This is a genomic window from Nostoc sp. FACHB-152, assembly GCF_014697475.1.
GTDB lineage: Bacteria > Cyanobacteriota > Cyanobacteriia > Cyanobacteriales > Nostocaceae > Nostoc_B.
Genome location: NZ_JACJRV010000015.1, coordinates 1 through 57,671, shown reverse-complemented (window position 1 = coordinate 57,671; position 57,671 = coordinate 1). Strand labels below are relative to the sequence as shown.

Below are 57,671 nucleotides of genomic sequence, written 5' to 3'. Positions count from 1 at the left end.
TATTATGACTTCTGCTACTCCAGTCAAAACAGAGTATGAAGCGATTATTGGTTTGGAAACCCATTGTCAGCTCAGTACGAATACCAAAATCTTTTCCTCTAGCTCTACGGCATTCGGTGCTGATCCCAATACTAACATTGACCCGGTTTGTATGGGATTACCTGGGGTTCTACCCGTACTCAACCAAAAAGTTTTAGAGTACGCTGTAAAAGCAGGTTTAGCACTAAATTGTCAAATCGCTAAATATAGTAAATTTGACCGTAAACAGTATTTCTATCCTGATTTACCGAAAAATTACCAAATTTCTCAATATGACCTACCTATTGCCGAACATGGTTGGTTAGAAATTGAATTGGTCGATGCTGATGGTAATTCGGTTCGCAAACGCATTGGCATTACCCGCCTGCATATGGAAGAAGATGCAGGTAAATTAGTCCACGCAGGTAGCGATCGCCTCTCTGGTTCGAGTTATTCTTTGGTAGACTACAACCGTGCAGGTGTACCTTTAGTTGAAATTGTCTCTGAACCAGATATCCGTTCTGGACAAGAAGCAGCCGAATATGCCCAAGAATTGCGCCGAATTTTACGCTATCTCGGCGTGAGTGATGGCAATATGCAAGAAGGATCTTTGCGTTGCGATGTCAACATTTCTGTGCGTCCCGTCGGGCAAAAAGAATTTGGCACGAAGGTAGAAATTAAAAACATGAACTCCTTCAACGCTATTCAACGGGCGATTGAATATGAAATTGAACGTCAAATTGCCGCCGTTGAAGCAGGTGAGCGCATTATCCAAGAAACTCGTTTATGGGAAGAAGGTTCGCAACGCACAATTAGTATGCGGACTAAAGAAGGTTCCAGCGATTATCGTTACTTCCCTGAACCAGATTTAGCACCTATCGAGGTGTCGGATACGCAATTAGAAAACTGGCGCAGCGAATTACCAGAACTCCCAGCCCAAAAACGCCATCGTTATGAAAACGAGTTGGGGCTTTCGGCTTACGATACGCGAGTCTTGACAGAAGAGCGTTACGTATCAGAGTATTTTGAAGCTGCGATCGCATCTGGTGCAAATCCTAAAGCCGCCGCTAACTGGATTACGCAAGACATCGCCGCCTACCTCAACAAACAAAAATTGAGTATTACTGAGATTGGCTTAACTCCTGCTAACTTGGCGGATGTCATCACTCGCATTGAAAAAGGCAAAATCAGCAACGCGCAAGCTAAAGAAAAATTGCCCGACTTACTCCAAGGCGTACCGCCAGAAAAAGCCTTTGCAGGTCAAGAGTTAATCTCTGACCCCAGTGTACTAGAACCGATTGTTGATGAAGTGATTGCCGCTAACCCCAAAGAACTCGAAAAATATCGTGGCGGTAACACCAACCTGAAAGGTTTCTTTGTTGGGCAAGTTCTGAAAAAGACCAACAAACGTGCTGATCCGAAGTTAACTAACGAACTAGTAGAGAAAAAGCTGAATGCCTAACTTGAGTGAAATTAAACTCATTAGAAGTTAGACATTCTGCCAACTCTCATCTGATGAATTTCTTCACAGTATATTTACTAAATGCATAGTTTAGTAGGTAACATTCATTACAGTTTAAACGCTATTCTGTGTTTAGTAAATGCACTCAAATAATGAGGAGAGCCACCTAACTAGCTCTCCTTTTTCTTTTTTGTAGTCTTTTTAGATAAATTTCAGGATTACTGGCTTGGCTATCCCACAGGAGGGGACGGCTGGGAAACGGCTATAGTTTAACAACTTAGCCTGTCTCTATGAGCTAGGGATATAGCAAGTAACAGTTTATTAAGCTGAAATTTGCCTATGATGTCAGATGGTTACTCACGGTAAGTAAAGTTACTAGCTTTACACAATTTTTTATTTCTAAGTAGTCTAAGGGAAAATTCTTAACAATATTTATACAAAAAACTAAATAATGGGTGATACTCCTCAGGGCAAAAATGATATGATGTGCTAAGTAGATGCACCCTGATGATCTGGAGAGCTGCCCAAGTAGCTCTCCTTTTTCAGTAACTTACAAGCGGCATCAACGCACATATTAACTGTTGAACAGCGTGTTATAACGCAACCTACAGCGTTTACATAAGATCTTCAAATCTGCGGTGGCAAATCAGGATAAAACTTCACATTTGCAAAATAAATTAAACCAATTCGCAATTGCGAATTGGTTTAATCTTTGTGACTCAGCGCACCTAATTACTGTGGTAAATGTAAAACCCGTAAAGCTATAGAAATTAAGGTTAAGAAGGTCAAAAATCCAATAGTATCTAACATAGTGGTAACTAACGGGCCACTTACTAAAGCTGGGTCTAGTTTCAGGCGTTTTAAACCCATTGGTAAAAGGGTACCGAGAGTAACAGCCACCATTGTATTAGTAGCCATAACTGTACCGGCAATTAAACCTACCCATCGTTCTTCGGGTTTAGCCCAAATCATTGATAGTCCTGTCATGGTTATCCCTAGAACCAAGGCTGTACCTAAACCAGCCAGAATTTCTTTACGGAGAATTTTCAAAGTATCTTTTGATGTGACTTCACCTACTCCTAATCCCCGGATAGTCACAGTTAACGCTTGAATCCCAACAGTACCACCTGTATTAGAAAAAATCGGCATGATAACTGCTAACACTGGGACAGCTGCAATTACTGATTGAAAAGGGGCGATCGCACTTGCTGCGCCTATATACAATGCCATGATTGCTAACAACCAAGGTAGACGCTTACGCATGGTGACCAAAGGAGGTGACAAAGCCTCTTCATCACCACTGACACCAGCTAACTTTTGAATATCTTCGGTAGCTTCTTCTTCTAAGATATCGATCACATCATCAATCGTGATGATCCCGACTAATCTCTCTTCCCTGTCAACCACAGGAATAGCGATTAAGTCGTAACGTTTCATGATTTGGGCAACTTCTTCTTGAGGTGTTTCTGTTTTTACCTTAATGACGCGATCGCTAGAAATATCTCGGATATATACATCGGGAAAAGTAAACAATAACTGACGCAGTGAAACTACTCTTACCAGTTTGCGGTTATTGTCCGTAACGTAAGCGTAGTAAATTGACTCTTTATCTTCGTCTTGACGGCGAATTTTACTTAAGGCTTCACCTACCGTCAATCCTTCTTGCAACCGCACATATTCTGTAGTCATCACCCGGCCAGCGGTGCCTTCAGGATAACCAAGAATTGTGGCTGTGGCTTGCCTTTGTTCTGGACTTAACTGTTGTAATAATTTTTTGACTACTTTAGCCGGTAATTCATCAAATAATTCTGCGCGTTCATCGGGACTCATCGCCTCAACAATTTGTACTACCTGAACATCATGGAGAGAATTAATTAACTCTTCTTGTAAGTCTGTTGGTAGATATTCAAATACATCAATTGCTTGAGCTTTATTTAACAGGCGGAAAGCGATCGCCCTTTGTTTTTCTGGTAATTGTGTAATATATTCCCCGACATCAACGGGTTGTAAGCGATTTAAATCACATTTAAGCTGATTTAAATCACTGACAGCAAACAGTGAATCACGAATGTCTTCTATAAGCATAATACCTCCTATGTGCCTCCCCCGCGCCGAGAGACACGCTCACTAGCTTAGAGGAGGTTCGTACTGCCGTCTTGTGGACTTTTGTCCATAAAATCCTAAAAACTCAACATCGATAACCTAATCAAGGCATCGCTAAGTGATCATCTTAACGTGGAATCTTGCGATCTGATCAATTTCGAGTGCAAATAGGAGAATTAGTAATTTTCCATACAAACACTCTATTGATTACCCTGATTTTCTTTTGATTACTCACGATTTTACTATTGCAAAAATTTGTGTCAAGCAAATGTGGGGATTTGCTGGCAAACTTCACAAAGTCAAAATATTTACAGATAGCCTGGGTATTTCCAGTAAAATCAAGGGTAGAGTGGTTGAAATTAACAAAAAAGAATTCAGGAGTCAGAATTCTTCTTCAAAACGTTAAGTTAAAGTCAACCAATTTTAGATTTTAGATTGACTGCACTCATAATTTTCGGTCTACTGACTTTCTACTGCACCAGTTCAAAATAGTAGCCAGTACTAGAAGCACAACGCTTACCTGACTCACAAGGCTGGATTTTGGCTAAAAAGACTCCACCCTGGCGATCGCCTAATGATGAAAATTTAATCTCACCTGTCGCTCCCGTAGTGGAAAAATTTGGATTAGATAGCACCTTTGGTAATCCTTGGCGAGTACGATCCTCTTTTAACCCAGCGATAATCACTTGCATTGCATCATAAGCTGTAGCAGTTCGCGGACTTACATCTCCACCCCAAAGTTGAGCGGCTTTCTCTGCAAAAGATTTTTCTTGACTAATACTACGGTTAGCATCACGATGCCAAGGTACAGAAATCACCAAACCTTTGACATCCCCTTGCCCAAACTTTAAAATTCTTTCACTGTAGAGCTGTTGAGAACCAAAAAGTGCCATTCTACCTTTGTTCTCTCTTGCCACATCAAGGACTGGATTAATATTAGTAGGTCTTGCCAGGAGAAGAATGGCTTCTGCACCATCGCTTGTTGCCCTAGCAATAAAATCACTAGCTCTAAAATTGGCAGCCCCTAAATCGCAATCTGTATTAATAACTCTGCCCCCCGCTTTGTTGAGCAACGTAATATATTCTTTGAAAACTTCTTGATTTGTTCTTTCCGTACTAGATGTATTTTGATTTGTTCTAAATGATGAATCTCTACAAATAGCCACATTAGTACGACGTTCTTTTTGGACAATATATTCAGCTAAGACTTGATTGAAAATTTTCTGATTAGGACTTACATTAAATAAATATTTTTTTTCTTTCAAATCTTGTGCATAGTTTTCTTCAGATTGATTACGAGAACTTCCCGGAGAAACTCTTACTAAACTATTTTGTTCATAAAGTTTCTTGTTACGACCAAAACCTACTACTGCTAAAAGATTAGAGTCTTTTACCAACTCCTCGTCTATCTTATTAAGTTGTCCAAAGTTATTCAAACTAGCAATTTGCAGTTGTAAAGGTAGTCCATTAATACCTCCGCTTTTATTAACTTCATCTTGGGCTTGGGCTACACCGCGTAAAGTCTCTTTCGCTTCATTCAAACTACTACCAATTGGTGCAATTACAGCTACTTTGAGAGCATTTGAATCACTAATTTTAGAATTATTTAAATAAATTAATGCCTCTGGATCATTCGGCTGGCTTTGCAAGGATGCTTGGAATTTGATAGTAGCAGTGCTAAAGTCACCAGATCTGAAAGCGTTGACTCCAGCTTCTTTTTCATCTGTCTTGTCTGCTGTGACTAACAACTTGTCACCTATACTCATCCATTCTGGCAAAGGTAGTCTAACAATATTTTTTGAATTATCTGAATTATTTTCCTGAACTACTATCGGTTGACGCGATAGTTTGCTGACCAACCATAAAATCACTGCTACTGTCAATCCAGCAAGCCCTAGAGAGATAAGCAACCGAATATTCTCATCTTTAAGCATCTTATAATAACCCCCTCTATTCATTCACGAGCATTTATTAAAATTTATATAAAAATTAAATAAATTTTAGAACTAAAAATATTTATTAATTAGCTTATCAAAAATTTGGGATAGCATCAAAAGCATAAAGCCCAAGACACCGCCAAGTATGACTAGTAAAACTATAACTATCAATCCATTAATTCCAAAGTTAAAAGGATTATTGATTTGCCATACGTGGAATATATATATAAGAAATAAATTCGTAATTATAGCGACAATAAGTAAATATGTTTTTTCAAATAAAGAGCGAGATTGAGTAAATAGTAAAATTCCTAAAACTAGCAACCATAATCCATAGCTAATTAAACTAGTTCCGATAAAACTGATTAAAGCAATAGCTAATAACGAACCTCCCGAACCTACCGTTAAAACTCCAGGCATTAATTTTTGCATCGATAACTGTAAGGAAGTAGGAGATGAATTAGATTTTTGAATTTGTAGCTGTGGCTGTAATATTTGCTGACTTGAAATGATTGTGTGTGGTATATTACTATGTGAAGCCCTTAAAAATGTCAATTCCTGTAAAACTTCTCTCGCTGATTGATAACGCTGTTCATGATTTTCTTGCAATAACTTATCCATAATTTGCCTTAATTCTGGACTTATTACTTGCGTCAATTGACTGTGCCAATTACTAGTCCAGCTAAAGCCTTGTTTACTCCATAGTTGAAATGGTGGAATATTGGTAAGCAGATCAAAACAAGTTATCCCTAAACTGTAGAGATCGCTAGAAGGATAAGCTTCACCAAATTGAATTTGTTCCATCGCCCCATACCCTAAAGAGCCAATAATGGTTCCTGGTGTAGTTTTGATTAGTTCGGTCTTTTGTTTAGATATACCAAAATCAATCAGCACATACTTACCATCACGTTGACGGTGAATTATGTTTTCTGGCTTAATATCTCGATGAATGATTTGTTGCTGATGTATTAATTCCAACACAGGCAACAAATCATTCAGTAATTGCCTAATTTTAGTTTCATCAAATATTCCCTGTTGTTTTAACTCCTGCAATAAATTTTGCCCTTCGATAAATTCTTGCACTAAATATAAATAGTTATTTTCTTTAAAATAGGCAAATAGCGTAGGAATTTGGTCATGTTTTCCTAATTCTTGCAGGCGTTTTGCCTCTTGCTCAAATAATTCAGTTGCTTTCTTTGGGCTTTTACTACTGCCACTACCATAAAATTGACTACGAACTAGCTGTTTCACAACACATTGTTCATTTAGCTTGTCTACATCCTCTGCCAGATAGGTACACGCAAAACCTCCTCTACCGAGTGGTTGAATAATGCGGTAACGATTTCTTAGTAGCGACACCAACTCTGTTTCACAACTGAGGCAAAAGTTTGTACCGTCAGGATTTTGCGGATTTAAACAATCTGGGTTTAAACAGCAGATCATATAACTTTTGGTGTCATTTTATTCACACTTAAAAATATACATTAAATTCACTGGTTCTTTGGTCTTAAGCAATTTTGTCCTAATAATTCTTATCTCTTTGTATGACTGGAGTTTAGAATAAATAGGTGATAAAGCCAGAGAAAATAGTGAGTATGCTATAATACATATCCCTATTAGCAGATGAGAGTTGAACCCCCAACTCTCATCTGCTAATATGAAACGTGCTAAAAAAATTTCCTCAAGCAATGTAGAGCTATTTAGATAGAGCGCATGACGCAACTTTTGAACTGAACAGACAGGAGAGCAAAAATTTTTGCTATCGCTCTTTTCCAAATATAGCGATAGCCAGTAGTGTTAGGACATCAGTAGACGAGAAAACTTAGACACTCAAAGACTTTTAACTCTGTCACCTGTCAGCTATCACCTGTCCCCTGCTATACCTGTCTAAATTTTTTTTAGTAAAATACTGTAATTTTAAACACTAGTATTTAATAGCTCATTAAGGATTAAAACATCAGTTTAGCTTCTTGGCATTCGGCTCGGCGCAAACCCGCAGTTGCTGATGAAACTTGCGTAAGTTCTGTCATATTTTGGTGTCGGGTTACGGCGCATAGAGATTTACCTTGTTGCTGTTACTATCTCTCATGCGCCTTCACTCAACCTACTAGCTACTAGCTTTCACCCTGTATTTTGCCTGCTTTATTCTTCGTCTGGGATTGGTAAATCTAACGCTATCAACAACGCTTGAGACAAATGAGCCATTACTGAATAAGAAACTGCGCCTCTTAAACGCAAAAAGCGGGTTTTAGATAACACCCGCACCTGATCTGCCATTGCGATCGAATCGTTTTTGAGTCCACCATCGGGTGCTAAAATTAACACTTGGGTCGGATAAACTCGCTTTCCTGATTGATAGGTAGTGCAAGGAACTGCTAGAACAACCGGACTCGACGAATTAATTGCATCACGGCTAACAATAATTACTGGGCGAGTCCCTCCTTGCTCTGAACCTTCAGTTGATTCTAGGCGAGCATCATAGACCTCACCCCTTCTCATTACAGAGCTTCCTCTAACAGAAAAGCCTCCCACTGAGCTGCGGCAAATTCAGTTTCTAATTTCAGTACCTCTGCCTGATAGTCAGGGTCGCTGACCATTTCTGTCAAAGCAGCATCAATCGCTGCTCGTTTTTGTGCTGCTAATTCTCGACGTAACGCTTGCACCATAAAATCATTACGACTTCTTGCTTTGCCTTCTAAAACTGCCTGATCAGTGGCTTCTAAAAGCTCCCGTGGTATAGCTAGTGTTGTGCGAACGGATTCGGCTTTCATGTAGTGATGATTATTTTGATGTCTTCAGTGACGACTTCTATGATATCACTCTTAATCGTACTTCGACCCTTGGAGTTATACTGAAGACTCTGTATAAACTAAAATTTTGACCCTAAAGGAGTATCTCTTAAGTCATAGAAAAGACCTCTTCCCTCAGTTATAACGAGTTCTCATTACACATTGACTCGCAAAATTTCTTCATAGTCAAAAGTCCAGATTCCAACCTAGTTTTGGGAATCTGGACTGCAAATGATTGCGGAGTTCCTACTTAAGTAGAAAGAGTTAGTTTTTGGTTAATAGTCAGTAAATAGGCAGAAAATGAAATTTTTTTTGTAACTCTGCCTCAAATAATAGAACGTTTGAGTGAACCATCAGCATAAAGTTCAAGCGGAACTAATTCGATTTTGCCGTTAACTTTAACTTGAGAATAAACTACTTTCACTAACTGAGCATGATTTTCGTTGTATCGCAAAGACATAATACATCTCCTTGATTACATATTTATTTTTTCAAACGATTGAATATTTTGAATGTACTTAATATGTTCTTGGCAAACTGTACATCTTTTATATGTTTGTTGATTCTATTACTAACAAACAAATGATGAAATTTAGTATAAAATGACCACCGTGTATATAAAGATTTCAACAAATCTACATTGTCGGTAAGACTTCGCCAACAACTGTGTAACAAATGGCTACTAACGCGAGATAATAAGTATTCCCTAGTACCCTAAGCTGTAAACTCATTTTTCCTTACATAATATACTTCACAGCCACAGGGTGAAATTTCGCAAGCATCCCTTAATAAGTATGAAAACAGCTACCGAATTACAAACTCGACTGGAGCATTACTACCAGCAAATCAAAACCATTATCCTATCCCGTCAAAATCCAATTACTGGTTTGCTACCTGCGAGTACAGCAATTACTGCCCACGGTGATTATACAGATGCTTGGGTCAGAGACAATGTTTACAGCATCTTGGCGGTTTGGGGTTTAGCTTTGGCGTACCGCAAAGTTGATGAAGACAAGGGACGTACTTACGAACTAGAACACAGTGTGATTAAGCTGATGCGTGGGTTACTGTTTGCGATGATGCGACAAGCGCATAAAGTAGAGCAATTTAAACATACTCAGTCACCTTTAGACGGTTTACACGCTAAATACAATACCGCTACTGGTGACATTGTAGTTGGTGATGATGAGTGGGGACATTTACAACTTGATGCCACATCTATATTTTTACTGATGCTGGCGCAAATGACCGCTTCAGGATTGCAGATTATTTATACCATTGATGAAGTAAACTTTGTGCAGAACTTGGTTTACTACATTGGACGCGCTTACCGCACACCAGATTATGGTATTTGGGAACGAGGTAACAAAATTAATCATGGTAATGCTGAGTTAAACGCCAGTTCTGTCGGGATGGCGAAAGCAGCGTTAGAAGCCATGAATGAATTAGATTTATTTGGCGTGCGCGGGAGTCAAGCTTCAGTAATTCACGTGCTACCGGATGAGATTGCCCGTGCCAGAAGTACCTTAGAATCTTTGTTACCGAGAGAATCTGCTTCTAAAGAAATTGATGCAGCACTGTTGAGTATTATTAGCTATCCTGCCTTTGCGGTGGAGAATGTACAGCTGCGCGATTCTCCAAAGGAGACGCTGCGCGATCGCACTTTTAACGATATCATCAACAAACTCCAAGGCAAATACGGCTGCAAACGCTTCTTGCGTGATGGACATCAAACCGTATTAGAAGATAATCAACGTTTGCACTACGAACCTTGGGAATTAAAACAATTTGAACATATTGAATGTGAATGGCCGTTATTTTTCACTTATTTACTGCTTGATGGCTTATTTCGGAACAACCAAGAGCAAGTTCAACAATATCAAGAACTTTTAGCAGGGCTATTAGTAGAACGTGATGGTTATGGTTTATTGCCAGAACTTTATTATGTGCCAGCAGAAAATATAGAAGCAGAAAAATTAGCACCCCAAAGTCAACCTCGATTACCTAATGAAAATATTCCCTTAGTGTGGGCGCAAAGTTTATATTTTCTCGGACAAATGTTAAGTGAAGGGTTGTTGGCGGTTGGTGATATTGACCCGTTAGGTAGGCATTTATCTGTAGGGAAAAACCGCGAAGCCCTAGTACAAATTGCGCTGTTAGCCGAAGATGATGACTTACAAGCAAAACTAAAAGTTTACGGCATTGAAACACAAACACCCAAGCAAGTAGAGCCAATTCAAGTTAGGCAAGCTGGGGAACTTTCAACTATTTACACCCAAATAGGACGCAACGATAAACTAGGTTTAACTGGTCGGCCAGTGCGTAGATTGCGAAGTTTAACTACATCACGCATCTTTCGTATTTGTGGTGAAAAGGTAGTGTTTTTGCCCTCATTTCTTGATGCCCAACAGTTTTATTTAACTCTTGATTACCATTTTTTACTCGATCAAATTAGAAGCGAACTTGCTTATATTCAACAATATTGGAGTGATTTAGGTCGTCCTATCTTAACTTTAATGTTAACTCACACCATGTTAGAAATTGGTGCTGAGGCATTATTAGAACTGATGCAAGAACTCAAAGATGGGATTTGCAACGGTGTGCGTGTCAAACTAGGCAGGCTGAATCAGTTAATGCTAACAGGTGCTATTCAAAGAATTGATTTTCTGCAAGATGCCAAATTTTATCAGTCAGCCATGCAAGATGCGGCACCACATTGTTATTACTTGGCTTATCATCCGGGTAAAAGTTGGCGTTTGGGGCATACCCAAGAATTCCAAATGGAGTGCGAAACTAATTTGGGATTATTGCTTTCTGCTTTACGCGCATCAGAAAATCTTTACGAGCAAATAGAGTTATTGCAGGCTTTAACCCGCTTGCAAGGATTAGAATTTGATACTGGGTTTGGTGGCCCAACTACTCGCGTAACTGTAGGTGATTTGCTGGATGAAGTGTACACCAAAGCCGGAGACTTAGGCCTCTGGGCAGTAGTGCGTCGGGCTGCAGGGTTGCGCCAGATGGTTGATATTGCCTTATCAGATGCAGTTACGAGTATTTTGGTGCGTGGCAAGCAAATAGCTGTGGGTAGGGCGTATAGCGAAGCCTCATTGATTACTGTGCCGATGCCTCACAATGAAATTGCCGAGAAGATAAATAATTTCTGTCGTGAGGATATTCGCGATCGCGTTCTTACACAAGAAATCTTACTTTATCTTGGTACTCTGATTCGCTCGGAATCTGAATTATTCCAAGGGCTGTTAACTTTAAGAGTTGGCTATCTCATCCTATTAATTACCAGCGAACTAGCGCGAGAGTTACGTGCTACTCAAGATGAAGCCTACGAACAATTAATGGAACGTTCACCCTTTGAAATCAAAATGCGCTTGCGTCAAGTGTTAACTGGTTATACAGGTATGAGTAACCTGTTGCGCCAGCAGGAATCACTGCACGTTAAGCAAAAAGAAAGTGATATTAACTGGGTTGTGCCACCAACAATTACAGAAGAAATCGACGTACCGCCAGGAGGTTGGCGACGCTACCGCCAAGCAGAAGGGGCGTTGAACCGGGTACCCAAAAACTTTTTCCAGCAAGTTTGGTTATTAATGAAACATTGCAAAGGCTTAGTTATTGGTGACAAACTAGAGCGTCGCAATCGTTTAGATAGCGAATTAATGTTATCAGAAATGACGGCTGGTGAAAAGAATTTTGCTCTGCGGGTTGAGCATTTATTAAATAAAATCGAAGCCCCAGAATATCGCCAAGTTAATCTTGAAGCACTAATAGAATTAGGCGAAATCGCATCTAAAAACCCCAGCTTGCAAATCGAAGAATATATTGTATTAGATGTGTTAATTGGTCATGCTGTGCGCTTGGCCTGGTTAGATACACACCCAGAACGCGGCGATCGCTATGATGAAGATAAAGCAAATGCGTGGCGATCGTTCTACAATACTTCTCCTAGAGATTGTGCAACTTACATTCTCAAAGCCTTTAGGTTCTTGACTGAGTTTGTGAAGTAGTTTTATAGCAGGGGACAGGTGATAGGGTTAAAAGTCTTTGAGTGTCTAAGTTTTCTCATCTATTTTTTAATTGCGTTAGCGCAGCGTTAGCGACGTTCGCGTAGCGTCTCCCTTTGGGAGAAGGAGCGTCATTGCGAATTGGTAAGCTATTGTGCATACAAGTTGCCCTATTGAGACTGTGGCTAAACACTTCAAACCCTCTCCCCTGCTCCCTTGCTCCCCTGCCCCCCTGCGGTCTAAACTGCAAATTAGGTGCTTAACAGCTTATAATGCTTAACCAACACCAAACGCCTTTATTAGATGCGATAAAAGCTTGTGTCAACCATCGCCACGCCCCTTTTTATACTCCAGGTCACAAGCGAGGACAAGGAATTCCGCAGCCATTGGCTGATTTACTGGGCGCAAGCTTATTTAAGGCAGATTTGACGGAATTAGCACAGTTAGATAGTTTATTTTCACCCCAAGGTGTAATTCAACAAGCCCAAGCACTGGCGGCGGCGGCGTTTGGTGCTTCACAAACATGGTTTCTTGTCAACGGTTCTACCTGTGGCATAGAAGCGGCAATTCTGGCTACCTGCGGTACAGGCGATAAAATTATTCTGCCTCGAAATGTGCATTCTTCTGCGATCGCTGGTTTAATTCTCTCTGGTGCAATGCCAATTTTTATTAATCCTGAATATGACCCAGTTTTTGATATTGCTCATAGTATTACACCCTATGCTGTAAAAGCTGCATTACAACAGCATCCTGATGCTAAGGCAGTGTTGACAGTTTACCCCACATATTACGGTGTCTGCGGTGATTTACAAGCGATCTCCCAAATCACCCATCAATATAATATTCCTTTACTCGTTGACGAAGCTCACGGCGCACACTTCGCCTTTCATCCCGAACTACCTACCCCAGCTTTAAAAGCAGGTGCAGATTTAACTGTCCAGTCTATTCACAAGGTACTTGGTGCAATGACGCAAGCATCAATGCTGCACATCCAGGGAGAGAGAATAAATAGCGACCGTGTGAATAAAGCTTTGCAACTCGTCCAGTCTACTAGTCCTAGTTATATACTTTTAGCTTCCTTAGATGCAGCGCGTCAGCAAATGGCGGTGGATGGAGAAAATTTGATGTTTCGCACTTTGCAACTTGCAGATATAGCCAAAACCAAAATCAGCCAAATTTATGGTTTATCAATTTTGCAACCAACAATATCACCAGGGTTTAAAGAGTTAGATAAAACCCGATTAACTGTTAACGTTGCTGGCTTAGGTTTAACGGGATTTGCAGCCGAGGAAATTTTAGATGAGAAGTTGGGTGTCACTGCGGAATTCTCTTCATTACACAACCTAACTTTTATTATTAGTTTGGGTAACACTCTGGCAGATATTGAACAATTAGTAGAAGGTTTTACGATTCTTGCCGAGAAGTATCGTGGTGCCAAATTGATAGTAAATAACCTAAATCTTGTAAACAATTGCGAGTATTCTGTGCAGATATCACCGCGCGAAGCTTTTTTTGCTGCTAGTGAAACTTTACCACTCCAACAAACTAGCGATCGCATCTGTGCCGAAATTGTTTGTCCCTACCCTCCCGGAATCCCGATTTTAATGCCAGGAGAAATCATTACTAACGCAGCAATAGCATATCTACAACAAATTCAAGCAATGGGCGGGTTTATCAGTGGCTGTGCAGATACTAGCTTACAAACTCTAAAAGTAGTAGTCCACCACGCAAATTATGATAGGTCATAGATCCCCGACTTTTTTTAAAAGTCGGGGATCTGAATACCCGCAATCTATCAAAATCAATCGGGTGGAGTAGAAAGGTTTTTAGTCGTCATTGAGAGTTTTCAAAAAGGCAACAAGATCATCTTCTTCCTTATTAGTAAGTAGAAGATTACCAAGTTCAGTCTTATTGACGTTCTTGGTCACTTCTGGTTTGGGCCAGCAGTTGTTAGATAAAGCATCTTCTACACGGGTAAAAGGATCTGCACAGAGAGGTTTGATATCTCGTGTATTGTAAAAATGCACCACTTGCTTCAGAGTTTTGAAGTAGCCGTTGTGCATATATGCCTTGACAAAATTAGGATTGGGTCGCTTGTCCACATTGCGTAGAGTGGGAACTTTTTGTTTGCCTTTGTTCGACTCAGCAAAGGCTTGATAATTAGGTTTTGAGGCTAAGAAGCCGCCTAATCCCAAATCAACCCACTCCTTGCCCAAAGAGTTAAATGGCGAAGTGTACCAAGGATTATCAGGGTTTTTAGGTACACCAATGTTTTCGTAAGTAAAGTCAGTAAATACAGGTGGTTCGCCATTGGCTCCCCGGTCTAAGATGTGGCACTGGCTACATCGCGCTTTACCTTGGAATAGGTTAAGACCTTTTTTTTCTTCAGGCGTGAAGTCTACTTTCCTTGCTATGTACTTATCATACTTAGATGTGAAAGCGTTCGATTGGGCAGATCCTTCAAAAGCAGCTATAGAAAGTGCTATCTTGCCGTAAACTTGATTTACTTTGCCTCTATCTGTAGAAGACAACCGGACATTTACACCTTCTTGTTTACAGATTTTTCTGACATTGGCAGGCCAGTCAATATTACACGCATCATATCCCCAAATATCAGTAAAAGCCACAGGATAGGATGCGGTTGTGCAAACCTTGTAAACGACGCAAGCACTATCTGGAAGAGCTTGTTCCACTGGGTTCAAGAAAGGGCCTTGTGCTTGGTCAGCAGCCGGATGTCCCAATTTTTCACCTGTAGCGCGACCATCCCAAAAATTACCGCCAGAAAATACTCGCTTCCCATTTTTTTCTGAAAAGTGCAAAATCGGACTGAGGGTTGCATAAGCTGAACTAGGTGGCTTGCGATTTCCAAAGCGGCCTTGAATAGAACCTTCGTAAACTGATCCCAACCGATTAATATCTTGGTTTGGCCCTGTCCAGCCTACTTTAGGATCGTGGCATACTGCACACGCTTGGGGTTGCTTGATGGAGAGTTGTTGATCAAAGAATATAGATTTGCCTAACTGTTCTTTGGGAGTCAAATTTTGTCTGTTGAAAAAGGGATGGGCCATAACATTCCCCATCCAGCTGCTCAAAAGTACAACTATGCAAACGAAAGTTGCGTACAACCAAGTTTTTTTTCTACCCATTATTTTTCTCCTTATTCTGATATCTCAAAACAGGCAATTTATGGTGTGGGAATGCTATATAGGATTCATATTTGATTTCTGAAAAAAAGCTGCTAAAAATCCTGATATACAATGACTAAAGCAATTGCCAATTTATAGTTCTCTGCTTTTCATAATTAAAGGCAAGAAGTCTCATTAATTATTAATTAATGGCTTCTTTATCCTATTGGTTCAGTAAAATTAGTGGTCGATAGGGTAGATTAGCTCCAATCTAAAATTCAATAGTGTTACTAAGCCATCTTTGACCATCACTTTGACCAAAGGAACAAAATCTGCGATCGCTGCTTCACGGTCTATAATGGTCACGACAATTGGCAAATCTGAAGATAATTCCCACAGTTGTGTGAATTGTACTGTGTTTTCCATATCCAGCGATCGCTCTTGTTGCCGTCGCGCCATTGGTCAAAACTTAAGCTTGAGAGGCGGTTGTCAAGGGGATTTTATAAGGTGATTGAAAGAAAAATTTCTTAGAGAAGATGATTACTTGATTGCCTAACGCAGAGGTAATAATTATCCAAGTAAATAGATCACGTTGTAGGGGTGTACAACTGTCATACGTATCAACTTAACCTTAAATCGGCGGTTAAAAAGAAATCGCGTCTACACACCCAAACCCCGCCTACGCGGGTTTCAAAAAGCGTATTTTAGCCCACGAACTTGTAGCTCTTGTTTGTGTAGCCGCGAATTCTATTCATGCTGGCTCACTAACCTACACCAGTTTTAGGGGTTGGGATTGGGGCTAAAGAGAAATGCAGTACCAATAACTACACTATTTCCCTGAAGTTTAAAGCTTACTGCGTCATTTGCGCCAATTGGTGATGATAATGTTGGTTGAAATGTGGTGCTTGAAGAATTATATAAAATATATTCTCCAACTCCAACATAATTACCCGTTTCATTAGGTTGTAAGATTTGGAGTTGTGGATTTACAGATGCTCCAAAAGTATAAAACCTTTTCGTAATTCCCGAATCATTCCTAACCGTAAAACCTCCAACAATTTCCGAGCATTCATCAGAGCTTAATTCAGAAAATAAACTTTCATCAAGGCTATCCAATTTACCAGAAAAAGAATATTTTTCTGGTTGAAATTTTTTGTTTAGCATAACGAGGTTCCAAAATGCTACATACCATCTTCATTGTGTTGCAATACAATAATTTTGTCCATCATCATTAATACTATTTAAATGACTTTGTAAAAAGAATAATTGAGTCTGCTGGAAGCCGCACTTAGACAGGCAAAATCAGCCTCCAGAATCTTAAAATCGGGTTTTATAGATTTCCCCTAACCCTTTGTTTGATGGGTAGAATCGGAATAAAAATCCCCCTTAAATAGAGAAATTTAGTGGGGAATATAACCTTTGATAAGTAAGTAGGTGGGAAAAAAACTATGTTAATAAAAATCAATAAAGCTGAAACCCTCTTCCCTCATGCTTTTTGCGAACTACAAATATTTACACCGTTCTATTTACTGACAAGATAAATTTTTAAACATCCTCTAAAGCAAAGGCTAAGATAACAATTCTTTGAATAACTTGAGAAACATTAACAAGTGACTGTTAACAATAAAATTTAATACATTCTTAAATTTAAAAATTATAGATAATTTCTGAGAAAACACTTATTAAACAAGCTGCTGAATATCTTGAATAGTAAACATCTAACGCCACATTTTAGCTAAAACTATACCTAACTGCACACCAATAATTCCTAGTAAGGCACTACCAAGCCAATAACTAACTGCTAATAAAAACGCCCGACTACGGAATAAATTAATAGTATCTAAACCGTAAGTCGAAAAAGTTGTGTAAGCCCCTAAAAATCCTGTGGCTACCATTAAGCGGATTTCTGGAGAGATAATTGCCATTTTCTCTACAGCTAAAGTAGTGAAAAAACCCATAGCTAAACAACCACTGATATTAATAAAAAATGTACCGTAGGGAAAATTAATCCCAAAGCGGTTAGCGAACCATAATGTAATATAGTAACGGCTTAAAGCTCCGGCGATCGCACCTAAACTAATGGCGAGTGGATAACGTAAATTTGGGTCTTTTAACATATAGGAAGCTGGTTTGATTACTGAACATACTTGTGTAGAAAGGCAATAGGCAATAGGCGATAGGCAACAGCAAAAAAGGCAGGTAAAGTGTACTGATTTTTTTAAAATCAAATCTTATTGCTGTATAAGTTTTTTCAATAGTAATTGTTGATCTAAAACAAAATAAGTCATTATTTACTAACTTAAGTGTGAAAACCGTACTGAATTTTAGCGCAATTTCTACCTGATGAATATGTGTTTGGGTGGATAAAATTTAAGTGTGGCTTAAGTAATGCTGTTATTTAGCAAAGCTAAACAACATCAATACAGCATTATTAGGAGAGCAAAAATATGGGAAATCAATTTAAAACACTTGCCTTGCTTGCTGCACTTAGCGGCTTATTGATTGCTATTAGTTATTGGGTAATTGGTGGTACTGGTGGTTTGATTATAGGAATTGGTTTAGCAGCAGCTACAAACTTATTTTCCTGGTATCAATCAGATAAAATTGCACTGGCAGTATACCGCGCCCAACCTGTGAGTGCAGCACAAGCACCAGGACTTTATCAGATTGTGGAGAAATTAGCCGCACGCGCTAACATCCCCATGCCAGGAGTTTACATCGTTCCAAGTCAAACGGCTAATGCTTTTGCTACAGGACGCGATCCCGAACACGCGGCTGTGGCTGTTACTGAAGGTATTTTGCATCTCCTCCCAGAAGATGAACTTGAAGGCGTAATTGCCCACGAACTGACTCACATTATTAATCGTGACACCTTAACTCAAGCGGTAGCTGCTACCATTGCTGGTGCTATCTCCTTCTTGGCACAAATGGTAAGTTATGGTTTGTGGTTTGGTGGTGGTTCACGCGATGATGATAGAGGTGGTAATCCTTTAGGACTGTTGTTAACTGTATTGTTAGCACCATTAGCAGCAACAGTAATTCAGTTAGGTATCTCTCGCACACGTGAATTCTCTGCTGATGCTGGTTCTGCAAGATTAACTGGTAATCCCCGCGCCTTAGCCCGCGCCCTACAAAGATTAGAAGCGACAGCACGGCAATTACCTTTAGATGCCAACCCATCTTTTGAACCGTTATTAATTATTAATCCTATCTCTGGAAAGTTTTTGGGGAACTTGTTTTCTAGTCACCCTGACACAGAAGCGAGAGTAGAACAATTGCTGAAGCTAGAAAGGCAACTGTCAACAACATATTAATTGTTCAGAGTCAAAAGTCTAGAGTGAAGTCGCTGATTTTGGCTTTAGCTGCACTTTGCAAGCTAAAACCGCCTGGGAAGCCTTTAACGCTCCTCGTACTCACTAATTAAATAAAAGTCTTGTGTGGTGGGCTGGAAAGCCTGCCCATTTTTTTATCCAAACCCAAAAACTGAATTGTCATATCATGTCCGGCTGATTCAGTTATGATTCAATACAGTTCAGTTAAGGCTAACAACCTAGACTAGTGTAGGTTGGGTGGAGGAACGGAACCCAACATTCACACATACTTTGTTGGGTTGCGCTATCGCTACACCCAACCTACTATTCTCTGAATTGTTATATTATGTCCGGCTGATTCAGTTATGATTCGGTACATCTGTGCAGAAGATTTAATAAAACTCTTTTCTCCCCCTGCCCCCCTGCGGCCCTTAATAACAAGTCTTTCAACAAATACGATATTATGCCTCTACAGGAGCAGCACCAAAACGATAGCCTTTACCGTACACTGTATGAATCAAGGTAGTTTCTTTACCTACCTCAATTTTTCGACGCAATAAGCGAATTAATGCTGCTATCACATTGCTACTGGGTTGTTCCTCATCTTGCCACAGATGTTCCATAATTTGAGCGTGAGTTAATAGCTGTCCAGTATGTTCCATAAAGTATTGCAGCAGTTGGCTTTCTTTTTGCGATAGCTCAATCACGCGTCCTTGACGGTAAGCAACTTGATTGTCACAATCAAGTTCTAAGTCAGCAACAACTAACCTTACGGTAGTAGTTTCAGGGGTTTGCGAACCGGAACGACGCAATAAAGCGCGAACTCTAGCTAGTAACTCTCGCAATTCAAACGGTTTGACTAAATAATCATCTGCACCTGCGTCTAAACCTTCCACGCGATCGTCTAAAGTATCTTTGGCAGTCAGAAACAACACTGGCGTAGTTTTACCTTGTTGGCGTAATTCTTGGCAAATCTCTAGACCCGTTTTTCCTGGTAGCATCCAATCTAAAATTAATAAGTCATAACTACTAGCTGTAGCTAGTTCACTACCATTTGTCCCATCATAAACCGCATCGACGGTATAACCTTCACGCGTTAACACCCGACTCAAGGGATCGGTTAATTCAGCTTCATCATCAACTAATAAAATTCTCATGCTGCTTGAGGTAAGCAATAGCCTTCTTGCAGAAGTGGGAAAAGGGTAAGGGGAAAAGGGGAAAGAGGAAGAAGAAACCGTTGTTTTTTAAACTTTTCCCAAGGCAAAGCCTTTATCCTTTCCCCTGGGCGAAGCACTTAACCTTTTCCCTTTCCCCTCTCTTGCAAAACTAGTTTTGCAAGAGGTCTAATCGAGCTATTCTCAATAATAAATGAACTGCTAACACGCTAAGGATATCAAGAAAGAGAATGTTGACTGTTGCACTACCGAAAGGGGAACTCCTGAAAAATAGCATCCGCCTGCTACAATCTATAGGCTTGGATTTTAGTGCATTTTTAGATTCTGGAAATCGCCAACTTCAGATTCTTGATGCTAGCGGACAAGCAAAGGGATTGTTGGTACGAGGACAAGATGTGCCTGTCTATGTAGAATACGGTCAGGCACAGTTGGGGATAATTGGTTACGATGTGTTACGGGAGAAACAGCCACAAGTTGCCCAACTGATGGACTTGCAGTTTGGTTACTGTCGAATGTCAGTAGCAGTTAAAGAATTAAGTCCTTACAAGTCACCTTTAGATTTACCGCCTCACAGTCGAGTTGCTTCTAAGTATGTTAATTGCGCTCGTGAATATTTCCATAGTCTAGATTTACCTGTGGAAATAGTACCGCTTTATGGGTCAGTGGAACTGGGGCCAATTACAGGAATGTCAGAAGCAATTGTAGATTTGGTTTCTACAGGACGGACTTTGCGTGAAAATGGCTTAGTTGAAATTGAAACTTTATATCACAGCACAGCACGGTTAATTGCTCATCCTTTAAGTTATCGTCTGAATTCAGGGAATTTGAACCAGTTGATTGCCAAGTTGCGGGAGAAAGCTTTGGTAACAGTTTAACGTTGTGGGGAATCATCAGCTTGCCATGATTCCCGTATAAATGGTCTAAATCTTTGATGCTGCGATCGCTATTATTTAAAATATTTTTAGTCTTTTTCAAGAGAATCTGACTTGAGCTTAGGTTACATCCTGCTCAAGATAGATAATCTTGTCTAGACTAGAAGTATACCAAAAGTTAGGGCGATCGCTATTTAGGTTTTTCACTTCCAGAATCGAAAAGCTCCTATGTACATTTAGACTCAGGTACATCATTCAGTAAAGTGAAAAAAGATTCAACAAAATATTAAATAGCCAAGACTCTTTATAAATTATTTTTTTCAGTTTTTCAAAAAAATTTATGCCAGCAGAATCGAATAATTATGAACAGGCGAGGCTAGCAGCTCTACGCCGATATCAAATTTTAGACACTCAACCAGAGCAAGCTTACGACAATCTTGCTCAATTAGCGGCATTTATATGTGGTACTTCTATAGCTTTGGTGAATTTCATTGATGAAAACCGTCAGTGGTTCAAAGCCAAACTAGGTATAGATGTGCCAGAAATGCCTCGTAGTGTTGGGTTATCTTATCTTTGCTTAGAACGCAAGGATATTGTGGTGATCAAGGATGCACTAGAACACGAAGAATATGCCACAAATCCAGTAGTCAAAGGCTATCCTTATGTGCGTTTTTATGCAGGTGTGCCGCTAATTTCTCCAGATGGTCAGATATTAGGCACACTCTGTGCAATTGACCCATCACCACGAGAACTCAATCAACAGCAAATAGAAGCACTGCTGGCTTTGGCTCGTCAGGTAATTAGCCAGTTGGAATTGCGGCGGAATTTAGCCGAGAAACAGCGAACTGAGGCTTTCTTGCGGGAGAGTGACCAAAGACTGAGGCTGGCATTACAAGCTGCTAAACTGGGTTCTTGGCAACTCGACATCAAAACAAAAGAATTGTCTTCATCTAGTCAGTGCCATATCAATTTTGGTCTGTTGCCAGAAACGGAGTTTACCTATAGTAAGTTGTTGGAATGCATTCATCCTGACGATCGCTCTTATGTTCTAGAGTGTGTCAGACAAGCCATAGAAAATCGTGGCGATTATGAAGCAGAATATCGCTGTATTTGGACTGATGGCAGTATTCATTGGATATTAGCACGTGGTGTTGTTATCTGTGATGCAGATAATCAGCCAGTGCGGATGAGCGGTGTGACACTGGATGTAACTGAACGCAGGCAAGCAGAAGAAGAATTAAAACGGCAGAACTTGCGATCGCAATTATTTGCCGAAATCACCTTAAAAATTCGAGAATCCTTACAATTAGAAGACATTCTCCAAACTACAGTTCAAGAAGTCCAAAAACTCTTGCACGCTGACCGAGTTCTCATTTTTCGACTTTGTCCTGATGGTTCAGGCACAGTAGTCAAAGAAGCCGTCCTACCAGGTTGGCCTGTAGTTTTAGGACAAAACATTCTTGATCCTTGCTTTCAACAAGACTACGTAGAGAAATATCGTCAAGGACGCATCAGTGCAATTTTCGACATTGAAAAAGCTGACATTCAAGAATGCCATCGAGAATTCTTGCGACAGTTTGGTGTCAAGGCTAACCTCGTAGTCCCAATTCTGATTCGAGAAGGAATTTGGGGTTTATTAGTTGCCCATCAGTGCGCTCACCCCCGCCACTGGAAGAACTTTGAAACTGAACTATTGCTACAGATAGCCAACCAAATTGGCATAGCTTTATCTCAGGCGCAACTTTTAGAAAAAGCGAACCACCATGCTCAAGAATTAGCACGTTCTAATTCAGAATTAGAACAGTTTGCCTATGTTGCTTCCCATGATTTGCAAGAGCCGTTGCGGATGGTGACAAGTTATTTACAGCTACTAGAGCGGAAATATAACAGCCAACTAGATGCAACTGCGGATCAATTTATTAACTATGCGGTAGATGGGGCGCGACGGATGCAAAACCTCATCAACGATTTGTTGAATTATTCACGGGTAACTACACGCGGACAACCTTTTGTTCAAGTTGATTGTGCAGAGATTTTACAGCAGGCGATCGCTAACCTAAAATTTGCGATAGAAGATAGTGGTGCAACCATTACTTATGATCCTCTACCTGTAATCAAAGCCGATCCTATACAACTAACACAAGTATTTCAAAACCTCATTGGTAACGCCATCAAATTCCGTGGAGAACTACCGCCACAGATTCATATTGGCGCAGTCAGGAGAGATGAGGAGCAGAGGAGCAGGGGAGCGGGGGAGCAGGGGAGCGGGGGAGCAGGGGAGCAGGGGAGCAGGGGAGCAGAGGAGCAGGGGAGCAGAGGAGCAGAGGAGTATCTTAACCCCCACACCCCACACCCTACACCCCACACCCCCCAGTTCCCACACCCTACTCCCAACGAATGGTTGTTCTGGGTAAGTGATAATGGAATTGGTTTAGAAGCACAGTATGCTGAACGTGTTTTTGTAATCTTTCAGCGATTGCATGGTAGAAGTAAGTATCCAGGTACTGGTATTGGTTTAGCAATTTGTAAGAAAATTATTGAACGCCACAGTGGACGTATCTGGGTTGAGTCAAAACCGGGTCAAGGCTCAATCTTCTACTTCACCATTCCAGAACAGGTTAACAATCGTGAATAATACGTCAAGAATTATGCCAATTGAGGTTTTGTTAGTAGAAGATAATCCTGGTGATGCTGAACTCACACGCATCGCTCTACAAGATAGCAAAATCTCAATTAACTTGAATATTGTAGAAGATGGTGTAGAGGCAATGGCATTTTTACGCAAACAAGATAACTATGCCAAAAAACCTCATCCTGATATTGTATTGTTAGATTTAAACTTACCCAGAAAGGATGGACGGGAGGTATTAGCAGAAATTAAATCTGACGAGAAACTCAAGCGAATTCCTGTGGTTGTCCTCACAACTTCCCAATCAGAAGAAGATATTCTCAAAGCCTATAACTTGGCAGCTAATTGTTATATCACCAAACCAGTTGATTTTGATCAGTTCGTTAAAATTGTACAATCTATAGAAAATTTCTGGTTTGCGATCGTAAAACTGCCACCGGAGTAATCGACATGGCAGGAAAATTAATTAAAGTCCTCTTAGTAGAAGATAACCCTGGGGATGTCTTTCTCTTACAGGAGTTATTAAAGGAAGTCAACACCACGAAGGTAGAGTTGCGTCCCGTTGAGCGACTGTCAGAAGCACTCAATTTGTTAGCACATGATAGTTTTGATGTGATGTTGTTAGACCTTTCTCTACCTGATAGCCAAGGTATTAGCACCTTCCTTAGTGCTAACCGCCAAGCCAAAGCTACTCCGATTATTGTGTTAACAGGTTTGGATGATGAAACTTTAGCATTACGCGCCATGCAAGAAGGAGCGCAAGATTACTTGGTCAAGGGACAAGTAACTGGTGACTTACTAGTGCGTTCTATGCGCTATGCTATTGAGCGTCAACGCATCGAAGATGCACTACGCCAGAGTGAAGAGCGATTTCGAGTAGCACTCAAAAATTCCCCGATTTTTGTTTTTAATCAAGATAAAGAGTTACGTTACACCTGGGTTTATAACTCGATTTCTGGATGGACAACTGAAGAAATGTTGGGTAAACATGACTCAGAACTCATTCCAGGAGAAGATGCCCAAAATCTTAGCAACATTAAAAATAGTGTGCTGGCTACGGGTATAGGTACAAGAGCAGAAATATCATTAAATACGCCTCAAGGCATTCGATATTATGATTTGACTGTCGAGCCATTACGCAATGAGGCGCAAGATATTGTGGGCATAACTTGCGCCAGCATCGACATTAGTGAACGCCAACAAGCTGAAGAAAAAATCCGCGAACAAGCAGCATTATTAGACATTGCCACTGATGCTATTTGTGTGCGTGATTTAGAAAATAAAATTCTTTTTTGGAATAAAGGTGCAGAAAAACTTTATGGCTGGCAAACGCAAGAGGCTTGGGGCAAAGATGCTAGTAAATTGTTGTTTGATGAATCTTGCCCAGAATTTGAAGCAGCTTGGTTAAATGTCATCAGGAAAGGTCAATGGCAAGGTGAGTTAACGAAACGGACAAAAACTGGTAAAGAAGTATTAGTTGCTAGTCGCTGGAGTTTAGTATGTGATTCTCAAGGAAGACCACAATCAATCCTGACAGTTGATACAGATATTACCGAGAAAAAACGCTTAGAAGCGCAACTATTTCGCGCCCAACGCCTAGAAAGCATCGGGACTTTAGCCAGTGGTATCGCCCACGACCTCAACAATATCCTCACGCCGATTTTAGCGGGGGCGCAACTATTACCACTAAAATTCCCAGATGCTGATGAGCGAACACTGCATCTGTTAGAAATTTTAGAAATTAATGCTAGACGAGGAGCAGACTTAGTTAAACAGGTATTATCGTTTGCACGGGGTGTTGAAGGTCAGCGAATCAATTTGCAACCTAAACATTTAATTGTGGAAGTTGCCAAAATTTTAAAAGAGACACTCCCAAAATCTATTGAGGTTCGCATGGACTTACCCCATGAATTGTGGATAGTCTCTGGAGATAGTACCCAACTCCACCAAGTTCTGATGAACCTCTGCGTCAACGCCCGTGATGCTATGCCCAATGGCGGTAGTTTAACTATTATTGCTGAGAATTTATTAATTGATGAAAACTATGCCCGAATGAATTTGGATGCTAAAGTAGGCCCCTACATCGTGATTAGTGTCTGCGATACAGGTATTGGCATTCCAGAGGAAATTTTAGATAGAATTTTTGAGCCATTCTTCACTACTAAAGCAGTAGGGCAAGGTACAGGGTTAGGACTTTCTACTGTTCTGGGAATTATTAAAAGTCACGGTGGCTTTGTGAGTGTAGAAAGCCAAGTAGGAAATGGTACCTGCTTTAGGGTTTACTTGCCAGCTGTTGGGGAAACCGAAACCTTTAGCCAAGAAGAAACTAGACCCCAAACAGGACATGGTGAGTTAATTCTGGTAGTTGATGACGAAGTACCGATTCAGGAAATTACGAAAACATCACTAGAAACCTATCACTATAAAACTTTGATCGCGAGTGATGGCATTGAGGCGATCGCACAATATGCCAAACACGCAAATAAAATTAGTGTGGTGCTAATGGATATTATGCTGCCTTCGTTGGATGGCATAACTGCTATCTACACCTTACAAAAAATCAATCCCCAAGTCAAAATTATCGCTACCAGTGGACTTTTGTCTAAAGCTAAGTTAGGTGAAATTATGAAAACTGGTGTCAAGAAATTTTTGTCCAAGCCCTACACTATCAATGAATTATTGCTCAGTTTGCAGGAGATTCTCAACGAAGTTGGTCAATAGTCAATGGTCATTTGTCATTAATTCTCCCTACACCCCTATATTAAGTCTTACCGCTACCAATCAAATACAGCAGTGCCATCCGCACGGCGACACCACTGGTGACTTGCGACTGAATTAGACTAAACTCTGGGTCATCCATTAAATCAGAACTAATTTCCACGCCACGGTTAACAGGGCCAGGATGTAATACTTTGACATTAGGCTTGCACAATTGCAACTTTTGTCGGGTAATACCAAATAACTGATGATATTCTCGCAAACTAGGTAATAAATGCGCTGTCATCCGTTCTTTTTGCAGGCGTAAAGTCATCACAAAATCAGCATCTTGTAAGGCTGGTTCTAATTGCCAATGTAAAAATAGTTGACCGTTAAGTGTATCTGTTTTTTCCCCAAATATATACTCAGCAAATAATTTTGGTAACAGGGTAGGTGGTGCAGCAAGATGCACTTGTGCGCCACTCGCAATTAAACTCCAAATATTTGATCGCGCTACACGAGAATGTAAAATATCTCCAACGATCGCAATCTTTTTCCCTTGTAACAGTTCTATACGAGGATTTTCGTGATCGACTAAACTACAGATGGTAAATAAATCGAGTAGTGCTTGAGAAGGATGTTCGTGTTGACCATCGCCAGCATTGAGGACGCTAACTCGTACTCCTAAATTATCCATTTCTTGAGCGATCGCATTTGGTACACCAGCTTCCTTATGGCGGATTACCATAATATCAGTACCCATCGCTAAATAAGTCTTGGCTGTATCGAGAATTGTCTCTCCTTTCGTCATCGAAGAAGTAGAAGCCGCGAAATTTAAGGTATCCGCGCTTAAACGTTTAGCAGCTAATTCAAAACTGCTACGAGTGCGGGTAGAAGGCTCAAAAAATAAATTCGCCACCACCTGTCCTTGCAAAGTTGGTACTTTCTTTGTCCGCCGTGATAAAACTTCTTGAAAAGAAGCAGCAGTTTGCAAAACAGTATTATATTCAGCTGTAGTAAAGTCAGCTAGGGAAATTACGTGATGACGATTCCAGGTGGTAGTAGGCATAAATAACTATTCGTTGCAGTGTAAATATGCGTAGACAAGCAGAGGTGTTAGCGCAGCTTTAGCGACACAGGAGCGTCACCCAGAGGGCTTGTCCTTAGACATCAGCTTCTCTAGCAATATTTACTTTCAGTATGCAGAGGTAATGATAGCATCTTAGCAAGGTAGCTCTGTACTTTTGGAGTTTCCTAAGAACCGCGCCAAAATAACTTGAACACCTATTGGTAAAACTTATTTTTACAGGATAAGTTAGGGCTTTTTCCTGTACAGTGACTAATTGTTTGTCGTCGTGACAAATTATTGTCATTTATTAAATGCTTGTACAGCAAGAGTTTTAGCTATTCAAAAGGTATTACATTATTTCTTGGTAGTTTCTGCAACAGTTCTTGGGGAATCTCCTCAAAGTGTTCCAGCAGAAAGTTCATCAGTGCAAGGTGGCGTAAATCGGCTGGCATGGGGCGGCGGTAGTTTTTACCTCTCGCAAACCAACGCCGAACAGTGGACAGGGAACGATGTCTGACGACAAGCCACTTCGTGTCTACGCAAATCTGCGCCATTTCTTCATAACTCACTTGCCACTTGGTGTAAAACTGCTTGGGAGTCATACCTAATTGACAATAACTGTAGAATTGCATCAAATCTTGCTCTCGCTGCTTGAGTGGATGAGGATTCATAACTATGACTCCTCACCCATTGGTTCTAAATCTTCCTCCCAAGCAATATCCGCAGATGACCAAGCTGCACTCTGGCTCTCTTTGCTTAACCAAATCAGATAGCACCAACTCCAGCAGCAGCGATCGCTTGCAAAGCTATAAAATCTACCAATGACAATACCCCAGTCAGTATCGCTTTCATGAGAAAGCCAACGCAAGCGATCGCCATATAAAAATCTGGGTGTTTTGGCGACATCAGGAAAGTTAGTGGGAAGCTCGATAGATGCGTTTGGGTATTTGAGGTTAATCAAATCTAGGGCTATATCTTGGTGATTGTGCCGGATGAGATGGACATAAGCCCCAAGCAATTTACCATTGATGCTGTGAGTTAACGCAGAAATCAGAATTGCCGCTAGAGTTTCTATTTCTGGCTGCTGGAGTTGCATCCAGATGCTCTCAAAGTCTGCGTCAGAGTAGTTTTTGAGCTTTGCTAGTAATTCGGTGATGCCGAAATCATCTAAAGCTTGTTGATAAGCTCGGTGTTGATCTGTTTTATAGCTAACAGGCTTTAACATTGTATATGTCTCCTGTGATATGGGGGCCAAAAGCCAGCATCCGCCCTGAGAAAGTTGATGGCTGGCTTTTGACTTATAAGTAATTATACGCAATAACGAAGTATTTTTATGTTAATTAGTGTGTTTTTATGTAATAAATATAAAAACACACTAATTTGCTTATGATAGTGATATGGGAAAAGTAACTGTAACTATTTACATGGAAGAAAAAGACAAAGAAGCCCTGCAAAAATTGGCTGATGCAGAGGAGCGTTCTTTGTCTCAAATGGCGGTGTTAATTTTGAAACGAGCGATTAAACAAGCTCAGAATGAGGGACAATGACACCAAAATAATTTGTAGTTGCTTGAAGAAGCAATGCCTGCGGCGGGCTACGCCAACGCATCTTGATGGGTTGTCAAAAGTTGGGAGAGTACGATCGCAATTTTCCACAATTGGAGTTAACAGTATTCAGCGATCGCCTGCAAGCTGATTGAATGCGAAACGCTAGGAAGTTATCAGGCTGTTAAAACTTGCTTTGCTGCGACTTCCATCAGTTTCTCACTGCTATCTCGTCCTTGTTTCAATTTGGCTTCTAGGGTATCGCAGAGTGACATCAGGCGATCGCACTTCTCTACAATCCGTTTTTGTTCTTCCAGTGGAGGAAAAGGTAAAAACAACTTTTTGAAAGCTGTCACGTTAAAAGCAGGTTGTGCAGTAAATTTTACAATTTTGTCTAATTGTTCTTTAAATATTGGGCTTTTCAGAAAATATAAAATAAATTTTTTATTCACTTGTGGATGAAGTGTTATTTTTAGCATATTAGCTGGAATTATGCGCATCAGTCAACAATTCAAAATTTTGAAAAAATGTATCTACTTTCATTTAAACGGATTCACAATTTGTAATTGACTATCTACCACTAACCCATCCTGCATATCTTCAGAATAGAGAATACTTGCTCCCGCAGCTAAAGCACAAGCAACAATTAAACTATCCCAAAAAGAGAAATTAAATCGACTGCGGAGGTTAGAAGCAGATTCAAAAATAGATAGGTTAAACTCTACCACAGTGCAACGACGATAAAGCGACTGAATCACCGCTTTCACTTGCTCCTCATTAAAGGCTGCTTTTTTCAGTAAATTGCTAGAAATTTCATTGATAACCTGTGTACTGATAATTATTCCTTCAGCGTCCGTAATAGAAATAGCAAGATTACGCTTTCTTTCTCTTTCTGCAACTTCTATTTTTTGGTCGTCAAACAAACGATAAAGCCAAACATTTGTATCAACGAATGATGCACCAGATGTCATAATTAGCGATTGTAAATTTCTTCACGGCTGAGAAATCCATCCACCTGCACAGGGTTCTCTGTCAATTCATCAATTATGTCTCTTTTTCGAGATGACTTTTGCTTTACCAAAACAATTACCTTAATATCATCTCCTTCACCGAGTTCTTGTTTGTACTCATCAGGAATCTGAATTAAACCATTTTGAATCTTTGCTTGAAATTCAATTGCATTTAGCATATTTAATTCCTTTTATCTAGGGAATATAAATCAATTTTAACCGCATTTTTCTATCACTCGTCTCTCTCCAATGCTTCAATCGCGCAATGGTCGTGCCAAAGTATTATCATGTTCTGCTGATGGCACATCAATACCATGTAAAATCAGATTCGTCACGCAAAGGTTAAAAGGTAACGGCTTTTTCTCAGTCCCGCGAATCGTCTGTTGCAGAATTTCTGGAACATCAGCACTTTGAAAATGTTGGCGAATGTAATCAATAGCTGCTGTTAAAAAGCCACCTGTACCGCAAGCTGGATCAAATACAATTTCGCCTAATTGCGGCTTGATTCTATCTACAATGAACTTTGTCACCGCACGGGGAGTATAATATTCTCCGGCATTTCCCGCACTCTGCAAATCTTTAAGAATTTTCTCGTAAATTTCGTTCTTCTTCACGAGCATCAAAGACTTTGAGGAAAATCATCCAAACTAACTGGCTGATGCGTTGCGCGTCACCATCAACGCCCGCATCTTTCCTCATGATCAGAACGTACGCATTGACAGGAATCTGACTATGTGTAATCAAGCCCATCTTTTGTTCAAGATGTTCCAGAATGAAGTCACGAGCCACCTGAAGAGACAAATTTCTCTGGACTTCATACCAGTTTTCAATTAACTCCTTGGTTCGCATTAATTCTAGTTGTGTGAAGGCACGGATAGCACTAAAAAAGTGAGTTTTAATTGCCTCAGAGTCAGGCAATAAATCATCGTAAGATATTTATTTGCTTGCCTACAGATTTACGCAATTTAGAATTTTATTCTTTATTTAATTTAACCGGAATCTCAATGATAAATTCTGTACCTTGACCTGGAGCGGATTTTAAACTAATGTGTCCCTGATGATCTTCAATGATTTGATAGCTAATTGATAATCCTAAGCCAGTTCCTTTATTAACTGGTTTAGTGGTAAAGAAGGGATCAAATATTTTAGGCTGGATTTCTGGATGAATGCCCACTCCGTTATCACTGATAATAATTTTGGCTATTTGCGAAGCAGTAATTTCAGTTTTAATTACAATTTGTTTTTCTTGAGATTTATTTTGTGGTTCTAAAACAGCATCGATCGCATTGTTTAAAATATTCATGAATACTTGATTCAAGTCAGCAGGATAACATTCAATTTGTGGTAAATTACCATACTCCTTAATAATTTGAATATCCTGCCTGAGGCGATGTTTTAAGAGTAATAAGGTACTTTCAATTCCATCGTGGATATTAACGTTTTTTTTGCCAGCTTGGTCTAACCGAGAAAAGTTTCTTAATGATAAAACTATTTCGCTAATACGCTCAGTACCTAGTTGCATCGAGCCGAGAACTTTATGTATATCATCTAAAATAAATTCCAGATTAATATCTGCAATTTTTTCTTGCAGCGCATCTGTTAATTCTGGATGCTCTTGCTGATAAAGTTTAATTAATTCTACTAAAGATTCAATATAGCTATTTATATATTTATAATTACCATTAATAAAGTTTAGCGGGTTATTAATTTCGTGGGCTAAACCTGCAACCATTCGCCCTAAACCCGACATTTTTTCTGTCTGAACTAATTGTACTTGTGTTGTTTGTAATTGCCGGAGTGTATGTTCTAATTTCTGTGTTTGTAGTTGAGCAGTAATGGTGGCGTTGGTGAGGGCTTTAAGGTTATTGTAGGCTTTAGAATGATAGCGAATCCGAGCAATCAACTCAATTGGGTCGGGTAACTTAATTAGATAGTCATTTGCACCTTCAGAAAAGGCATCTGCTTTTAATTTTGCTTCTTCTTTACTAGATAGCATGACAATAGGAATGTCACGAGTTGCGGGGTGAGAACGAAACCAGCGCAACAGCATGATTCCATCTAAATCTGGCATAACCATATCTAGAAGAATTACCGTTGGCGAAAATGCGATCGCCTTTTGGATTGCTTGGGTCGGATCATTTATATAATGAAAGGAAATATCTGAAGCAGTAGAGAGCAGTCTGCAAACTGCTTCACCAATAATTACTTGGTCGTCAATTAATATTACCCTGGCCTGATCTGAATCTACATTTCCTAAAGCGGACATAGATTCAGGCACTTTTGCAGCCATATAATTAGGTAATATCTTTTGCGTATTTGTTAATTGTGTAAGAGTTTCTACTTGCATTGTTCTATTGCATTAATTTAATAAAAAATTTAATTAATACAATATTATCTTGCTTTTAAAACTTTTCTATTTTTGTATTATTTTGTAAAAATTCAGTATATCTGCCACATTTAAATAATATATATTCTGATTTTATTGAACTAGATTATTAGTAATTTTTCTAATAATTAATATCCGGAAGAAACCAAACAAGAAAAAATAAGTAATTTTACGATATTCTTATGTAATAAAAACACATTTTATTACCAAGCTGATAAGGAGTGAGCGCAAGCTGATGCGATCGCCTCAACTGGTAAAATTTCTACAGCCGCATTCAATTCCGCCGCCGCTTTCGGCATACCGTAAATAATACTAGTGCTGCGGTCTTGAGCGATGGTATGCCAACGCGCATCTCGCATCATTTTTAAACCTTGAGCGCCATCCCGCCCCATACCTGTGAGTAAGACTCCGACACCTTTTCCAGCCCAGTTTTTAACCGCACTTTTAAAAAAGACATCAATCGACGGATGATAAGAACAATCCGATGGTTCTTGCTCATAGCCCAGGGTTTGGTTAGAACGCAACACCAAATGATTATTTGTCCCCGCCAGAAAAATCTTCCCTGGTTGGAGGTAAGAATTAGCACTGGCTACTTCCACAGACAAAGGAGTTTGTTCGTTTAACCAACTGGCAAAACTAGGAGTAAACTGAGCATCTAAATGTTGCACAATAACTATAGCAGCAGACAAATCTTGCGGAAATTGCGAGATAATTTTGACTAATGCTTGCGGCCCACCTGTAGAAGCACCAATCGCAATCAAAGAAGGTAAATTATTGTGTTTGTTTGGGATGCTTTGGCGAGGAGATTTATCAATTAATTTGGCAATAGTAGAGATTTTTTTTAGTAGTCCACTACTACCTTCCATAGGTGTATTGATGGCATCTAAAGCACCATAAGCCATTGCTTCAAAAACTTTGCCAGCGTAACGATTAACACTGGCAGTTACCATCATAATTGCACAGGGAGATTGGTTCATGATTTGCTTGGTGGCTTCAGCTCCATCCATATTTGGCATCAGCACATCCATCAAAATTAAGTCGGGGGTATCTACTGCACATTTGGTGACAGCTTCCGCGCCATCATAAGCAACCCAAGCCACATCATAATCTGGGATTTTGGCAATGGTACGCCGGATGACCTCTACGGCTATACCCATATCGTTAACAATGGCAATTCTCATCATTTGCACCCAGTTGGAAGAGGTAGTATCCTTTCCAAACCTTACATCATATCCGACTAATCAGTTGTGATTCAAGGCATAGGTGCAGAAAGTACAAAACCCTCTGCGGTCTTCATGATAAGACTTTCAACTGAGACGACACTACGCCTCGCCAATTAGGTCGAGTACGGCGTTTAACAAAGTGTCATCATGAAAACTGCTCTTAGTTAGATAGTAATTTGCCCCTGCTTCTAAGCCACGAATTCTATCTTCTTCTCGGTCTTTGTAAGAAACGATAATTACAGGTGTCTGCTTTAATTTGTCATGGGTTTTGATTTTAGTGGTAAATTCAAAACCATTCATTCTCGGCATATCAATATCGGTAATTACCAAATTGTAATCACTACTGCGGATGGCGTTCCATCCATCCATTCCATTAACTGCAACTTCGACTTTATAACCCTTGTTTTCTAACAGTTTACGCTCCATTTCGCGGACTGTAATCGAATCATCTACCACCAAAACACGCTTGTAAGTTTTGGCAACTTCTTGCTGAGAGGAATGATTGACTTGGCTGAGTTGTCCACTAGAAAGTAGTTTGGCAATGGAACGGACTAAATCTTCAATATCGATAATTAACACTGGTGAACCATCATCTAATAGCGCGGCGGCACTGATATTGGGAACTTTGCCTAAACGCGGGTCGAGAGGACGAACAACTAAACTGCATTCACCAATAAATTTATCTACAACTACACCATAGCGGCTGAAGCGATCGCTCACAATCACCACTGGCAAAAATTCAGAATTTCCTACCGACGCTGGCAATTCTAGAACTTGATGGGCTGCAATTAATGCTACCGCTTGGTCGTTGACCATGAAAAATGGTTGATTCTCAGACACTACAATTGCTGACCTGGGAACCATCAGCACCTGATCAATACGTGCCAAACCAAAGGCGTAAGGTTCATTAGCGATTTCAACTACTAGAGTCCGCAATACTGACAGTGTGAGGGGTAGCTGTAAGTAAAAGCTCATACCCATCCCAAACTGAGAAACCGCCCGTAAATTGCCGCCAACTTCCCGGACTGTGCTGTGTGCCACATCCAAACCTACGCCCCGACCAGAAATTTCTGTAACTGTCTTGGCTGTGGAAAATCCAGGTAAAAATAAGAAATCCATTAATTCGGCTTCAGTGAGTTTTGCTGCCATTTCTGGAGTAGTCAGGTTTTTATTGACAATCTCTTGACGCAAAAATTCTATATTTATTCCGCGACCATCATCTGACACGGTAATTAATAACATTCCGGCACGATGCACAACTTCGATCCGAATTGTGCCGGTTTCGGGTTTACCTGCGGCTAAACGTTCTTGGGGTGTCTCGATACCGTGGTCTATGGCGTTACGCAGAAGATGAGTTAAAGGTGCTTCTAACCGTTCGAGAATGTCCCTGTCTACTAGGGTGGATTTGCCAATAATTTCGAGTTTGATGCGTTTATCTAATTGTCTAGCCATGTCCCGCACCATGCGAGGAAAGCCTTGTCCGCCTTCGCCAAAGGGACTCATGTGAGTGGCGATGACTTGCCGATATAGGCGGTCTGCAAGGTTAGTCGATCGCTGACAATATAACTGGAGTTCATTATGGCGATCGCCTAATAGCTGGCGGCATTCACTAGCTGTTTGACTTACCGCACTCATTTGTTCTTGTATCTGACGGTCTATCAAATGTCGAGAATGCTTATTACCTAATAGTTCTTGTAATCCTTCTAATAAGCCAAATAACTGTGTGTGAGTAGTTTTTAATTTTAATAGCGAGTCGGTAAAATTTTCCAACCACTTGGCCTCAACCAACGACTCTCCAGCTAATCCCATCAAGCAGTTGAGATTTTCTGCCCCTACCCGCACAACTCGATTTTGTACAGGTTCGGGTTTTTCCCCTGAGTTAAAAACCTGAGATGGCGGCATAACCCAAGGTGATTCTTTAGAGGTTGGTTCTAAAATTACTGGTAGTGGTTGACTGACAGCTGGAGAATTGCCAATATTAGCGATCGCAGTTACTAAATATTGAATGCTGGCTGCATCTGGAAATTGAGGATTAGAGTTACCTTCACAAGCTTGGCCGATATGCAGCAACATATCTACAGCCGCCAGCAGCACATCAATATCAGCCGCAGTTAGCCGAATTTTTTCCGCCTGCGCTGCTACAAAGCAGTCTTCCATCCCATGCGCCAGGGTGACAACAGAATCTAGTTCGACAATTCTGGCTGCACCTTTAATAGAATGTGCTGCACGCATTAAAGCTGCTAATTCTTCCTGGGAGTGGGATTGAGTTTCTAGTACCAACAGGCTATGGTTTAAGACAGCACACTGGGTTTTCACCTCCATGCTAAATAAATCTAGCAAGGAAAATTGGCTATAATCTGGTTGTTTTGTCATCGCCATACCTTCCTATTTAAAGTGGTGAATAATAATTCTTCATCCAAATAGCTCAGACTTTTATCCTGCCAATAAAAAAATCCTTTGGTGAAGTTTTGAGTTGTCGCCGTCATACTATTTGGTGTATCTCGTAATTCATGTTGATGAAATCGCTGTACACCGTAGAGTTCATCTACAGGAAATACCCAAACACTACCGCCTTTTTCTACTACTACCATGCGGGGATATACTATAGGGCTGAAAGCTTCTACTGTGGTGTCAGCAATTTCTAAATTCAGCAGATGGGTTAACGAGATACACAATTGTAATTCGCCCCGAATATTAACCAATCCCCGTAATATTTGGTTACTACGATGGGGTACGGTATGAATCAAACTAGGAGATATAGTTTCTTGAAAAACTCCTGTAGACAACGCTAGCCATTCTCGCTGCAAACGAAATATAACTACTGTTAAAGTTGCTGTGGTGGTTAAATTCTCAGACTCGCGTCTTTGTTCTATAAATAACTTACTCCACTCATGGCGATAATTTTCTGGTACAGTGCGTTCAAGTAAATTGCGTCCAATCTTTGAGTAAACAGGACAATTACGACAATGAATAAAATTCGTTAACTCTTGACAAGAGCGATCGCCGCCAATCCCGATGATTTTGTAACAATACTCTTGGTTGATATAATCAGTAGTATTCATGGCAGCTAATTAATAATTTGAATAAATCAAAGATTTATAATTTAAACTTTCGGCTTGCATTTTTAATGTATTATTTTTCGATAGATTAATAGATTATCCTGGCTTGTAAATATTATAAAAACATCCAGGAATTCTTAGCTGTCTTCTTTGCTATTGCCTATTGCCTGAGTAAACAAGTATGCTCAGTAATCAAACCAAATTATTATATTTTACAAATGTGATGAGCTAGATTCAGCAAAATTAGAAATTGAGTTTTCACCTTTGAGTTTGAAGCGAGAAATCTCTTGTCGCAAAACTTGAGCAACTTGACTAAGTTGAGAAATAGCATTATTAATTTCTCTTAAAGAACCAGCCGTTTGAGCAGAAGTATTGCTTAACTGAGTCATCGCCTCGCTAATTTGCAACGCGCCTTGAGATTGAGTTTCCATACCTTGATTAACCGATTCAAATCGAGGTGATAACTCTTGTACTTGTTCGATAATTTGACCTACCTGAGTGCTAATATTAGCCACATCTTCTACACTGCGTCCTACTTCTGTGGCGAACTTATCCATTTCCATTACGCCTGTAGACACAGAAGATTGCATTTGTTTAACCATCTGTTCAATATCTAAAGTAGCGACTGCGGTTTGGTCTGCTAAACGGCGAATTTCCCTAGCCACTACAGCAAAACCTAAGCCATATTCCCCAGCTTTTTCGGCTTCAATAGCTGCATTCAAAGACAGCAAATTTGTTTGGTCTGCGACTTTAGTGATGGTGACCACAATATTATTAATATTGTTAGCTTTTTCGCTAATTACTCCTAGCCTAGCTGCAATTGAGTTGGTCGCTTCTGCTAATTGACGCATGGTAGCTTCCATCCGCAACAAATCTTTTTGACTATCGCTAGCTGCAATTGTTGTACTTTGCGACATAGCAGCAACTTCTTCCATTGTTTTTACAAGTTCTCTGGAAGTAGCAGAAATTTCTTTCGCGGCGGCTGCAACTTCATTTGTTGAAGCTACTTGTTCTGTTAGTGTAGCTTCTAATTGTTTACCAGATGCTGCTATTTGCGTTGCTGAAGAAGTTGCCTGAATACCAGATTGTTGTACTTTTCGGATCAGATTACTAAGGTTTTGGGCCATGTTTTTCAAAGTCACCATCAGCTTACCAATCACATCATTGGAAGTTGCTTCTACCTCAACTGTTAAATCACCATCAGACACCTTTTCTGCTAAATTAAAAGCATTTTGTAAAGAACTGCTCAAAGCTCGGCTTGGAATCAGAATAATAGCAAGACAAACTGCTATTACCGTTATTACAAGCATTACATAAGTTGACCAAATAACTAAGTTAGAAAAATTTTGCAGTTGATTAACTTGCTGTTGTCTTTCTTTTAACTCCTCATCTTCAACTAGCAGCATTCTTTCAATTTCTTTTCTAAGATTATCCATTACATTTTTGCCTTTGTTGGCATAAAAGTAATTTAGTAACTCTTGTTGTTTATTTAACTTTTTAAGTTGGATGGTTTCTTCAGATATTTTATTTTTTTGTTCTGATAATTCTTGAATTTTATTTAAACTAGCTATTTTTAAATCGTCATTTTTTAACTCTAACTCTAGTTCATCAAAAATTGCAATTATCTGTTCTTTTGCTTTATTAAAAGGTTCTAAATATTCTGGTCTATTGGTAATAATAAATCCTCGCTGCCCAGTTTCTGAATCTACTAAAAGCTTTTCTAATTGGTTTAAGTTTCCTTTTATTTGGTAATTTTTGGTGACTAAATTGGCATTATCTACTAATTCTTCATTAGTTTTTTTAGTAATAAAAGCTGTAATACTAGCTAATATTACTATTAGCCCACATCCAGCTACTACAAATTGGTTCAGTCTTAGCCCTTGCCGCATATCTTTACCTTGTCCTCAAATGATGCAAACAGAATTTAATTAACTTCTCGAAATTCTCTAGCTATAGAAAGATAATCAAGACATACAAAATATCTTGTAAGTGCAAGCTTTCCCATGTCAGCAAGCAGACAAACAAGTTGTAAGTAAAAGATATGAAAATTAATAATTTGTTACCTGGAGGAATCCGGTTTGATTACTGAACATACAGGTGTAGTAAGGCAATAGGAAAGATAGCAGATGGAAATGTACTGATTTTTTCAAAAATTAAATATGAGTCCTATAGCAGAAATATCTATTACACCACAAATCATATTTATTGTTTATGATGAAGTCGGTGAATGCGTTGCCACAGCAAATGAGCATTTGTCATGTCGCCCTGATGTTCTCGCAGCAATGCTAAATGAATTAAAGCTTCTTCGTGATTTGGTTGCAGATAAATTGCTTTTTGAAAGGATGTTGCAGCTTGTTCATTTTGTCCCATCGCTTGTTGCACTTGACCAAGCAGTACATAGGCTTCAACGTTCACCAAATTTTTGTTGAGATAGTCTTGGCAAAGTTGGCAAGCTTGCTGCAAAGAGCCTTGGTCAGCTAAAGTTTTAGCAGTATCTAGCAAGCTTGTCTGCTGAATTTGTTGCTGCTGCGATTTGGGATGGTGAGCGATGCGCTGTCTTGGTTGAATGAAACGGTGCTTTTTGCGATCGCCTGGGCTACTATATTTTGCTACAGTTCGAGAAACATTTGTCTTGCGATAGGCAAATGCCATAGAGTGCGGCACTAATGTAAAGCGCGAATTTAGCAATAAACCTGTTTCTGCATGACCCACAAATAACAAACCATCCGGAACAATTAATCGTTCTAAGGTGCGGATAGTGCGTTCTTTGGTACTGCGGTCAAAATAAATTAACAAGTTGCGGCAAAAGACAACATCATAGGATGCGGCAGCAACCATAAAATCGGGAGCTGCTAAATTAGCTTGGCGAAAATGCACTAAATTTCTGATCTGTTCACACAGTTTATATCCCGTCTGGGTTGGTTGAAAATAGCGTTCTTGAAAAGATAAAGTATTGCTACGAAAAGAATATTTGTCGTAAATTGCTTTTTGAGCGGCTAACAAACATTTTTTACTAATATCAATAGCATCAATGTGAAAGTTAGCTGGATTTAACCCAGCTTCTAAAAGAGCGATCGCAATTGAATAAGGCTCTTCCCCAGTAGAACATGGTACGCTTAAAATCCGCAATACTTTAGTAGTGCGATTTTTCAACCATTCCGATTGAATATATTTTTGCAAAAACTTAAATGATTCTCGCTCCCGAAAAAACCAAGTTTCCGGAACAATCACATTATCAATTAATGCTTCCCATTCAGATGTAGATTCCTGCACCCGTTCCAAATAGCAGGCTATATCTGTAATTTTGCTATCTGCCATCCTCTGGTCAATCGCTCTAGCAATGTTAGCCGAGCCTATTGAACTTGCATCTAAACCAATTTTTAGTCTCAGTAAAGCTTCACCATCAGAATATGTCATTTGTTCAACGATGGATGCTCCAAAAGCATTATTTAGTTTGCTGGCAAAAGATACACCTGTTCGGACTCTGATAACAAATATTCAATCCGCAGACATTGAATCATGCCTTGCTCGTCTAAAATCATTTTACCCAGATATGGGGCTGCACCTATCTGGACATTGGTATCTACTAACTCTGTATTTGATTTATGCAATGTTTCTACAACTCGCTCTGCCATTAAACCAACAACAGAAGACTTCGCAACATCCCCTCCCCAATAGTTCACCAGAATAATTCGAGAACTTAAGTGTTGAGAGCAAGGTTTACCCGACATCAACTGACATAAATCTAATACAGGAACAACCTGTCCTCGATAGTTAAACACACCCGCAAAATAATCAGGTGCATGAGGAAGGATATTGAGGCTAACAAGTGGTAAAACTTCTATAACCTGCTGACTAGCTAGAGCATAACGCTGATTATTTATGTAGAAGAGTAATAGTAACATCAGTCCACCTCACCCAGCCTGATAACAAGGGTTCTTTCTTAAGATAGCCTTACTATTCTGTAATACCAATTCACGTCTGATATAAATTATCCAAATCAACGAAATATCAAGAATTATCCGTCCTGTGAGACGCGTAATTCGTAAGCTTTGACAACAACTAGGTGGGCCTGGTATTGATACCCAAAGAGTATTAGGAGTTGGCACAGCCCAGCGTAATTTTGCCGCAGCATTATTAGTCGGGACGAGTAATTTTGAAGACCCTAATGTAGTAAGCATTATCAGGGTGACGAGTTTATTAATGATGGTGATAGTTATCATTGCTGGGCCAAAGTTTATCGAAATAGACCAAGCAATAGACGCAGATATTAAACAGCTAGAGGTTTGATACTCTTTGGGCCTAAGGATACAGAGGGGATGTGACTCAATTCTTACCAAGGTACTCGTCATATTCTCTAGAGATAATTTTTACTCAAGCTTTTTATTATCCCATTTCATTTATATTAAGGATGATTCTATTGCATTGCTTGCCGCGATCGTAAATCATATAGCAATCCTATTGGATTGACCAACTACTCGTGGGGGCAGGCAATAGGCAATAGGTTTTTGTGTGGGTCTCATGGAAGCTTGCTATATATGAAAAAATTATTGATTACCGGAGCCAGTGGTTTTTTAGGATGGCATCTTTGCCAACTTGCAAAACAAGAATGGGAAGTTTATGGCACTTATTACTCCCATTTTATCGAAATTCCGGGAGTCAAAACGCTTAAGGTCAAACTCAACAACTTTCAAGACCTCAAGCAGATATTTAGTCAAATTAATCCAGCCGCAGTTATTCATACAGCAGCACAATCACAACCAAACTTTTGTCAAACCTATCCACAACAATCACACACAATTAACGTCACCACATCATGCAATATAGCTGGGTTGTGTGCAGATTATTCTATCCCCTGCGTTTTTACATCAACCGATTTAGTATTTAATGGTTTAAATGCACCCTATAAAGAAACTGCTCCTGTATGTCCTGTAAATATTTACGGGGAACAAAAAGTTATGGGAGAAATAGGTATGCTAGAGCGATATCCCATGACAGCAGTGTGCCGAATGCCTTTAATGTTTGGCAGAGAAACCCCCACAGCTACAAGTTTTATTCAACCATTTATTCAGACTTTAAAAGAAGATAAAGAATTAAACTTATTTATTGATGAAGTTCGCACTCCAGTTAGTGGAACAACAGCAGCTAAAGGATTATTATTAGCCTTAGAAAAAGTGAGCGGCATCATTCATCTGGGGGGAAAAGAGCGGATTTCACGTTATGATTTTGGCAAAGTATTAGTAGAAGTATTTAATCTGCCCTCTACAAAACTAAAAGGCTGCCGACAACAAGATATAAAAATGTCAGCACCCAGACCAGCAGATGTCTCTTTAGACAGTTCTCAAGCCTTCAAACTAGGTTATCAACCTTTATCGATAAAAGAAGAATTAGAAGCAATAGCAAAATTCTGATAAATTAGGTAGCTCTTTTATCCGTGTCAGTCCAGTAGTGGCGTGTTATGGCGTTAGCCTAACGCACCACATAATAACTAAAATTATCCTTACAGCAGTTTTAATCCCAATGAGGTAAATTCCTCTACTTGTACTGCACTCAAGCGAAAAACGCTGTATACAATCAATTTAAGGGTTTAACAGGAAAAATCTCATAATTTCACGAATTTTTAAAATTAGGCAATCGCCAATATAGATTAAAAATTCGCTCTCAAAGCTTCCTGGATGTAAAAAATAAAATCAGGTATTATTAGGTGCTTATTCTATTATAAACTTTGCTAGTAAGTGTCAAAGTTTATTGTATACATATATATTCGGTTTTATCAATTCAAAACTAATGAATCTGATAAACATTCAATATTAATTTTTTTCGTTAATTCACTGAGTTATGGCAGATACGATTTATCAATATTTGCCTGATTTAGCCTAGTCCTATATCTAAAATATAGCTGACGTTCTATATTTGCTTGAGTTAATTTATATACATATATTTTTTTTAAAATAATCCAATATCATTTCTTTTTATAACACTGGCATTATTTGTAACTCTCAGTGTATTTTCAACTAAATTATTTAGTCATGTAAAAAAACATTTTAAAATAAGATAATAAAGATTTTTAGAGAATATTGACGATCGCAATAAAATTATTTTAATCTCTAAAGATATTTTTATATAGAAAATAAACTCATGAGATTGAATGTATGCCCATGAGTTAAATGGTGTATTTATTTTTGCCAGCTTGCCCAAAATATTGAATTAATTGAAACTTTCTGGTTTTGATGATGGCAGATTGTTTAAATATTTAAGAGACTGAATAGCACCTAATATGACTAGGAATCAACAGCAACCAATGAATAACTCGCTACTGCACAAACTTAATATCAAACAATTATCAATAACTTTGCGACGGCGACGCTTTTTAGTATTGGGTGTTTCTTGTGTAGTTATGTCCGTTGCTGGCTTTATAGCTCTCAATACTAAATCTACTTATCAAAGCTCTATGCAATTACTTGTTAGTTCCTATACTAATACAGGAACTAGAGCAAATAATATTCCCAACTGGATTGGGAGCGAAATATCTGATATTAATCTATCAGTTGTAGATTACTCAGCACAGGTAAGGCTGATGTTAAGTCCTAAAATTATCGATAAAGCTGTGGTTTTGCTACGTCCATATTATCCAAATATTACGGTAGAAGATATCAAAGGAAAAACATCTGATGAACAGCAAGCACGGCTATCAATAGTGCAATTAGAAAATAAAATAGGAGCCAATCATCTTCCTTTACAAGTATTAAAAATTTCGTTTAATGATGAGAATCCGGTTAAAAGCCAAAGAGTACTATTAGCACTGCAAAAAGTTTATCAAGATTATAATAACCAGTACCAAAAAGAACGTTTAAATAAAGGTCTAGCATTTATTAACGTCCGGTTATCTCAGACACAAAAAGAAGTAAGACAAGCAGAAAAAAACTTAGAATATTTTCGTCGCAAACATAATCTTCTTGAGCCAGAATCACAAAGTAAAATTCTCTTAGAATCTCTGGCTGAAGTACAAAATCAGCTACAAACTACCCGCGCCCAACTACAAGATGTACAGGCTCGCTATAGTAATTTAGAGCAAGAAATAGCTAGTTCATCTCATCAAGCTAGATTTTCTTCGCGTTTAAATCAGTCAGATAGCTACCAATCTTTATTAAGTGAGTTTAAAAAGACAGAACTAATTTTAGCTAGGGAACAGCAACGCTACACAGATGAGTCTCCAATCATAGAGCAACTGAAAGAGCAACGCCAAAATCAATTAGTTCTCTTAAAAAGAGAGGTCAATCAATTAATAAGAGATATGCAACACGCTCCTTCGGCTCAACAGCAGACAGAAGGCGTTGACCCACAACTATTGCAAGAGCGAACTCAACTACAAACAATTGCTTTAGGATTACTTGCTAACGAAAAGAGTTTAGCCCAGACAGAACAACAACTGCGTTTTGAATTTAGTAAATATCCTAGTTTGATAGCAGAATATAACCGTCTTCTGCCAGAAGTACAAACTAAGCGCAAACAACTAGAACAACTGCTGCAAGCACAACAGTCTTTGGGATTAAAAATTGCCCAAGGAGGTATTGACTGGCAAGTCTTAGAAGAACCAGCTTTAGGAAAGCTAGTAGGGATTGATAGATTATCAGTATTGTTAGGAGGTTTACTAATTAGTCCAATTTTAGGCATTGCAGTAGCCTTAAGTTGGGGAATATTCACTCGCACTATTTATTCCACAAAAGAATTACAGCAGTTAAGCAATTTACGATTACTAGGATCTGTGCCAAAACTACCACCACGTGGTTTTAAAAAATGGCTGCCTATTATTTTGGGCAATAAGCGCAAAACAGCTTCTTTTGTAGAAACTGATACTTGGTTGCCATGCCATGAAACCTTAGACATCCTCTACCAGAACCTTCATATATCAAAGAATCCTTTGCCTTTTAAGTCTTTGATGTTTACTTCAGCTTTATCTGGTGAAGGTAAAACTACTTTGTTGTTGGGGCTGGCTGCTAGTGCAGCGCGAATGCATCGGCGCATTCTTTTAATTGATGCTAACCTGCGTTATCCTAGCTTGCATAAAACCTTGCAATTATCCAATGATTGGGGTTTATCTCTACTATTGTTAGATGAAACAAATAACCACATTCATAATTACATCCAGCCAGTTCATCCGTTAATTGATGTTTTAACTGCGGGGCCTAGACCAGAAGATACAATTAAGCTACTCAGTTCTCTGCGGATGAAAGAATTGCTCAAGCGATTTGAGCAAACCTACGATTTAGTATTAGTAGATGCTCCACCCATTTTAGGTACAGCAGATGCAAGAATTTTAGCTGCGTATTGCCATGAAATTGTGATGGTAGGGCGCATGGGACAGTTAACGCAAAGTGATTTAATGCAAGCTCAAGAAATTCTGAGCCATTGGAATTTAATTGGGATAATTGCTAATGGGGTGAGAAATTACCAACAGGTTTAATTTTGTCATTTGTCATCGCTTATTAGTGATTAGTTACTCTTCTAAAAATACAATGCATAATTGATAGGAGGCGGCAACCTCCTATGTTGGAGAACTGTCTCATCTTGAGTGGTAGATGCCATATTCCAAAGCGTCAAGCAGATACTAGTTTTTTTAGATGATCAGCATGAAATTCCAACTGTTTTTAGGCTCTTTATTTTCTCAGGTTAAATTCCGTCATTGGTGGATGGGTATCCTCTTGTGGATTGTTTTGGTTGCACCCGCTCAAGCATCTGTGATTTTACGCGTAGCTATTGAGAGGGGAGTTAATCAAGTAAAGGTCGGTAGTTCTACGACTGCATTGGTCAAGGATAGTACTGGGCGCACTCTGGGGCAGTTACCAGGGATGAGTGCGTATTATGCTCAAGCCATTCCTGGTGGTGTGGCTTTAGATAAGTGGCAGTCTGGTTTATTTTGGATTGAGCCAACAGGTAAAGGATTTGTTTACATTGGCGATCGCTGGTATCGAGGTAGAACTTTAGTTGTTCCCTCAGACAAAGGTGTAACGGCGGTTAACTGGGTGGATGCTGAAGAATACCTCTACAGCGTGATTGGTGGCGAAATGAATACCAGCTGGCCGCAAGAAGCCCTCAAAGCCCAAGCGATCGCGGCTCGTACCTACGCTCTCTACGAGCGGGAAAAACAACGCAATAATCCTATTTACGATTTAGGCGACAGTCCAGATCGCTGGCAAATTTATAAAGGCGTGACCAGTGAATCTCCGGCTACCTACGCTGCTGTTGATAAGACCGCAGGACAGGTACTAACTTATAACAACAAAATTATTCTCTCTGTCTTTCACGCTTGTTCTGGCGGACATACCGAGAATGTAGAAGATGTCTGGGGAAATAGTTTGCCTTATTTGCGTGCTGTTCAAGACTTCGATCAAGACATCAAGGAGTGCAATTGGGTTAAAACCTTCTCTCCTGCGGAAATTAGTGCCAGAATTTCTGGTGTGGGCAATGTTAAGGAAATGATTCCCGAAAAATACTCGCCTTTTCGCAGTGTTAAAGCTTTAAAAATTGTCGGAGACAGAGGCACAAAGGTACTACAAGGTGAGGAGGTACGTACCGCACTGAAACTGAGGAGTACCCGCTTTAATGTTACCAAAGGTGCAGATGGCAGTTTTGTACTACAAGGCTTAGGCTTTGGTCATGCTTTAGGGATGAGCCAGTGGGGAGCATATAATTTGGCTCGACGCGGTATCAACCACCTACAAATTTTGGGACATTATTACAAAGGTGTAGCTTTAACACCGATTAAGGCGAAGTAAGAAAGTATGAAGGATGAAGTGTGAAGTCTGAAATTTTAAACTTCATACTTCAGACTTTATACTTTTTTCTTTTTATTCTCCACTTTGCAGCCGCTTGTGCCATTCCGCTTCAATTTGTGCAGAACGCTCGATTTCTTGGTCTAATAAATCCGTTTCAGTGGAATAGACTAAATCTTTGTTTTCTATGACTGTTTCTGCGGCGAATTGATGGGCGAAGTCAATTTTTTGCTGTAAGGTTGCATCTGGTTCAGTTAATAATCTAGCGCGGGACAGGCGATCGCGGTTGCGTTGAGCAATTTTTTGATTACGCCATTGAATCCAGAAATAACGCACCAATGGTACACCCAAGAAACCTATACCGTAAGCCAGCAACAGCCAATAAATTCCTTGAACAAAAGCTACTAATCCTCCCAACTGTGCAGCTACAACACCATCTCTTAATAAGTTTCCGAGAACTAAAGCACCAACAAAATTCAGTACGCCCAGCCCTGCACTTAACATATTTTGCCCAGAACTCGCCATACTAAAACGCCAAGGGAATTCTTCTAGGTAAGCTTGTATTGACTGACGACCTTTTTTGCTAGCTCTTATTTGTAATTCTGGGAAGTAATAAACAATTTGTCCTTCAGAACTAACTCTTGGTTGCCCATTGAATCGGAGCAATACAGGCAGCATATAGTCTTCGTATTCTTGTTTATACCCTGGGCCAAGGTCATCCAAATAGGGAGCAATTTGTTCTGCGACAACTGCACCACGCTGATTGCGAATTACAGCCGCGATTTCTTGCCAACGGCGTTCTTCTAGCTTGGCATTAGGATTACCATCACCAAATAAAAATGAAAAGACAGCCTCGAAAAAATTTAATTCGCTGGTTTGACGGCTTTCTTGTCGTCGTTGTTGGTGGCGAGTATCGTAGTAGTTCGGACTAAAATACCAAAATAAATCCGGGAAAAAAAAGAAGCCTCCACCGCTAAAGCTACCACCTCTATTGTCACTGTCACGGTCAGAATTAGCAGCAGTAATAATGATAAAAATGGTAATAGTAATTAGGGCGATTGAAAGAACTAAAAAGATGCCAAAAGAAATACGAATTAGGTAGAAAATAATTCCCCAAACCTTTTGCCACCATTCTTGCAATTTTAACTGAAAATATTTATTACGTAAAATTGCTCTGAAATTCTGCGGAAATTGGTAAACAATATCACCTGATTCTGCTACTTGTAAATGTCCACCCGCATCAGCAGCCAAAGTTAATAACCCTTGCCCTGCCTCTGCAATATTTAATCCTGCCTGGGTTGCCACATCACCAACAGTGACTCGGTAGCCCAGTTGTTCCACTGTACGCATGATAGTGGGATTGGGAGCCATTGCTCGCCCCTCCTATTGAAGTTGACCTATCTTTATCTAGTATAAAGTTTTATTTTAGATGACAGGAAAAGGTACTGATAAATTCCTAAATTGTGCAGCAACAAGAATAATTATTTTTTAATTACTGAAAATATCAATACCTCATCTGCACGTGTTAAAATTATTTGCCTATGCTTGGTTATCCAGCAAATTTTCTGCCTTAAAATATGGTTCAGTATACTCTTGCCCAAAGCCCAGAAATTATTCTCACTGTTCCTGGCAAAGATTCAGCTAAAGCCCGTGATAAAGCAATGGATCAGTTAATGGAACTGATGGATGCGGGTAAACTCCCCACAGAATTAGAAGAAGGATTTAGCCCTCAACAATTAATTGAAGTTAAGGAAACAACTCTTGATAGTGCTAGCGGTGAAGATGCTATCACTCAAGCTGTCCAGGTACTCAGCAACTTGGCTACTCTCAAACTGAAAGTCCAGGAATCACGTAGTGAAGCATTGGAGATTCGCAAAGCTGTTGATGTTTTGTTTTCAGATCAGTCTGTCACCGAAGAAGAAATTACACGCCTAAAAGAAGGTTTTAAAGTTCTCAAAAGCTTCGCCCAAGCAAATCTGCGTTACCTAGAAGCACGTGCTAAAGCGGAACAGGCTCGGCAAGTTTTAGATCAAGCTCTGAAATCGCCGGAAAAGGAATGAGTATAGGAGGTGACAGGTGACAGGTGACAGGTGAAAGAGTTAAAAGCCTTTTCCTATCTAAGTTTTATCATCGGTTGATGTCCTAAATCATTAGTGAATAGACAAATCCTCGACCTCTCAAAGAAGTCAAGGATCTGAGGAGTCAAAAGGTAAAAGCTCTGTCTTTTGCCTTTTGTATATCTTAATTATTTGCGCTAACTCCTACTGAAACAGTTGATTCAGGGTTAACTTTAGACGTATTTTTGGTTTCTAAATCTACTTTTGCAACACTCATATTTTGTTTGGGGTGTTGCTGATATTGGATAGAAGAAACAGGTGTAGCATCTTTAGATTTATTCGCAATCATGCCTAATAAGGGAGTGCCAGATATTTCAATATCCGTCAAAACTTGCTTGAGGGCATTACGTTTTAATTGACCTAAACCTGCTACTAGTAGCATACCGTTGGTATTAGATGCTAACAAATGGGCATCTGGCAATCCTAACAGAGACGGAGTGTCATAAATTACTAAATCAAAATTGGCTTGCAGTTCATACATTAAATGCTGCATTTTTTGAGAAGCCAATAACCTTACAGAATCAGGAGGGATAACTCCCGAAGTCATTACATACAGGTTTTCTTCGATAGGCGATCGCTCAATTATATTTTGCCAGTCTAAATCTTGGCTAATCACCTCAGTTAAACCCTGAACATTCAAAATCCCAAGGCGGTGATGCAAGCTAGGACAACGCAGATTAGCATCTACTAATAATACTCTTTGTCCCATTGCAGCTGCGGCCTGTGCTAGATGTACAGCTACCGTAGACTTACCATCACCTTGTCCGGCTGAACTGATCACTAAAGAACGAATGCGATCGTCCGAACCCAAAAACATAATTTTGGTGTAGAGAGAATAAAAAATTTCCGACAAGGAGGCGCGATTTGTTTTTTGTAACCTTCTAGAAATATGGGTTTGAGGTGACACATTTAGCTCTTTTTTCAGAGGTACTGTTCCTAGTAATGGCAGCTTAATATTCTTTTTCAGTTCTTGGGCAGAATAGAAGATGTTGCTCAGTTTATCTACCACTAAAGCTGCTCCAATACCCAATAGTAATCCTAAAGCACCTTCAATTGCTAAGTTCCTCTGACCACTTTCTGAAGTAGCAGCAGGTTGATTAACAGGAGTTAATTTTTGATCAAGTAACACCCAAGGTTGTTGTTTTTGAGATTTTTCTATTTCTAGTTCTTGTTGTTTGGCTGTATATTGCGCTAGACCACTCTTAGCAATTTGTAATTGTTGCTGAATGTTGTCATAATCGTGACTAACATTTACTAAGTTGTTTATGTCTTGATTGAGAGTTTTAATTTGCTCATCAAAGAACTGATCGCGTGCTGAAAGGCTGCGAATTTGGCTTTGCAATTCCCCCTGCACCCGAATTTCTTCTCCCGTCAACAAAGGAAGCAAGTAGGCTTTCTTTTCTTTAAGTATGATGATTTCTGGATGAGTTTCTAAATAGACGGCTGACTTTTGGGCAATTTCAATATCTATTGCTTGAATGCGATCGAGTATTTGTTGATAACGTACATTCTGCGTCAGTAATGAATTACTTGCTCTTTCACCTGGGTTTTTTGCTAATTCTTTTTGCAAATCCTGGTATCTAACAACTAATTCTTCTAGTTGCAAGCGATTTTCTCTCTGTTGCTGTTGCAAACTAGCAACTTGACTAGTTAGTTCTTGATATCTTTGTGCAGGAGCAATTAAATTATTTTTTGTTTGCAGATTGTGTAATTGTTTTTGTAAGTTATTGACTTGTAATTGGGTTGATTTTATTTTTTTATTAACATACTCAATTGCTTGGTTAACATTTAACTGAGTTTCTTTCAAACTATATTGTAAGTAAGCATCAGCCAATAATTTTGACACCTCATCAGCTAGTTTCTGGTCTGAACTAGCATATTGGACATTTAAAATATTTGGCACTGAAGACTTAATCACTAAATCACCAACCAGTGCATCATAATCTATATATCTGTATTTAGACTTTAATTGGTCAACTATCGGCTGAATAACTTGGGGACTGCGTAAAACTTTAATCGCTGTTTCAGTATTAGTATTGCTGATTTCTAGGCTAGATGTTTTATTAACACTAGGAATAGTTTGAGGCGCACTAGCTATAACCTTACTTTCTTTTGTAATTGGTTTGGTTAAAATTTCAAAAGCGCCTACATAAACTGGAGAAGTTTTTTCTTCTTTTGGGGTTGCTACTGTAACAACTACAGCAGTAACACCTGATATTAATAAAACTCGCCGACGCAGGACTGAAAAAAATTGTCTGATATCCAGTTCATCTTCATTTTTATTATTAAAGTGAGCAAATTTAGGCTGTGACAGGTAAGGATATTTTTCTGAATTCAGCATAGATTTATAAATTGAACGATTAAGTTCTACACAGTTAAAGCTGCAAAATTAACCTTTGTCTATTGCCATGCCCAGGCAAACCAGTAAATTGACTAATTAACCAATAAGCTAGACAATCTGTAAGTGGTTAAAGTTGTGCAAATAAGTCTTAGTCAAAAGGTTACACAGTACAAATACAGTAACATTGCATCCAAGAAATTGGTTCCCTGCTTTGTATATTCAGTCTAAGCTATACACAATTTTTACGTAAAGAATAACGAAAATTTAACTTCTAACTCAGTTCAAGCAAACAGGACTGGTGTATAAAAATTAGTTGTTGAAATTCTGTGTATAGGTTTTGCTGACTTTATATCAAGTCCGGTTAATAAGTGATAATTCGATCAATTTGTGCATAAACAGCAAAATATTCTCCCCTGCCTACGCCAGTCGCTACAAGTCGGCAAAGCGCGAACACGATATTACAGCCTCAGAACTAGCAAATGGGGTATTAAGAAAATCAATAATTTCTGTCGCTTTAGGTTGTGAGGAGATAAACTGAGCTACTAATTACTAAAAAAAGAAGGATAAAGTATCTTACCCTTCTTTTTATTACTGGGGCGCTAGGATTCGAACCTAGGGATGGCGGGACCAAAACCCGCTGCCTTACCACTTGGCGACGCCCCATCGATTCACCTCTGTTAATATAGCAGCCCCAGGTGGGGTAATGTCAAGTATTTCGGCAATAAATTTTTAATAGAGACAGCAGATAGTTAAGATTTATTTTGCGCGGTCTTCTATGGGCAAACTATACCAGCCATACCAGTGGCGTACTGCTAACCAAACCGCACTGAGTAAACCTGCAACGCTTAAGGTAAGACCGCTAAATGGGACTAACAACCCAAAGACAGGTAACACGACCCCAGCAATAGAACAGATAATAGCAGCTAGAGAAGCACTGCGGTTTGCGCCTAAGCCCCAACTTAAGGTCAAAAAGATTAGGGAAAGCATTGTCCAAGCTAACTCGGCATTCATGAAGCGGGAGAGATAGGTTAAGGTCAACATACAAGCAAAAAAGATCCCAGATGCGATCGCCACATTTTTTAAACTCATTGGTAGTGACAAATACAACAGCAATATCCACCACAAAAATAATGCTGGTGTTAGCAATAACAAACGCGGCATAATCCCAGTGTTAAGAATAGGTGCAGTATTAGTAAATACGCCAAAGGGATTTTTCACAGAAACGTTGTCATTAAATACCCAAGTATATTGAGTACTGCGGCGATCAGTTTTAATTTCGTTTGGTACAATACCACTGGCAAAGTCAACCGGAGTGTTGGCAGTTGCTGTCAGACGGAAGTTAGCAAGCATCTGTCCTGTGGCATTATAAACCCAACGCGGGCCGGCTTGCGCTTGATAAGTAACGCGAAAGTTAGTCTCTTCTCCTGGTTGTAAGTTAAAAGCAAACCGATAGTCTCCTACATTTAGAGGTTCTAGTCGAGTTCCAGAACGTTCTACTTTGTAGTTAGCTAGCAGTGAGTAGCCATCGGGGGGTGGTGCTTCAAAGAAAAAACTTTTAATATTATTGAGTCGATTGACGACTTTGTAATCTGCACTATAGTCTATGCGATAAATCGCGCTGCGACCTTGAACATCTGTATTTTGTTCTAGCTTGACTTGAACTTGGGAACCAGCTAGAGGCAAGAAACGGTTAACTTGTTGTGTATCGTTAACTTTGACTATCTTACCATTGACTTGGGTGTTATAAGTATACGGTTCTGGAGTTACATAGCGAACCTGGGGTGCTACTTGTTCAAGTTTGTCGCCAGCGACACTCTGTGCGACTTGCATAACTTTTGCTTGTTCCCAGTAGTGATAGCGATTACCTAAAGTTGCAGACAGGAAAAATCCGGCTACTAACAGAATTAATACAAGGGCGAGATGCTGCAAACCCCGGAGAATTTGGGAGTAACGAAAAGCCCATTCACCAAGAGAAATCATGGTTTCTGGCTGATGGCGACGCAAGGCAAAACTGACAAGTGCGATCGCTACTCCCAAAGCTAAAACTAAAAATACTAATATAAGTGAAGCTTTTAATACTTGGCTGCCAAACTGGATGAGTTCTGTTGGATGTGTGAGATCGGGCAATCCTGGAATACCCTGATTAGAAGAAAGCATTGATGTTTTTTACATAATTTGGAAATTCAGACTAATGAAATCTAACACAGGTTTCTCAAACTACTGAAATTACCAAAAATGTAACTATAGGACTCATATTTGATTTAAAAAAAAATCAGTACACCGTTACCAGCCTTCTTTGCTATTGCCTATTCCCTATTGCCTATTGCCAGACTATACAAAGATTCCAGTAATCAAACCAGATTCCTATATCATCCTCAAAACTCAACCAGCAGACACCAAAATTTTGTACTCCTCAAAGTCATTAATCAGGCTTACTTTCTCGCACCATTATTTATTGACTGACAAACAATCTTCATAGAATTAGCTTCAGGTGTTCCAGGTTGAGGAGATATTTCTTGCTTGATTTGTTGTTCCCTAATTAACTCTCCAGTTGCGTTGTAGACTGAAGATTTTTCCGAAAACAACCGACCTTCAGTACAAGAAGCACGAAATGTATTTTTTACTATTCCATCACCCTGTTTCTCTAAGATTGTGTACTGAGTTCCTTGTACTGATCCTGCATCTAAAACTATCGGATTACCTTCATGATCAGCACCTACTTGCATATGGAAAGCTAATTTATTATTAGTTGTCTGACCAATAGCTGTACTGCCTACTGATAGGGTAATCGCTACTATCACGCTACCAAAGCTTTTAAAAAACATATGATTTAAATTGATTGACTGTATATTCTTTTTTATTCATATTTTCTTGATTTTGGTGCAGTAAAATCACGGGAACTTTGATTAATGTAAAGTTGATATTTGGTAAAAATTCGAGTATTCTGCACAATAATTACAAGATTTAACTTTATCCAAATAGGATTTTAATGTACTTTAAAATGTCCAATTATTCTTGGACAGTATGGCCTTTATAGATGATTTATATTTTGGCAAATCACTAAGGCAAATCGTACGACTTTTATTATGAAAATAAAAAACCGTAGGGGAACAGCTACGGTTTCTTTAGTAAAATACTGAACTCTATGTATAGGTAACAATCCCGTATTTTTTAACTTCAGATAGTTACCTAATCTCTTTGCAAATTAGTCTAACTGTTTTAAATTTGTTCGTCATCAATGGTTCTACAGACTTAGATTTGGGAAATATTAACCCGTATATATGGTTAATTTTGTGACAAAAGTAAACTTCAAACTCTAAATAAAAAAATTATCAGCATAATTACTGTATTTTAAAGATTTAAATATACTTACTTACTAAAATATAGGACTCATATTTGATTTATGAAAGACACGTAGGGTGTGTCATCACGAAGTGTAACGCACCACGGACTGGAAGACAGTGCGTTAGGCTAAAGCCATAACACTACATATACTTAGATTTTTTCAATAATCAAATCAGATTGCTATATTTGACGAGAATTCAGTAAGTAGGCTTACCAAATACAGCAAGAGAAAACCCCGCAAAGTAGACGGGGTTATATCTGCGGCAGTTTTGTAGTAACTTTACTGCACGAGATCCTAAAAACACAGCAATTATCAAGATCAAGGCAAATATTACCCTGTTTAGAGAAATTACCTTTCTTCCTTTATAGATAGTTGAAAATCTATCTATAGTTAGAGAAATCTAACTACTGCGTAGATGGGTGAGTATTATATGTGAATCTGGTTTGATTAGAGATGATTTATAAACTAATGGCGTAGCAAGCTTAAGAGGATGTTTTAAAAGTATTGGGCAAATATAATTCGCTACAACACAAACTAAGTCCGCCTGCGCGTACTAACAGAAAATTAAGGTTTTTAACCCGCGTGGTGCGCCAAGCGCAGCGCAAACGCGATAGGCTGGTTTTGCCTGTGTAGCCGCGATTTTTAATCGCCGAGGCTAGCGAGGCTAGTATTAATTTAGATTTTCCCAACATCCTCTAACGCACCAAGAGAAGAAGTGCGTTACGGCTCATCCTGATTTTCTTAAACTCCCAAATCCTTACCCTGCGCGAAGCCTGAGAAGATTCGTCTACGTTTGTATAGCCGCGAATTACTGATTTTTGCAACAATCAAATAGGATTACTACGGTGTGAAAATACGCCCTTAGCTAGGAAAAAATAGCAAACACCTACTTTTGGATATATGACTATTCAGTGAATTTTTAGATAATGTGAATATAAATCTAATCAATATCTAAAAATATGAATAATCCATTAATAAGTGTTGTAATTTTTTTAATGTTAATTTTATTTATTTTTTCGCCTTTTGCTGCTTTTGCAAGTTTAATGCTGGTGTTATTAGGTACAACTATTGTTTTATTTATCAATAAAATACTGCAAATACTTATTAGCGGAAATGGAGATAAAAGGCAGCAAGAGGATTGATTACTAGGCAAAACTATCTGGATGGAAAAACCATGATGTTTATGAGCGATCGCTAGATGTTGAGTTAGAGTTATTGCTCAGGCGATCGCTACAATATTTTTTATTTTACTAATGTAGATAAGTAATGATATACCTATCGCCAATAACAAAAATCTACTGTTCTGAATAGGCAGAAATCAATGGATTAGGCACAGGAAATGGACGATTCTCTAAAATCTTAAACTGACTAGACTGAGCATCATAAGCAAAAACTTCTCCGCTCTCAATTTCATAAATCCAAGCATGAAGAGTAAGTTCGCTACTGTGTAGTCGAGAGCGAATAATAGGATGAGTTTCTAAATTTTCTATCTGAGTGAGAACATTCTGTTCAATTGCAATTTTTAAGAGTTTATCACTTGGGCAATCTTTATAATTATCTAAAACTAGCCGCCGAGTGGGTTCCGCATAATGCCGCAACCAATCGTAAACTAAAGGCATTTGATGAGCCAAATTACCTATTTGTAATAGCCCTCTCATGGCTCCACAATGAGAATGACCACAGATAACAATATCTTTGATATTTAAAGCTTGAACAGCGTATTCTATACCCGCACCTTCAGCACCATGAGCCGTTCCATAAGGTGGAATAATGTTACCAATATTACGGATAACAAATAATTCTCCAGGTTGACTTTGAGTAATTAAACAAGGATCAATCCGAGAGTCCGAACAAGTTATAAATAATACTTCTGGACTTTGACCTTGTGATAAATTCTCAAATAGTTCCCGGTGTGTAATAAAATAATTGTCGTGAAATTCGTTCAGTCCCTCAATTATTCGTTTGATTGGCACGGATAAATACTCCTCACTAATAAAATAAGTTTGGTTTTTAGAGACGCTGATATTATCAATGCGTCTCTCAGAGCTTACCTAATGTGCAATCCATTTGGCATCAGAAACAATACACACACCTCCATATTTTTTCAAAATTGGCTCAATTGCTGTTACTAATTCTTGTTCTTGTTCTGCTGTGCAAACACTCATAACATATCCATTAGTTAAGGCATGGCTTTCTAAGTCATTGAAGACTTTACCTCTATCTCCTTTGCCTGTCACATCTTCAATGACTGTATAGCCAGAAACACCTGCTTGTTCTAGTATTTTTAAAACCTTGGGTATTTCTAAAGAGTTGGTTACTATCTCAACTTTCTTAATAGCTTCCATTTTGTTAAATTCCTATAGCTTTGATAATATTGAAATACAAAGGAATGCCAATAATAATGTTAAAAGGGAAAGTCAAGGCTAAAGCCATAGATACATACAAACTAGGATTAGCTTGTGGAACTGTCATTCTCATTGCTGCGGGAACTGCTATGTAAGAAGCACTGGCGCAAAGAACAGCAAATAGTAAAGCATTTCCCTCAGACATTCCAATTAATTTGGCAATGATTATGCCTACAATTGCATTAGCTACAGGCATGAATACAGAGAAGGTAATCAGGAAAGAACCTGTCTTACGCATATCTTGAATTCTTCTAGCAGCTACCATGCCCATATCTAGAAGAAAGAATGCTAAAACTCCATAAAAAATGTCTTGTGTGAATGGGTGTAATTTTTCCCAGCCTCTTTCGCCTGTAAGAGTGCCAATAATGACGCTACCGATGAGGAGAAAAACAGAACCATTTAAGAAAGCTTCTCGCAAAACTTCACCCCAAGAAAATTCTCCTTTTTCGCCTTCTTTACTCTGACTAAACAATCTCACTAGTAAAATACCGACAATAATTGCAGGTGATTCCATTAACGCTAAAGCAGCTACCATGTGTCCGCCAGAAGAAATATTGAGAATTTTGAGAAATGACTGGGCGGTAATAAAGGTGACAGCACTGATAGAACCATAAGTTGCAGCTATTGCTGCGGCATTATATGTGTCTAGTCTAAGTCTTAATAAGAAAAAAGAGTAAACAGGTACAGCAGAGGCCATAAATATAGCTGCTAGGAGTGTCAGAGCAATTTCGGGATTAATGCCACTCTCTGTAATTTCATATCCACCTTTAAATCCGATAGCTAGTAGTAGATAAAGTGAGAATAACTTGGGTAAAGGCTGAGGAATTTCTAAATCAGATTTCAAAAAAATCGCCAGCATTCCCAAAAAGAAAAACAGCACTGGCGGATTTAATATATTAGACAGAATTAAGCTTGAATTCATGCACAACACCCTTGGAATTGATTAAGAACCAGAAGTAAAAACCTAGCGAACTTATTTATAGTTACCATTGATATAAATAATGGTTAACTATTCCAAGTTAATGTATTGCAACATTATTAAGAAAATGTGTAGATAGTATGTCAATGCTGTGTCTAAGTAAAAAGACAAAATTAGTAGCATTGAATACTTTTTCTTACCCCATAGGTGGCTAGGGTTCACGTTCCGTTAAACAGCAAAATATTACAGCACTTCCTGCTGTTATGGGGTACAGTTAATAAGAATAAAAATATTATCTTTTTATGAAAGCATATTCAATCGATCTGCGCGAAAAAATAGTTGCAG

48 protein-coding genes and 1 tRNA gene are annotated in these 57,671 nt (G+C 39.2%); 14 read left to right on the top strand and 35 right to left on the bottom strand.

Annotated elements, in window-relative coordinates; genetic code table 11:
* The first annotated feature begins 4 nt into the window (after positions 1-4).
* On the top strand, positions 5-1,480 hold the full coding sequence (gene gatB / locus H6G76_RS14345) for an Asp-tRNA(Asn)/Glu-tRNA(Gln) amidotransferase subunit GatB (protein WP_190701460.1): 1,476 nt from the start codon (positions 5-7) through the stop codon (positions 1,478-1,480).
* A 732-nt stretch (positions 1,481-2,212) separates the two neighbouring features.
* Here the strand turns inward: gatB and mgtE are convergent.
* From mgtE to H6G76_RS37665, 6 genes are all read right to left on the bottom strand, one after another.
* Positions 2,213-3,565, bottom strand: coding sequence for a magnesium transporter (gene mgtE / locus H6G76_RS14340; protein ID WP_190701458.1), 1,353 nt, complete (start codon positions 3,563-3,565; stop codon positions 2,213-2,215).
* A 488-nt stretch (positions 3,566-4,053) separates the two neighbouring features.
* Positions 4,054-5,517, bottom strand: coding sequence for an ABC transporter substrate-binding protein (locus H6G76_RS14335; protein ID WP_190701455.1), 1,464 nt, complete (start codon positions 5,515-5,517; stop codon positions 4,054-4,056).
* Between the two features lie 72 nt (positions 5,518-5,589).
* The gene (locus H6G76_RS14330; RefSeq protein ID WP_190701453.1) at positions 5,590-6,963 is read right to left on the bottom strand and encodes a serine/threonine-protein kinase; all 1,374 of its coding nucleotides are present in this window, start codon (positions 6,961-6,963) and stop codon (positions 5,590-5,592) included.
* A 699-nt stretch (positions 6,964-7,662) separates the two neighbouring features.
* A complete protein-coding gene (locus tag H6G76_RS14325; protein ID WP_190701450.1) occupies positions 7,663-8,019 on the bottom strand; it encodes a type II toxin-antitoxin system PemK/MazF family toxin in 357 nt (118 codons plus the stop codon).
* On the bottom strand, positions 8,019-8,291 hold the full coding sequence (locus H6G76_RS14320; RefSeq protein ID WP_190701448.1) for a ribbon-helix-helix domain-containing protein: 273 nt from the start codon (positions 8,289-8,291) through the stop codon (positions 8,019-8,021). The genes H6G76_RS14325 and H6G76_RS14320 overlap by 1 nt, the downstream gene beginning before the upstream one ends.
* Positions 8,292-8,634: 343 nt before the next feature.
* Positions 8,635-8,769 carry a hypothetical protein gene (locus tag H6G76_RS37665; RefSeq protein WP_277883089.1) on the bottom strand — a complete coding sequence of 45 codons (135 nt, stop codon included), beginning with the start codon at positions 8,767-8,769 and terminating at the stop codon, positions 8,635-8,637.
* Between the two features lie 334 nt (positions 8,770-9,103).
* Between H6G76_RS37665 and H6G76_RS14315 the strand changes: the two genes are divergently transcribed.
* Together H6G76_RS14315 and H6G76_RS14310 are read left to right on the top strand one after the other, a co-directional pair.
* The gene (locus H6G76_RS14315) at positions 9,104-12,328 is read left to right on the top strand and encodes a glycoside hydrolase family 15 protein (RefSeq protein WP_190701446.1); all 3,225 of its coding nucleotides are present in this window, start codon (positions 9,104-9,106) and stop codon (positions 12,326-12,328) included.
* A gap of 269 nt (positions 12,329-12,597) precedes the next feature.
* A complete protein-coding gene (locus tag H6G76_RS14310) occupies positions 12,598-14,073 on the top strand; it encodes an aminotransferase class I/II-fold pyridoxal phosphate-dependent enzyme (protein ID WP_190701444.1) in 1,476 nt (491 codons plus the stop codon).
* A gap of 78 nt (positions 14,074-14,151) precedes the next feature.
* Here the strand turns inward: H6G76_RS14310 and H6G76_RS14305 are convergent, their stop codons facing one another.
* The 4 genes from H6G76_RS14305 to crcB form a co-directional block, all read right to left on the bottom strand.
* Positions 14,152-15,471: a cytochrome-c peroxidase gene (locus tag H6G76_RS14305; RefSeq protein WP_199337377.1), complete on the bottom strand. Its 1,320-nt coding sequence runs from the start codon at positions 15,469-15,471 to the stop codon at positions 14,152-14,154.
* A 219-nt stretch (positions 15,472-15,690) separates the two neighbouring features.
* On the bottom strand, positions 15,691-15,909 hold the full coding sequence (locus tag H6G76_RS14300; RefSeq protein ID WP_242056392.1) for a DUF190 domain-containing protein: 219 nt from the start codon (positions 15,907-15,909) through the stop codon (positions 15,691-15,693).
* Positions 15,910-16,230: 321 nt separating this feature from the next.
* Positions 16,231-16,614 (bottom strand): hypothetical protein, encoded by a 384-nt coding sequence (locus H6G76_RS14295; protein WP_190701442.1) that lies wholly within the window; start codon positions 16,612-16,614, stop codon positions 16,231-16,233.
* Positions 16,615-17,168: 554 nt separating this feature from the next.
* On the bottom strand, positions 17,169-17,567 hold the full coding sequence (crcB, locus tag H6G76_RS14290) for a fluoride efflux transporter CrcB (protein WP_190701440.1): 399 nt from the start codon (positions 17,565-17,567) through the stop codon (positions 17,169-17,171).
* 330 nt (positions 17,568-17,897) lie between these two features.
* Between crcB and H6G76_RS14285 the strand changes: the two genes are divergently transcribed.
* Positions 17,898-18,764 (top strand): M48 family metalloprotease, encoded by an 867-nt coding sequence (locus H6G76_RS14285; protein ID WP_190701437.1) that lies wholly within the window; start codon positions 17,898-17,900, stop codon positions 18,762-18,764.
* A 458-nt stretch (positions 18,765-19,222) separates the two neighbouring features.
* Here the strand turns inward: H6G76_RS14285 and rppA are convergent, their stop codons facing one another.
* Positions 19,223-19,918 carry a two-component system response regulator RppA gene (rppA, locus tag H6G76_RS14280; RefSeq protein WP_190701434.1) on the bottom strand — a complete coding sequence of 232 codons (696 nt, stop codon included), beginning with the start codon at positions 19,916-19,918 and terminating at the stop codon, positions 19,223-19,225.
* Between the two features lie 248 nt (positions 19,919-20,166).
* Between rppA and hisG the strand changes: the two genes are divergently transcribed.
* The 4 genes from hisG (at position 20,167) to H6G76_RS14260 (ending at position 26,158) form a co-directional block, all read left to right on the top strand.
* On the top strand, positions 20,167-20,811 hold the full coding sequence (gene hisG / locus H6G76_RS14275; protein WP_190701431.1) for an ATP phosphoribosyltransferase: 645 nt from the start codon (positions 20,167-20,169) through the stop codon (positions 20,809-20,811).
* A 337-nt stretch (positions 20,812-21,148) separates the two neighbouring features.
* The gene (locus H6G76_RS14270) at positions 21,149-23,443 is read left to right on the top strand and encodes a GAF domain-containing protein (protein ID WP_190701428.1); all 2,295 of its coding nucleotides are present in this window, start codon (positions 21,149-21,151) and stop codon (positions 23,441-23,443) included.
* A 13-nt stretch (positions 23,444-23,456) separates the two neighbouring features.
* Positions 23,457-23,882: a response regulator gene (locus H6G76_RS14265; protein WP_190701574.1), complete on the top strand. Its 426-nt coding sequence runs from the start codon at positions 23,457-23,459 to the stop codon at positions 23,880-23,882.
* A gap of 5 nt (positions 23,883-23,887) precedes the next feature.
* Positions 23,888-26,158 (top strand): response regulator, encoded by a 2,271-nt coding sequence (locus H6G76_RS14260; protein WP_190701424.1) that lies wholly within the window; start codon positions 23,888-23,890, stop codon positions 26,156-26,158.
* Positions 26,159-26,198: 40 nt separating this feature from the next.
* Here H6G76_RS14260 and H6G76_RS14255 read toward each other — a convergent pair whose 3' ends face one another.
* The 3 genes from H6G76_RS14255 to H6G76_RS14245 all read right to left on the bottom strand — a co-directional run bounded on the left by H6G76_RS14255 (position 26,199) and on the right by H6G76_RS14245 (position 28,428).
* Positions 26,199-27,203 (bottom strand): aspartate carbamoyltransferase catalytic subunit, encoded by a 1,005-nt coding sequence (locus H6G76_RS14255; RefSeq protein ID WP_190701422.1) that lies wholly within the window; start codon positions 27,201-27,203, stop codon positions 26,199-26,201.
* Between the two features lie 335 nt (positions 27,204-27,538).
* Entirely contained in the window at positions 27,539-27,874 is a 336-nt protein-coding gene (locus H6G76_RS14250) for a helix-turn-helix domain-containing protein (RefSeq protein ID WP_190701420.1), read from the bottom strand.
* Positions 27,875-27,876: 2 nt separating this feature from the next.
* Positions 27,877-28,428, bottom strand: a complete 552-nt coding sequence (locus tag H6G76_RS14245; protein ID WP_190701417.1) for a hypothetical protein — start codon at positions 28,426-28,428, stop codon at positions 27,877-27,879.
* 172 nt (positions 28,429-28,600) lie between these two features.
* On the opposite strand from H6G76_RS14245, the gene H6G76_RS14240 reads away from it, so the two are divergent.
* Entirely contained in the window at positions 28,601-28,750 is a 150-nt protein-coding gene (locus tag H6G76_RS14240; RefSeq protein ID WP_096578840.1) for a ribbon-helix-helix domain-containing protein, read from the top strand.
* 173 nt (positions 28,751-28,923) lie between these two features.
* On the opposite strand, the gene H6G76_RS14235 is transcribed toward H6G76_RS14240, so the two are convergent.
* From H6G76_RS14235 to H6G76_RS36990, 13 genes are all read right to left on the bottom strand, one after another.
* Positions 28,924-29,226 (bottom strand): restriction endonuclease subunit S, encoded by a 303-nt coding sequence (locus H6G76_RS14235; protein ID WP_190701414.1) that lies wholly within the window; start codon positions 29,224-29,226, stop codon positions 28,924-28,926.
* A gap of 60 nt (positions 29,227-29,286) precedes the next feature.
* Positions 29,287-29,718, bottom strand: coding sequence for a PIN domain-containing protein (locus tag H6G76_RS14230; RefSeq protein ID WP_190701412.1), 432 nt, complete (start codon positions 29,716-29,718; stop codon positions 29,287-29,289).
* A 2-nt stretch (positions 29,719-29,720) separates the two neighbouring features.
* Positions 29,721-29,936: a hypothetical protein gene (locus tag H6G76_RS14225; RefSeq protein WP_190701409.1), complete on the bottom strand. Its 216-nt coding sequence runs from the start codon at positions 29,934-29,936 to the stop codon at positions 29,721-29,723.
* Between the two features lie 75 nt (positions 29,937-30,011).
* Positions 30,012-30,371 (bottom strand): N-6 DNA methylase, encoded by a 360-nt coding sequence (locus H6G76_RS14220; RefSeq protein ID WP_313934777.1) that lies wholly within the window; start codon positions 30,369-30,371, stop codon positions 30,012-30,014.
* The gene (locus H6G76_RS36995; RefSeq protein WP_242056390.1) at positions 30,337-30,675 is read right to left on the bottom strand and encodes a hypothetical protein; all 339 of its coding nucleotides are present in this window, start codon (positions 30,673-30,675) and stop codon (positions 30,337-30,339) included. The genes H6G76_RS14220 and H6G76_RS36995 overlap by 35 nt, the downstream gene beginning before the upstream one ends.
* Positions 30,676-30,730: 55 nt before the next feature.
* On the bottom strand, positions 30,731-32,104 hold the full coding sequence (locus H6G76_RS14210) for an ATP-binding protein (RefSeq protein ID WP_190701407.1): 1,374 nt from the start codon (positions 32,102-32,104) through the stop codon (positions 30,731-30,733).
* A gap of 242 nt (positions 32,105-32,346) precedes the next feature.
* Entirely contained in the window at positions 32,347-33,327 is a 981-nt protein-coding gene (locus H6G76_RS14205) for a chemotaxis response regulator protein-glutamate methylesterase (protein WP_277883088.1), read from the bottom strand.
* Positions 33,328-33,465: 138 nt separating this feature from the next.
* Positions 33,466-35,739 (bottom strand): hybrid sensor histidine kinase/response regulator, encoded by a 2,274-nt coding sequence (locus H6G76_RS14200; protein WP_190701404.1) that lies wholly within the window; start codon positions 35,737-35,739, stop codon positions 33,466-33,468.
* Positions 35,736-36,428 carry a chemotaxis protein CheW gene (locus H6G76_RS14195; protein WP_190701401.1) on the bottom strand — a complete coding sequence of 231 codons (693 nt, stop codon included), beginning with the start codon at positions 36,426-36,428 and terminating at the stop codon, positions 35,736-35,738. Before H6G76_RS14195 ends, H6G76_RS14200 begins: the two co-directional genes overlap by 4 nt.
* A gap of 209 nt (positions 36,429-36,637) precedes the next feature.
* Positions 36,638-38,314: a methyl-accepting chemotaxis protein gene (locus H6G76_RS14190; protein ID WP_190701398.1), complete on the bottom strand. Its 1,677-nt coding sequence runs from the start codon at positions 38,312-38,314 to the stop codon at positions 36,638-36,640.
* A gap of 313 nt (positions 38,315-38,627) precedes the next feature.
* On the bottom strand, positions 38,628-39,842 hold the full coding sequence (locus tag H6G76_RS14185) for a protein-glutamate O-methyltransferase CheR (RefSeq protein ID WP_190701395.1): 1,215 nt from the start codon (positions 39,840-39,842) through the stop codon (positions 38,628-38,630).
* A 32-nt stretch (positions 39,843-39,874) separates the two neighbouring features.
* Positions 39,875-40,330 (bottom strand): chemotaxis protein CheW, encoded by a 456-nt coding sequence (locus H6G76_RS14180; protein WP_190701392.1) that lies wholly within the window; start codon positions 40,328-40,330, stop codon positions 39,875-39,877.
* A gap of 9 nt (positions 40,331-40,339) precedes the next feature.
* Positions 40,340-40,606, bottom strand: coding sequence for a hypothetical protein (locus H6G76_RS36990; RefSeq protein WP_242056389.1), 267 nt, complete (start codon positions 40,604-40,606; stop codon positions 40,340-40,342).
* 357 nt (positions 40,607-40,963) lie between these two features.
* On the opposite strand from H6G76_RS36990, the gene H6G76_RS14170 reads away from it, so the two are divergent.
* The 3 genes from H6G76_RS14170 (at position 40,964) to H6G76_RS14160 (ending at position 46,201) form a co-directional block, all read left to right on the top strand.
* Positions 40,964-41,836, top strand: coding sequence for an NAD(P)-dependent oxidoreductase (locus tag H6G76_RS14170; protein ID WP_190701389.1), 873 nt, complete (start codon positions 40,964-40,966; stop codon positions 41,834-41,836).
* Positions 41,837-42,702: 866 nt separating this feature from the next.
* Positions 42,703-44,889 carry a polysaccharide biosynthesis tyrosine autokinase gene (locus H6G76_RS14165; protein ID WP_190701385.1) on the top strand — a complete coding sequence of 729 codons (2,187 nt, stop codon included), beginning with the start codon at positions 42,703-42,705 and terminating at the stop codon, positions 44,887-44,889.
* A gap of 166 nt (positions 44,890-45,055) precedes the next feature.
* Positions 45,056-46,201 (top strand): SpoIID/LytB domain-containing protein, encoded by a 1,146-nt coding sequence (locus H6G76_RS14160; RefSeq protein WP_190701382.1) that lies wholly within the window; start codon positions 45,056-45,058, stop codon positions 46,199-46,201.
* Between the two features lie 72 nt (positions 46,202-46,273).
* Here H6G76_RS14160 and H6G76_RS14155 read toward each other — a convergent pair whose 3' ends face one another.
* The gene (locus tag H6G76_RS14155; RefSeq protein WP_190701378.1) at positions 46,274-47,569 is read right to left on the bottom strand and encodes a hypothetical protein; all 1,296 of its coding nucleotides are present in this window, start codon (positions 47,567-47,569) and stop codon (positions 46,274-46,276) included.
* 206 nt (positions 47,570-47,775) lie between these two features.
* Between H6G76_RS14155 and H6G76_RS14150 the strand changes: the two genes are divergently transcribed.
* The gene (locus H6G76_RS14150) at positions 47,776-48,258 is read left to right on the top strand and encodes a hypothetical protein (RefSeq protein ID WP_190701375.1); all 483 of its coding nucleotides are present in this window, start codon (positions 47,776-47,778) and stop codon (positions 48,256-48,258) included.
* Positions 48,259-48,439: 181 nt separating this feature from the next.
* Here H6G76_RS14150 and H6G76_RS14145 read toward each other — a convergent pair whose 3' ends face one another.
* The 4 genes from H6G76_RS14145 to H6G76_RS14130 form a co-directional block, all read right to left on the bottom strand.
* Positions 48,440-50,656 carry a polysaccharide biosynthesis tyrosine autokinase gene (locus H6G76_RS14145; RefSeq protein WP_190701372.1) on the bottom strand — a complete coding sequence of 739 codons (2,217 nt, stop codon included), beginning with the start codon at positions 50,654-50,656 and terminating at the stop codon, positions 48,440-48,442.
* 591 nt (positions 50,657-51,247) lie between these two features.
* Positions 51,248-51,319 (bottom strand) — tRNA-Gln (locus H6G76_RS14140).
* Between the two features lie 93 nt (positions 51,320-51,412).
* Positions 51,413-52,813 carry a hypothetical protein gene (locus H6G76_RS14135; protein ID WP_190701370.1) on the bottom strand — a complete coding sequence of 467 codons (1,401 nt, stop codon included), beginning with the start codon at positions 52,811-52,813 and terminating at the stop codon, positions 51,413-51,415.
* A 275-nt stretch (positions 52,814-53,088) separates the two neighbouring features.
* A complete protein-coding gene (locus H6G76_RS14130) occupies positions 53,089-53,481 on the bottom strand; it encodes a hypothetical protein (RefSeq protein WP_190701368.1) in 393 nt (130 codons plus the stop codon).
* 1,480 nt (positions 53,482-54,961) lie between these two features.
* On the opposite strand from H6G76_RS14130, the gene H6G76_RS14125 reads away from it, so the two are divergent.
* Positions 54,962-55,144 carry a hypothetical protein gene (locus H6G76_RS14125; protein ID WP_190701366.1) on the top strand — a complete coding sequence of 61 codons (183 nt, stop codon included), beginning with the start codon at positions 54,962-54,964 and terminating at the stop codon, positions 55,142-55,144.
* A gap of 153 nt (positions 55,145-55,297) precedes the next feature.
* Here H6G76_RS14125 and H6G76_RS14120 read toward each other — a convergent pair whose 3' ends face one another.
* From H6G76_RS14120 to H6G76_RS14110, 3 genes are all read right to left on the bottom strand, one after another.
* On the bottom strand, positions 55,298-55,975 hold the full coding sequence (locus H6G76_RS14120; protein ID WP_190701364.1) for a carbonic anhydrase: 678 nt from the start codon (positions 55,973-55,975) through the stop codon (positions 55,298-55,300).
* 78 nt (positions 55,976-56,053) lie between these two features.
* Positions 56,054-56,347, bottom strand: a complete 294-nt coding sequence (locus tag H6G76_RS14115) for a P-II family nitrogen regulator (protein WP_190701362.1) — start codon at positions 56,345-56,347, stop codon at positions 56,054-56,056.
* Positions 56,348-56,351: 4 nt separating this feature from the next.
* On the bottom strand, positions 56,352-57,329 hold the full coding sequence (locus H6G76_RS14110; RefSeq protein WP_190701360.1) for a sodium-dependent bicarbonate transport family permease: 978 nt from the start codon (positions 57,327-57,329) through the stop codon (positions 56,352-56,354).
* Positions 57,330-57,671 lie beyond the last annotated feature (342 nt).

Coding starts and splice junctions, on each gene's coding strand:
- gatB (WP_190701460.1), top strand. CDS start 5: ATGACTTCTGCTACTCCAGTCAAAACAGAGTATGAAGCGATTATTGGT.
- mgtE (WP_190701458.1), bottom strand. CDS start 3,565: ATGCTTATAGAAGACATTCGTGATTCACTGTTTGCTGTCAGTGATTTA.
- H6G76_RS14335 (WP_190701455.1), bottom strand. CDS start 5,517: ATGCTTAAAGATGAGAATATTCGGTTGCTTATCTCTCTAGGGCTTGCT.
- H6G76_RS14330 (WP_190701453.1), bottom strand. CDS start 6,963: ATGATCTGCTGTTTAAACCCAGATTGTTTAAATCCGCAAAATCCTGAC.
- H6G76_RS14325 (WP_190701450.1), bottom strand. CDS start 8,019: ATGAGAAGGGGTGAGGTCTATGATGCTCGCCTAGAATCAACTGAAGGT.
- H6G76_RS14320 (WP_190701448.1), bottom strand. CDS start 8,291: ATGAAAGCCGAATCCGTTCGCACAACACTAGCTATACCACGGGAGCTT.
- H6G76_RS37665 (WP_277883089.1), bottom strand. CDS start 8,769: ATGTCTTTGCGATACAACGAAAATCATGCTCAGTTAGTGAAAGTAGTT.
- H6G76_RS14315 (WP_190701446.1), top strand. CDS start 9,104: ATGAAAACAGCTACCGAATTACAAACTCGACTGGAGCATTACTACCAG.
- H6G76_RS14310 (WP_190701444.1), top strand. CDS start 12,598: ATGCTTAACCAACACCAAACGCCTTTATTAGATGCGATAAAAGCTTGT.
- H6G76_RS14305 (WP_199337377.1), bottom strand. CDS start 15,471: ATGGGTAGAAAAAAAACTTGGTTGTACGCAACTTTCGTTTGCATAGTT.
- H6G76_RS14300 (WP_242056392.1), bottom strand. CDS start 15,909: ATGGCGCGACGGCAACAAGAGCGATCGCTGGATATGGAAAACACAGTA.
- H6G76_RS14295 (WP_190701442.1), bottom strand. CDS start 16,614: ATGCTAAACAAAAAATTTCAACCAGAAAAATATTCTTTTTCTGGTAAA.
- crcB (WP_190701440.1), bottom strand. CDS start 17,567: ATGTTAAAAGACCCAAATTTACGTTATCCACTCGCCATTAGTTTAGGT.
- H6G76_RS14285 (WP_190701437.1), top strand. CDS start 17,898: ATGGGAAATCAATTTAAAACACTTGCCTTGCTTGCTGCACTTAGCGGC.
- rppA (WP_190701434.1), bottom strand. CDS start 19,918: ATGAGAATTTTATTAGTTGATGATGAAGCTGAATTAACCGATCCCTTG.
- hisG (WP_190701431.1), top strand. CDS start 20,167: ATGTTGACTGTTGCACTACCGAAAGGGGAACTCCTGAAAAATAGCATC.
- H6G76_RS14270 (WP_190701428.1), top strand. CDS start 21,149: ATGCCAGCAGAATCGAATAATTATGAACAGGCGAGGCTAGCAGCTCTA.
- H6G76_RS14265 (WP_190701574.1), top strand. CDS start 23,457: ATGCCAATTGAGGTTTTGTTAGTAGAAGATAATCCTGGTGATGCTGAA.
- H6G76_RS14260 (WP_190701424.1), top strand. CDS start 23,888: ATGGCAGGAAAATTAATTAAAGTCCTCTTAGTAGAAGATAACCCTGGG.
- H6G76_RS14255 (WP_190701422.1), bottom strand. CDS start 27,203: ATGCCTACTACCACCTGGAATCGTCATCACGTAATTTCCCTAGCTGAC.
- H6G76_RS14250 (WP_190701420.1), bottom strand. CDS start 27,874: ATGAATCCTCATCCACTCAAGCAGCGAGAGCAAGATTTGATGCAATTC.
- H6G76_RS14245 (WP_190701417.1), bottom strand. CDS start 28,428: ATGTTAAAGCCTGTTAGCTATAAAACAGATCAACACCGAGCTTATCAA.
- H6G76_RS14240 (WP_096578840.1), top strand. CDS start 28,601: ATGGGAAAAGTAACTGTAACTATTTACATGGAAGAAAAAGACAAAGAA.
- H6G76_RS14235 (WP_190701414.1), bottom strand. CDS start 29,226: ATGCTAAAAATAACACTTCATCCACAAGTGAATAAAAAATTTATTTTA.
- H6G76_RS14230 (WP_190701412.1), bottom strand. CDS start 29,718: ATGACATCTGGTGCATCATTCGTTGATACAAATGTTTGGCTTTATCGT.
- H6G76_RS14225 (WP_190701409.1), bottom strand. CDS start 29,936: ATGCTAAATGCAATTGAATTTCAAGCAAAGATTCAAAATGGTTTAATT.
- H6G76_RS14210 (WP_190701407.1), bottom strand. CDS start 32,104: ATGCAAGTAGAAACTCTTACACAATTAACAAATACGCAAAAGATATTA.
- H6G76_RS14205 (WP_277883088.1), bottom strand. CDS start 33,327: ATGATGAGAATTGCCATTGTTAACGATATGGGTATAGCCGTAGAGGTC.
- H6G76_RS14200 (WP_190701404.1), bottom strand. CDS start 35,739: ATGACAAAACAACCAGATTATAGCCAATTTTCCTTGCTAGATTTATTT.
- H6G76_RS14195 (WP_190701401.1), bottom strand. CDS start 36,428: ATGAATACTACTGATTATATCAACCAAGAGTATTGTTACAAAATCATC.
- H6G76_RS14190 (WP_190701398.1), bottom strand. CDS start 38,314: ATGCGGCAAGGGCTAAGACTGAACCAATTTGTAGTAGCTGGATGTGGG.
- H6G76_RS14185 (WP_190701395.1), bottom strand. CDS start 39,842: ATGACATATTCTGATGGTGAAGCTTTACTGAGACTAAAAATTGGTTTA.
- H6G76_RS14180 (WP_190701392.1), bottom strand. CDS start 40,330: ATGTTACTATTACTCTTCTACATAAATAATCAGCGTTATGCTCTAGCT.
- H6G76_RS36990 (WP_242056389.1), bottom strand. CDS start 40,606: ATGCTTACTACATTAGGGTCTTCAAAATTACTCGTCCCGACTAATAAT.
- H6G76_RS14170 (WP_190701389.1), top strand. CDS start 40,964: ATGAAAAAATTATTGATTACCGGAGCCAGTGGTTTTTTAGGATGGCAT.
- H6G76_RS14165 (WP_190701385.1), top strand. CDS start 42,703: ATGACTAGGAATCAACAGCAACCAATGAATAACTCGCTACTGCACAAA.
- H6G76_RS14160 (WP_190701382.1), top strand. CDS start 45,056: ATGAAATTCCAACTGTTTTTAGGCTCTTTATTTTCTCAGGTTAAATTC.
- H6G76_RS14155 (WP_190701378.1), bottom strand. CDS start 47,569: ATGGCTCCCAATCCCACTATCATGCGTACAGTGGAACAACTGGGCTAC.
- H6G76_RS14150 (WP_190701375.1), top strand. CDS start 47,776: ATGGTTCAGTATACTCTTGCCCAAAGCCCAGAAATTATTCTCACTGTT.
- H6G76_RS14145 (WP_190701372.1), bottom strand. CDS start 50,656: ATGCTGAATTCAGAAAAATATCCTTACCTGTCACAGCCTAAATTTGCT.
- H6G76_RS14135 (WP_190701370.1), bottom strand. CDS start 52,813: ATGCTTTCTTCTAATCAGGGTATTCCAGGATTGCCCGATCTCACACAT.
- H6G76_RS14130 (WP_190701368.1), bottom strand. CDS start 53,481: ATGTTTTTTAAAAGCTTTGGTAGCGTGATAGTAGCGATTACCCTATCA.
- H6G76_RS14125 (WP_190701366.1), top strand. CDS start 54,962: ATGAATAATCCATTAATAAGTGTTGTAATTTTTTTAATGTTAATTTTA.
- H6G76_RS14115 (WP_190701362.1), bottom strand. CDS start 56,347: ATGGAAGCTATTAAGAAAGTTGAGATAGTAACCAACTCTTTAGAAATA.
- H6G76_RS14110 (WP_190701360.1), bottom strand. CDS start 57,329: ATGAATTCAAGCTTAATTCTGTCTAATATATTAAATCCGCCAGTGCTG.